50 protein-coding genes (2 of these 50 only partly in view) are annotated in these 57,671 nt (G+C 63.9%); 43 read left to right on the plus strand and 7 right to left on the minus strand.

The annotated features are described in order from the left end of the window. Window positions 1–1,448, minus strand: the 5' portion of a protein-coding gene (gene dsbD, locus DFO68_RS00520) for a protein-disulfide reductase DsbD (RefSeq protein ID WP_133481007.1). The gene continues 478 nt to the left of window position 1, outside the view; only the first 1,448 of its 1,926 coding nucleotides appear in the window; the start codon lies at window positions 1,446–1,448; the stop codon falls past the left edge of the window. A 182-nt stretch (window positions 1,449–1,630) separates the two neighbouring features. Here dsbD and DFO68_RS00525 point away from each other — a divergent pair, with 182 nt between their 5' ends. After that, entirely contained in the window at window positions 1,631–2,884 is a 1,254-nt protein-coding gene (locus DFO68_RS00525) for a DUF2333 family protein (protein WP_133481009.1), read from the plus strand. A gap of 88 nt (window positions 2,885–2,972) precedes the next feature. Here the strand turns inward: DFO68_RS00525 and ppa are convergent, their stop codons facing one another. Then, window positions 2,973–3,503 carry an inorganic diphosphatase gene (gene ppa, locus DFO68_RS00530; RefSeq protein WP_133481011.1) on the minus strand — a complete coding sequence of 177 codons (531 nt, stop codon included), beginning with the start codon at window positions 3,501–3,503 and terminating at the stop codon, window positions 2,973–2,975. A 310-nt stretch (window positions 3,504–3,813) separates the two neighbouring features. Here ppa and DFO68_RS00535 point away from each other — a divergent pair, with 310 nt between their 5' ends. Further along, entirely contained in the window at window positions 3,814–5,466 is a 1,653-nt protein-coding gene (locus tag DFO68_RS00535; RefSeq protein ID WP_432206833.1) for a protein kinase domain-containing protein, read from the plus strand. 52 nt (window positions 5,467–5,518) lie between these two features. Here DFO68_RS00535 and DFO68_RS00540 read toward each other — a convergent pair whose 3' ends face one another. Beyond that, on the minus strand, window positions 5,519–6,778 hold the full coding sequence (locus DFO68_RS00540) for a 6-phosphofructokinase (RefSeq protein ID WP_133481014.1): 1,260 nt from the start codon (window positions 6,776–6,778) through the stop codon (window positions 5,519–5,521). A 267-nt stretch (window positions 6,779–7,045) separates the two neighbouring features. On the opposite strand from DFO68_RS00540, the gene mpl reads away from it, so the two are divergent. The 3 genes from mpl to DFO68_RS00555 are packed head-to-tail and all read left to right on the plus strand — an operon-like array spanning window position 7,046 to window position 9,667. Next, window positions 7,046–8,440 carry a UDP-N-acetylmuramate:L-alanyl-gamma-D-glutamyl-meso-diaminopimelate ligase gene (mpl, locus tag DFO68_RS00545; RefSeq protein WP_133481015.1) on the plus strand — a complete coding sequence of 465 codons (1,395 nt, stop codon included), beginning with the start codon at window positions 7,046–7,048 and terminating at the stop codon, window positions 8,438–8,440. Further along, a complete protein-coding gene (locus tag DFO68_RS00550) occupies window positions 8,430–9,047 on the plus strand; it encodes a flavin prenyltransferase UbiX (RefSeq protein ID WP_133481017.1) in 618 nt (205 codons plus the stop codon). Before mpl ends, DFO68_RS00550 begins: the two co-directional genes overlap by 11 nt. Beyond that, window positions 9,044–9,667, plus strand: coding sequence for a LysE family translocator (locus DFO68_RS00555; RefSeq protein WP_208107319.1), 624 nt, complete (start codon window positions 9,044–9,046; stop codon window positions 9,665–9,667). Before DFO68_RS00550 ends, DFO68_RS00555 begins: the two co-directional genes overlap by 4 nt. On the opposite strand, the gene DFO68_RS00560 is transcribed toward DFO68_RS00555, so the two are convergent. Then, entirely contained in the window at window positions 9,664–11,067 is a 1,404-nt protein-coding gene (locus DFO68_RS00560; protein WP_133481019.1) for a bifunctional DedA family/phosphatase PAP2 family protein, read from the minus strand. The two genes, DFO68_RS00555 and DFO68_RS00560, sit on opposite strands and share 4 nt — an antisense overlap. 371 nt (window positions 11,068–11,438) lie before the next feature. On the opposite strand from DFO68_RS00560, the gene DFO68_RS00565 reads away from it, so the two are divergent. The 11 genes from DFO68_RS00565 to lipB all read left to right on the plus strand — a co-directional run bounded on the left by DFO68_RS00565 (window position 11,439) and on the right by lipB (window position 21,774). Then, window positions 11,439–12,677: a glutamate-5-semialdehyde dehydrogenase gene (locus tag DFO68_RS00565; protein WP_243726384.1), complete on the plus strand. Its 1,239-nt coding sequence runs from the start codon at window positions 11,439–11,441 to the stop codon at window positions 12,675–12,677. After that, the gene (gene nadD, locus DFO68_RS00570) at window positions 12,674–13,366 is read left to right on the plus strand and encodes a nicotinate-nucleotide adenylyltransferase (protein ID WP_133481023.1); all 693 of its coding nucleotides are present in this window, start codon (window positions 12,674–12,676) and stop codon (window positions 13,364–13,366) included. The genes DFO68_RS00565 and nadD overlap by 4 nt, the downstream gene beginning before the upstream one ends. Before the next feature lie 77 nt (window positions 13,367–13,443). Beyond that, complete coding sequence (gene rsfS, locus DFO68_RS00575) at window positions 13,444–13,809, plus strand: ribosome silencing factor (RefSeq protein WP_133481025.1); 366 nt, start codon at window positions 13,444–13,446, stop codon at window positions 13,807–13,809. Further along, complete coding sequence (gene rlmH, locus DFO68_RS00580; protein WP_133481027.1) at window positions 13,806–14,273, plus strand: 23S rRNA (pseudouridine(1915)-N(3))-methyltransferase RlmH; 468 nt, start codon at window positions 13,806–13,808, stop codon at window positions 14,271–14,273. Before rsfS ends, rlmH begins: the two co-directional genes overlap by 4 nt. Window positions 14,274–14,339: 66 nt before the next feature. After that, the gene (mrdA, locus tag DFO68_RS00585) at window positions 14,340–16,244 is read left to right on the plus strand and encodes a penicillin-binding protein 2 (protein ID WP_133481029.1); all 1,905 of its coding nucleotides are present in this window, start codon (window positions 14,340–14,342) and stop codon (window positions 16,242–16,244) included. A gap of 2 nt (window positions 16,245–16,246) precedes the next feature. Continuing rightward, the gene (gene rodA / locus DFO68_RS00590; protein ID WP_133481031.1) at window positions 16,247–17,407 is read left to right on the plus strand and encodes a rod shape-determining protein RodA; all 1,161 of its coding nucleotides are present in this window, start codon (window positions 16,247–16,249) and stop codon (window positions 17,405–17,407) included. Window positions 17,408–17,441: 34 nt separating this feature from the next. Beyond that, window positions 17,442–18,509 (plus strand): lytic murein transglycosylase B, encoded by a 1,068-nt coding sequence (gene mltB, locus DFO68_RS00595; protein ID WP_133481033.1) that lies wholly within the window; start codon window positions 17,442–17,444, stop codon window positions 18,507–18,509. Continuing rightward, the gene (locus DFO68_RS00600) at window positions 18,506–19,444 is read left to right on the plus strand and encodes a septal ring lytic transglycosylase RlpA family protein (protein WP_133481035.1); all 939 of its coding nucleotides are present in this window, start codon (window positions 18,506–18,508) and stop codon (window positions 19,442–19,444) included. Before mltB ends, DFO68_RS00600 begins: the two co-directional genes overlap by 4 nt. A gap of 52 nt (window positions 19,445–19,496) precedes the next feature. Continuing rightward, window positions 19,497–20,705 carry a D-alanyl-D-alanine carboxypeptidase family protein gene (locus DFO68_RS00605; protein ID WP_133481037.1) on the plus strand — a complete coding sequence of 403 codons (1,209 nt, stop codon included), beginning with the start codon at window positions 19,497–19,499 and terminating at the stop codon, window positions 20,703–20,705. Between the two features lie 77 nt (window positions 20,706–20,782). Then, on the plus strand, window positions 20,783–21,094 hold the full coding sequence (locus tag DFO68_RS00610; protein WP_133481039.1) for an HP0495 family protein: 312 nt from the start codon (window positions 20,783–20,785) through the stop codon (window positions 21,092–21,094). Then, window positions 21,094–21,774 (plus strand): lipoyl(octanoyl) transferase LipB, encoded by a 681-nt coding sequence (gene lipB, locus DFO68_RS00615; RefSeq protein ID WP_133481041.1) that lies wholly within the window; start codon window positions 21,094–21,096, stop codon window positions 21,772–21,774. The genes DFO68_RS00610 and lipB overlap by 1 nt, the downstream gene beginning before the upstream one ends. Before the next feature lie 121 nt (window positions 21,775–21,895). Here lipB and lipA read toward each other — a convergent pair whose 3' ends face one another. After that, a complete protein-coding gene (lipA, locus tag DFO68_RS00620) occupies window positions 21,896–22,948 on the minus strand; it encodes a lipoyl synthase (RefSeq protein ID WP_133481043.1) in 1,053 nt (350 codons plus the stop codon). Window positions 22,949–23,338: 390 nt separating this feature from the next. On the opposite strand from lipA, the gene DFO68_RS00625 reads away from it, so the two are divergent. From DFO68_RS00625 to DFO68_RS00705, 16 genes are all read left to right on the plus strand, one after another. Further along, a complete protein-coding gene (locus DFO68_RS00625) occupies window positions 23,339–25,981 on the plus strand; it encodes a DUF3141 domain-containing protein (protein WP_133481045.1) in 2,643 nt (880 codons plus the stop codon). A 275-nt stretch (window positions 25,982–26,256) separates the two neighbouring features. After that, window positions 26,257–28,905, plus strand: a complete 2,649-nt coding sequence (gene topA / locus DFO68_RS00630; protein ID WP_133481047.1) for a type I DNA topoisomerase — start codon at window positions 26,257–26,259, stop codon at window positions 28,903–28,905. Beyond that, entirely contained in the window at window positions 28,902–29,366 is a 465-nt protein-coding gene (locus DFO68_RS00635; RefSeq protein ID WP_133481049.1) for a DUF6586 family protein, read from the plus strand. The genes topA and DFO68_RS00635 overlap by 4 nt, the downstream gene beginning before the upstream one ends. Further along, window positions 29,360–29,860, plus strand: coding sequence for an NYN domain-containing protein (locus DFO68_RS00640; protein ID WP_133481051.1), 501 nt, complete (start codon window positions 29,360–29,362; stop codon window positions 29,858–29,860). Before DFO68_RS00635 ends, DFO68_RS00640 begins: the two co-directional genes overlap by 7 nt. A 108-nt stretch (window positions 29,861–29,968) precedes the next feature. Then, window positions 29,969–31,561, plus strand: a complete 1,593-nt coding sequence (locus DFO68_RS00645; RefSeq protein ID WP_133481053.1) for an ABC-F family ATPase — start codon at window positions 29,969–29,971, stop codon at window positions 31,559–31,561. 174 nt (window positions 31,562–31,735) lie between these two features. Next, a complete protein-coding gene (locus DFO68_RS00650; RefSeq protein ID WP_133481055.1) occupies window positions 31,736–32,542 on the plus strand; it encodes a dienelactone hydrolase family protein in 807 nt (268 codons plus the stop codon). A 359-nt stretch (window positions 32,543–32,901) separates the two neighbouring features. After that, the gene (locus tag DFO68_RS00655) at window positions 32,902–33,522 is read left to right on the plus strand and encodes a glutathione S-transferase family protein (RefSeq protein WP_133481057.1); all 621 of its coding nucleotides are present in this window, start codon (window positions 32,902–32,904) and stop codon (window positions 33,520–33,522) included. Window positions 33,523–33,580: 58 nt separating this feature from the next. After that, window positions 33,581–34,249 carry a cupin domain-containing protein gene (locus DFO68_RS00660; RefSeq protein WP_133481059.1) on the plus strand — a complete coding sequence of 223 codons (669 nt, stop codon included), beginning with the start codon at window positions 33,581–33,583 and terminating at the stop codon, window positions 34,247–34,249. Window positions 34,250–34,393: 144 nt separating this feature from the next. Next, window positions 34,394–34,966: a TetR/AcrR family transcriptional regulator gene (locus DFO68_RS00665; RefSeq protein ID WP_133481061.1), complete on the plus strand. Its 573-nt coding sequence runs from the start codon at window positions 34,394–34,396 to the stop codon at window positions 34,964–34,966. A gap of 179 nt (window positions 34,967–35,145) precedes the next feature. Beyond that, window positions 35,146–35,571 carry an organic hydroperoxide resistance protein gene (locus DFO68_RS00670; RefSeq protein WP_133481063.1) on the plus strand — a complete coding sequence of 142 codons (426 nt, stop codon included), beginning with the start codon at window positions 35,146–35,148 and terminating at the stop codon, window positions 35,569–35,571. Next, window positions 35,568–36,035, plus strand: coding sequence for a MarR family winged helix-turn-helix transcriptional regulator (locus tag DFO68_RS00675; RefSeq protein WP_133481065.1), 468 nt, complete (start codon window positions 35,568–35,570; stop codon window positions 36,033–36,035). Before DFO68_RS00670 ends, DFO68_RS00675 begins: the two co-directional genes overlap by 4 nt. Window positions 36,036–36,083: 48 nt before the next feature. Further along, the gene (locus DFO68_RS00680) at window positions 36,084–37,172 is read left to right on the plus strand and encodes an aldo/keto reductase (protein WP_133481067.1); all 1,089 of its coding nucleotides are present in this window, start codon (window positions 36,084–36,086) and stop codon (window positions 37,170–37,172) included. Between the two features lie 121 nt (window positions 37,173–37,293). Then, complete coding sequence (locus DFO68_RS00685; protein WP_133481069.1) at window positions 37,294–38,199, plus strand: SDR family NAD(P)-dependent oxidoreductase; 906 nt, start codon at window positions 37,294–37,296, stop codon at window positions 38,197–38,199. Between the two features lie 230 nt (window positions 38,200–38,429). Continuing rightward, window positions 38,430–38,894, plus strand: coding sequence for a 2-hydroxyacyl-CoA dehydratase (locus DFO68_RS00690; protein ID WP_133481071.1), 465 nt, complete (start codon window positions 38,430–38,432; stop codon window positions 38,892–38,894). Window positions 38,895–39,306: 412 nt separating this feature from the next. After that, a complete protein-coding gene (locus DFO68_RS00700; protein ID WP_133481074.1) occupies window positions 39,307–39,918 on the plus strand; it encodes a L,D-transpeptidase family protein in 612 nt (203 codons plus the stop codon). A gap of 177 nt (window positions 39,919–40,095) precedes the next feature. Continuing rightward, window positions 40,096–40,359 (plus strand): Lpp/OprI family alanine-zipper lipoprotein, encoded by a 264-nt coding sequence (locus tag DFO68_RS00705; RefSeq protein ID WP_133481076.1) that lies wholly within the window; start codon window positions 40,096–40,098, stop codon window positions 40,357–40,359. A 121-nt stretch (window positions 40,360–40,480) separates the two neighbouring features. On the opposite strand, the gene DFO68_RS00710 is transcribed toward DFO68_RS00705, so the two are convergent. Together DFO68_RS00710 and mfd are read right to left on the minus strand one after the other, a co-directional pair. Next, the gene (locus DFO68_RS00710) at window positions 40,481–41,560 is read right to left on the minus strand and encodes a L,D-transpeptidase family protein (protein ID WP_243726371.1); all 1,080 of its coding nucleotides are present in this window, start codon (window positions 41,558–41,560) and stop codon (window positions 40,481–40,483) included. Window positions 41,561–41,734: 174 nt separating this feature from the next. Beyond that, on the minus strand, window positions 41,735–45,184 hold the full coding sequence (mfd, locus tag DFO68_RS00715) for a transcription-repair coupling factor (RefSeq protein WP_133481080.1): 3,450 nt from the start codon (window positions 45,182–45,184) through the stop codon (window positions 41,735–41,737). Window positions 45,185–45,408: 224 nt separating this feature from the next. Here mfd and DFO68_RS00720 point away from each other — a divergent pair, with 224 nt between their 5' ends. The 11 genes from DFO68_RS00720 to DFO68_RS00770 form a co-directional block, all read left to right on the plus strand. Beyond that, complete coding sequence (locus tag DFO68_RS00720) at window positions 45,409–46,872, plus strand: glyceraldehyde-3-phosphate dehydrogenase (protein WP_133481082.1); 1,464 nt, start codon at window positions 45,409–45,411, stop codon at window positions 46,870–46,872. 276 nt (window positions 46,873–47,148) lie between these two features. Continuing rightward, complete coding sequence (locus DFO68_RS00725; protein ID WP_133481084.1) at window positions 47,149–48,498, plus strand: Na(+)-translocating NADH-quinone reductase subunit A; 1,350 nt, start codon at window positions 47,149–47,151, stop codon at window positions 48,496–48,498. Then, window positions 48,498–49,724, plus strand: a complete 1,227-nt coding sequence (locus DFO68_RS00730) for an NADH:ubiquinone reductase (Na(+)-transporting) subunit B (protein ID WP_133481086.1) — start codon at window positions 48,498–48,500, stop codon at window positions 49,722–49,724. Before DFO68_RS00725 ends, DFO68_RS00730 begins: the two co-directional genes overlap by 1 nt. Further along, on the plus strand, window positions 49,724–50,545 hold the full coding sequence (locus DFO68_RS00735) for a Na(+)-translocating NADH-quinone reductase subunit C (RefSeq protein WP_133481088.1): 822 nt from the start codon (window positions 49,724–49,726) through the stop codon (window positions 50,543–50,545). Before DFO68_RS00730 ends, DFO68_RS00735 begins: the two co-directional genes overlap by 1 nt. A gap of 2 nt (window positions 50,546–50,547) precedes the next feature. Then, window positions 50,548–51,216 (plus strand): NADH:ubiquinone reductase (Na(+)-transporting) subunit D, encoded by a 669-nt coding sequence (locus DFO68_RS00740; protein ID WP_133481090.1) that lies wholly within the window; start codon window positions 50,548–50,550, stop codon window positions 51,214–51,216. Between the two features lies 1 nt (window position 51,217). Further along, window positions 51,218–51,835 (plus strand): NADH:ubiquinone reductase (Na(+)-transporting) subunit E, encoded by a 618-nt coding sequence (gene nqrE, locus DFO68_RS00745; RefSeq protein WP_071945613.1) that lies wholly within the window; start codon window positions 51,218–51,220, stop codon window positions 51,833–51,835. Between the two features lie 71 nt (window positions 51,836–51,906). Then, window positions 51,907–53,139, plus strand: coding sequence for an NADH:ubiquinone reductase (Na(+)-transporting) subunit F (gene nqrF / locus DFO68_RS00750; RefSeq protein ID WP_133481092.1), 1,233 nt, complete (start codon window positions 51,907–51,909; stop codon window positions 53,137–53,139). Window positions 53,140–53,346: 207 nt separating this feature from the next. After that, complete coding sequence (gene nqrM, locus DFO68_RS00755; RefSeq protein ID WP_133481094.1) at window positions 53,347–53,601, plus strand: (Na+)-NQR maturation NqrM; 255 nt, start codon at window positions 53,347–53,349, stop codon at window positions 53,599–53,601. A gap of 909 nt (window positions 53,602–54,510) precedes the next feature. Further along, complete coding sequence (locus DFO68_RS00760) at window positions 54,511–55,635, plus strand: polysaccharide export protein (RefSeq protein WP_133481096.1); 1,125 nt, start codon at window positions 54,511–54,513, stop codon at window positions 55,633–55,635. Window positions 55,636–55,637: 2 nt separating this feature from the next. Beyond that, window positions 55,638–56,075, plus strand: coding sequence for a low molecular weight protein-tyrosine-phosphatase (locus DFO68_RS00765; RefSeq protein ID WP_133481097.1), 438 nt, complete (start codon window positions 55,638–55,640; stop codon window positions 56,073–56,075). A gap of 48 nt (window positions 56,076–56,123) precedes the next feature. After that, window positions 56,124–57,671, plus strand: the 5' portion of a protein-coding gene (locus tag DFO68_RS00770; RefSeq protein WP_133481099.1) for a polysaccharide biosynthesis tyrosine autokinase. It continues 669 nt past the right edge of the window; only the first 1,548 of its 2,217 coding nucleotides appear in the window; the start codon lies at window positions 56,124–56,126; the stop codon falls past the right edge of the window.

Raw genomic sequence — 57,671 nt, forward strand, 5'->3', positions numbered from 1 at the left:
GCCAAGGGCCGTAGCGGATCATTGCCGCCACGTGATGCGCCGATCACCAGGGCGATGCCCCACACCAGCAGCATGACGCCTGCCCCTTGACGGACTCGTGGCCAGCCCTGGGTCTGGTTGACGGTCAGCGCACCCAGTGCCAAGGCACTGCCGATGGAAAGACCGGCCCACAGCAGCAGCGCGATGCTGCCCGGCAGTAGACGCTCCACCAGCCAGATGGCGACCCCCAGCAGCAGGATGCCGAAGGCGGCCTTGACACCCTTCATCCAGGCCCCGGAACGGGGCAGCAGGGTGGTGCCGAAGGTGCCCACCAGCAGCAGAGGAACCCCCATGCCCAGGGCCAGTGCCAATAGTGCGGCTCCCCCCATCAGCGCATTGCCGCTGGTCGAGATGAACACCAGGGCGCCGGCCAGCGGCGCCGAGACGCAGGGAGAGACCACCAGCACCGATAGTGCCCCGGCCAGGGCCAGGCCGGCGGGTCCGCTGCGCTGGGCACGGGTCTGCCAGGCATCGATGCGGCCGGCCAGCCGGGGCGATAGGCGCAAGTCGAAGCTGCCGAACATGGCCAGCGCAAAGAGGGTGAAGAGCACGGCGAAGGTGATCAGCACGGGAGCCGACTGCAGCCTCGCCTGGAGGTTGAGTCCGGCGCCGAAGAGTCCCATCAGCACACCCACGGCGGCATAGGTCAGGGCCATCCCGGCCACGTAGCTGACCGAAAGGAAGAAGGCGCGGGACCGGCTTGGATGCTGGCCGACGATGATCGCGGAGAGAATCGGTACCATGGGCAGCACGCAGGGCGTGAAGGTCAGCCCCAGGCCGGCGAGGAAAAAGAGCCCAAGCACCAGCGGCAGGCTGGCCTCGGCCATCAGGGACCGGAAGCGACCATCCTCGCTTCGCGGGGCGGCGTCGCTGGCCGCATTGCCGGCAATGGCCCTATCGCGCCCGGTGGCCTCTCCAGGCGACGTCCAACCGGCGAAAGCCGCCGGTGCCGCGCCCTCGGCGGCGGTCAGCTCGACGCGTTCCGGTGGATAGCACAGGCCGGCATCGGCGCAGCCCTGGAAGGTCAGGGTGATGTCCAGCGGACCCTGGTGGCCCGGTTCGAGGGGTACCTCGAAGACCACGCTATCATAGAAGACGTTAACATCGCCTAGGAACTCGTCGCTCTTCGCCAGCCCCGGAGGGAGCTCGGGCTTGCCTAGCTCGAGACCTCCCACGTCGGTCTCGACGGCGAACTGGTGGCGATAAAGATAGTAGCCCTCGGCATTCTCGACGCTGACGAAGAGGGTCTCGCCATCGTGCCAGGCGCTGGGCTGGAAGGCTTCACGCACTGGCAGAAACGTCGAGTCATCGTTTTGGGAGAGCCACTGCGCCTGGGCGCAAAGCGGGAGCAGCAGCGTGAACAGCAGGGCGAGACGCAGGATGATCGACACGGCTTTTCCTCGTTGCATGAACTCGTGGGTGAGGTGAGCAAGATTCGATCCCTTTCTCGAGGGCATGTTCCCCATCGGCTTTGCGGCCGAGGTGCTGCTAGGATATCGCAGAAGCAGGACGTTGTTGATGGCCTCCTGCCCGGAAGGTTGCGCTGGATTGTCGCGCCGCCGGACGCTTTCATCACCAAGGAACCGTGATCATGGCATTGACTCGAAAGGGTGCCGCGAGGCGCCGCAGTCGCAATAACGCACTCGAGCGTCCGGAGTATGGCTGGATCTGGAAGCCGCTGCTGGCCCTGCTGGTGATCTATCTGGTGGTGTGTCTGGGGCTGGGCATCTGGTGGAGCCGTACCCCGGCAAGCTTCGACGTGGAGCAGGCCGTCGTTGAACAGCGTGGCGCATCCTCGGGCAGCACAGCGGCCCGCGGCGCCGTGACCACCGCTGCCTTGATGACCCTGGTCGAGACCCTGCTGGAGAAGCCGGGCGGGTATCTGCGTAACGATCTCGCCCCGCCCGGGCTGTGGCTCGACAACATGCCGGCCTGGGAGCTGGGCGTGCTTAGCCAGGCTCGCCGACTCGCGCGGTCGCTACCCGCCATGGAACAGACATCGGCGCCACAACTTCAGACCGTGAAAGCGCGCCTGATGACCGACAGCCGCGACTGGCTTTATCCCGGCACCGAGAAGCACCTGGCACAGGCTCTTGACGGCCTGAAGGACTATCTTGATTCGCTGGGAGAGGGCGGTGACGCCGCATTCGGTAATCAGGGGCAGGGCCTGACCGCCTGGCTGGAGGCGATCACCGGCTCGTTGGACGAACTGGGCCGACGACTCACCGCGAGTATTGGCAGTCGTGATGAATTGCGTGACCTGAACATCGACACCGAGGCGCTGCCGGCGCGAACGCCCTGGTATCGGGTCGATGATGTGTTCTTCGAGTCGCGCGGTCAGGCATGGGCCTTGATGCATCTGCTCGAGGCGGTGCGCCGGGATCAGGCTGACGTGCTGGCCTCGGCCGGAGTCAGCAAGCGCTGGGAACAGCTGGTCGCCGAACTCCAGAGCAGCCAGCGCCGGCTGTGGAGCCCGCTGGTACTCAATGGCTCCGGGTTCGGCATCTTCGCCAATCATTCGCTGGTACTGGCTAACTACCTGGTGCGTGCCCGGGATCTGGCTCGCCAGATCACCACGTCCCTCGGCGAGGTAACGGCTGTCTCCGCGCCGACGACCAGCGAATCGCCCGGGAGTAAGGCGCAGCCCAGCGAGAATGCCAGTGAACAACCGCCCATCGATACCGGCGACGGTTCTGCCTCCGCTAAGGGAGAGAACGCTGGACAAGGGGCCGCTGGCGGCGAGGCGTCTGCTGGGAAGGGTGACACGCCCGTCGAGACGGCGGGGCAGGGCAGCGGCGACAGCGCATCCGAGCCGAACGCCACGTCTCCGTCGTCGCCGAACTGATGGCAGCGGGTATCCACAGACGCCAACCGGCCGCCCAGAGGCGGCCGGTTGGCGTCTGTGGCGGCTGGTGGTGACCGCCGATTCAGGATCAGGCTTTCTCGTAGGCGGCCACGGCCTTCTCGATAGCCTTGCAGGCTGCCTCGTTACCCTCCCAGGACTCCACCTTAACCCACTTGCCCTTCTCAAGATCCTTGTAGTTCTCGAAGAAGTGGGCAATCTGCTGGCGCAGCAGCTCGGGCAGGTCGGTGACTTCCTGCACCTCGTCATACTGGCTCGAGAGCTTGGGATGCGGAACGCATATCAGCTTGGCGTCCTCGCCGGCCTCATCAGTCATGTTGAGGATGCCCACCGGACGAGCGCGGATCACTGCCCCGGGCTGAACCGGGTAGGGTGTGACCACCAGGGCATCCAGGGCATCGCCGTCGTCGGCCAGGGTGTGCGGGATGAAGCCGTAGTTGGCCGGATAGAACATCGGGGTGGCCATGAAGCGGTCGACCAGCAGGGCACCCATGTCCTTGTCGATCTCATACTTGATCGGTGTGTGATTGGCCGGGATCTCGATCACCACGTAGACATCGTTGGGGAGATCCTTGCCGGCGGGGATGTTGTCGAGGTTCATCGTCGCTTCCTTGGGTTGGCAAATTGAGGCTTGGCACATTCAGGCTTGGCGAATCAGGCAGGCGCAAAATCCGCCGAATTATACGAAGCCGACGCGGGGATTACCAATCGACCTGAGGTGACAAGCGGGTCTTTGGTCGAGGAGCCAGTCGGCAGGGCAGGGTGTATCATGGTGCTCCGATTGAAGGCGCCTGCCGATGTCCGGCGGCTCGCCACGATGGCTAGGGAGATTGCCTTTGACACCCGTGGACCTGTCACTGAGCTTCGGTCAGGCCTTCGTGGCGCCTGATCGGCGGCGGCATCGCAGCTCGATGGCGGTGCGCTTCCCCGAGCCCCCCCTGCTCGCCGCGAAGGGTGCCTGCGCGCTGATCAGCGACGCCACCTCACGTAACCACCTGGCCAAGCAGGCGGGAGATCTCAGCGTGAAGGGCTTTCTGGCCGACTACTTTTCGACTCCCGATCACTGGGACGTCAAGACCTCGGCGACCCGCGTGCTCAGAGCGCTGAATGCCTGGTGCTTCAGCCACAATCGCCAGATATCGGACGGCAGCTATGTCTGCTCATTCTCCGCCATGATCTACCGTGGTCGCGAGGCGCACCTCTTTCACGTGGGCGATACCCTGGTGTTCCGTCTGCGCGGCGCCGAATTCGAGCAGCTCTCCCGGGACCATGTCACCGACCTGGGCGGCTATCGCTACCCCTCCCGGGCGATGGGCATGGACAGTGGGCTGGAGATCGATTACGCCAGCATGGCGCTCAAGCAGGGCGACATCTTTCTGTTTACCACCCAGCCTGTGCAAGGCACCCTGATGCCCTCGGACTATGTGCGACTGATCCGCGAGGATGCCAGCGACCTGGATGCTGCCTGCGAACGCCTGAGCGCGGCGGCGCGCGAGCGCGCTCAGGCGCGGGGCTACGGCAGCGATCAGTTCTGTTTCCAGCTGGTCCGCATCGACGCCCTGCCCGATGAGGCCTCTGAGGACAAGCTCGGCCGCGTCTACGGTGACCTGCCGATTCCTCCCGAGCTCTCGCCCTGCGATCGCCTCGATGGCTTCGAGGTGTTGTCGGTGCTCTCGCGCACGGCCCAATCGCGGGTCTACCATGTTCGCGACCTGCACAGCAGCCGCGAGATGGTGATGAAGGCGCCGAGTCCCGAGCTCTCCAGCCGTAACGCCTACCTAGAGCACTTCCTGTTGCAGCAATGGGTGGTGGAGCGCGTCAAATCGCCCTTCGTGGTGCGCATCATGCAGTCCTCGCGGCCGCGGCGCTATCTTTACTATCTGATGGCCCACGTCAAGGGCGAGACCCTAATCGAGTGGGCCCGGCGCCATCCCCAGGCGAGCCTCGAGCAGCGCCTCGACATCGCCAATCAGCTGGTCAAGGCGGTGCAGGCCCTGCACCACCGCGACCTGCTGCATCAGCGCATTCACCCCGACAACGTGCTGATCGATGTGCATGGCCAGGTGGTGCTGGCCGATTTCAGTGCCTGCCACCTGCGCAACGGAGAAGGCCATCGCCGCTCCAGGGAGCTGGTCCGACAGCTCGGGGTCACCGAGCACAGCGCGCCGGAGTATGCGCTGGAGGATGATGTCGGTCGACGCAGCGACCAGTACTCCCTGGCTTCGACCATCTACTGGTTGCTTACCGGCGAGCTGCCCTATGCGCTGGCACCAAACCGGCTGCGTAGCCATACCGATCTGGAACAGCTCACCTACCGCAGTGCTCGCACTTTCAATCCACAGGTATCCGTGGCCCTGGACGCGGCACTGCGCCGCGCCCTCGACCCCCAGCGTGCGCTGCGCTATCGGCGCATGTCGGAGTTCCGTTGCGCGTTGCGCCCGCTGCGGGACCCAGGCCGTGACGTGGTGGAGGAGAAGCCCAGGCGACAGGAGTCGACCCGCTTCTGGCAAGGCGTGGCGGGCATCCTGCTGCTGTTGCTGGTGTTCTCCTGGTTGTTGCGGTAAGCCAGGTTTCATTCGGAGTTACCGTGACGGCCCCCTCACAGCAGGAAGCGTGTTAGATCGTGAACTCGGTCAGCTTGCGCGTGACCCGCGCCCGCTTGAGGTGCGCCACCTTCGGCAGGCCGTTCTCGAAGGGCGGGAAGTCCTCGCCCTGGATCAGCGGCGACAGGTACTGGCGGCAGGCCGCGGTGATGCCGAAGCCGTCCTCGCGGATGAACTCCCGCGGCATGAATTTCTCGCGGTTGGCGACTTCGGCTAGCGCAGCCGCCTCGATGCGCCACTCGTAGGGGCTGTCACTGACGCGCTTGATCGCCGGCATCATCGCGTTTCTGCCGGCGATGGCCAGCTCCACGGCTTTCTCGCCCACCGCGTAGGCCTGCTCGACGTCGGTCCTCGAGGCGAGGTGACGGGCGGCTCGCTGCAGGTAGTCGGCCACCGCCCAGTGGTACTTGTAGCCCAGATCCTGCTTGACCATGCCGGCCAGGGTCGGCGCCACGCCACCCAGCTGGCGGTGACCGAAGGCGTCTGTGTTGCCGGCGTCGGCGAGGAAAGTGCCGTCCTCGTAGCGTGCGCCTTCCGAGATCACGATCACGCAGTAGCCGTACGTCTTGACCGACTCTTCCACCCGGGCCATCACCCTGGCGCGGTCGAAATGCACCTCGGGGAAGATCACCAGGTGCGGCGGCTCATCTTCGCCCTGGCCAGCCAGCGCCCCGGCGGCGGCGATCCAGCCGGCGTGGCGCCCCATGACTTCGAGCACGAAGACCTTGGTGGAAGTGGCGCACATCGAGGCGATGTCCAGCGAGGTCTCCAGGGTTGAGGTGGCGATGTACTTGGCCACGCTGCCAAAGCCCGGCGAGTTGTCGGTGATGGGCAGGTCGTTGTCGACGGTCTTGGGCACGTGGATGGCCGTCAGCGGATAGCCGAGCTTCTCAGAGAGCTGCGAGACCTTGAGGCAGGTATCGGCGCTGTCGCCGCCGCCATTGTAGAAGAAGTAGCGGATGTCGTGCGCCTTGAAGACCTCGATCAGCCGTTCATAGTGGGCGCGGTGGGATTCGATGTCCTTGAGCTTGTAACGGCAGGAGCCGAAGGCGCCGCCGGGCGTGTGGCGCAGGGCAGCAATGGTCTCTTCCGACTCCTGGCTGACGTCGATCAGATCCTCGGTGAGGGCGCCGATGATGCCGTTGTGGCCGGCATAGACCTTGCCGATCCGGTCCGGATGGCGGCGGCAGGCTTGGATCACGCCGCAGGCGCTGGCGTTGATCACGGCGGTGACGCCGCCAGACTGGGCATAGAAGGCGTTATGCTGGGCCATGGGGCTTACCTGCTCCTGGTCGCTGCGATGAGAGTGGGGAGGAAAGTGGGGGATTCTAGCCGAAACCCTATCGCCCTGCACCCGAGCGCTGCGATCCAGTGCCGTGGGCCGAGTCGCTCGAGGCGAGTTTGTCGAGCGCTCCTGCGCACCTGGCCAGCTTCTTTGGCTTATGCTTGCCAGGGGCAAGCTGGAGGGGCGCCTGGCACCATGCTAGTCTCGCCCAACCCTGTCGCGATAAGCGGCGAAAGTTGGCGGTCAGGAGCGTCCATGCACCTTCATATCCTCGGCATTTGCGGTACCTTCATGGGCAGTCTGGCGCTGCTTGCCCGCGAGCTGGGTTTCACCGTGAGTGGCTCCGATGTCAACGTCTACCCGCCCATGAGCATTCAGCTCGAGGCGGCGGGAATCGTGCTGTGCGAGGGCTACTCGGCGGACAACCTCTCGCCGCGGCCGGACCAGGTGGTGATCGGCAATGCCCTGTCCCGGGGCAATCCCGAGGTCGAGGCGGTGCTGGATCAGGGGCTGCCCTACCGCTCCGGCCCCCAGTGGCTGGCCGAAGAAGTGTTGCCGGGGCGTCGGGTGATCGCCGTGGCCGGCACCCACGGCAAGACCACCACCGCGAGCCTGCTGGCCTGGCTGCTGGAAGCCGGCGGCCAGGCGCCCGGCTTCCTGATCGGCGGGGTGCCACGAAACTTCGGCCTCTCGGCTCGGCTCGGCGCCCACGAGGCCCCCTTCGTGGTGGAGGCCGATGAGTACGACACGGCCTTCTTCGACAAGCGCTCCAAGTTCGTCCACTACCACCCCGAGATTGCCATCCTGGGCAACCTGGAGTTCGACCACGCCGACATCTTCGACGATCTCGCCGCCATCGAGCGACAGTTCCACCACCTGGTGCGCACCGTACCTGGACGGGGCCGGCTACTGGTCGCCGATGGCGAGCCGGCCCTGGAGCGAGTGCTCGAGATGGGGCGCTGGACCCCGTTGGAGCGCTTTGGCACTGCGGCGGCGAGCCCCTGGCGGCTGGAGCTCGAGCGCGAGGACGGTTCGCGCTTCCGGGTCATCCACGAGAGCCATGACGGCGAGGTGGAGGTGAACGAGGACGCGGTGGTCGACTGGACGCTGACCGGCGCCCACAACGCCCGCAACGCCCTGGCGGCTCTCGCAGCGGCGAGCGTCTGCGGGGTCGATCTGCCGCGCGCCGCCGCGGCGCTGTCGCGTTTCGCGACGCCACGACGGCGTCAGGAGCTGCGTGGCGAGGTGGCGGGGGTCGAGGTCATCGACGACTTCGCCCATCACCCCACGGCGATCGCCGCCACCTTGGAGGGGCTGCGCGCCGCCACCCCGCGCGGGCGTTTGCTGGCGGTGATCGAGCCGCGCTCCAACACCATGCGCATGGGCACCCTGCGTGACCGCCTGGCCGCCAGCGTTGCGGCCGCCGACCTGGCCTTCTGGTTCCAGCCGCCGGGACTCGACTGGTCGTTGTCGCCGGTGATCGAGGCAGCCCCGGTCCCATCCCGGTTGCTCGAGGATCTCGACGCCCTGGTGGCGGCCCTGGTTGCCGAGGCGAGGCCGCTGGATCGCATCGTGGTGATGTCCAACGGGGGTTTCGGCGGCATCCACGAGAAGTTGCTGGCGGCGCTGGAGATGGCGCATGCCGACTGAACTGCGTGACCCGGTCACGGTGGCCCTGACCGGCGCCTCTGGCGCCCAGTACGGGCTACGCTTGATCCAGGCGCTGGTGGCGGCCGATCACCAGGTGTGGGTGATGATCTCCAAGGCCGCCCACCTGGTGATCGCCACCGAGACCGACCGCGAACTGCCGGCACGACCTGCACGGCTGGCCGATGTCCTTACCCAGCGCAGTGGGGCGGCGCCCGGCCAGATTCGCTGCTTTGGTCGCGAGGAGTGGATGGCGCCGGTCGCCTCGGGGTCCGGGGCGCCCTCGGCCATGGTGATCTGCCCCTGCAGCACCGGCACCCTCTCGGCGGTGGCCACCGGCGCCAGCAACAATCTGATCGAGCGCGCCGCCGACGTGGCGCTCAAGGAGCGACGGCAGCTGATCCTGGTGCCCCGCGAGACGCCGTTGTCGGCAATCCATCTGCAGCACATGCTCGCCCTGACCCGCATGGGAGCGGTGATCCTGCCCGCCGCACCGGGGTTCTATCATCGGCCGTCGTCGGTCGACGACCTGATCGACTTCATCGTGGCGCGAATCCTCAACCAATTAGGCATCGAGCATCGCCTGATGCCGCGCTGGGGCGAAGAATGATCAGCCTCTCGCTGCTATCGGTGTTCGTGCCGACCTTCCTGCTGGTCTCGCTCACTCCCGGCATGTGCATGACCCTGGCCATGGTGCTGGGCATGACTCAGGGGGTGAGACGCACCCTATGGATGATGGCCGGCGAGCTGCTGGGCGTGGGCCTGGTGGCCTTCGCCGCTGGGGCCGGTGTGGCGGCGCTGATGTTGCGCCTGCCCGAGCTCTTTGCACTGTTCAAGTGGCTGGGGGGTGCCTATCTCGTCTACCTGGGCGTGATGATGTGGCGCTCCCGGGGACGCATGGCCATCCCCCTGACGCAGGACGTCGGGCCGCCTGCTGCGCGGGGCCAGCTGGCCCTGCAGGGATTAATCACCGCGGTGGCCAATCCCAAGGGCTGGGCCTTCTTTATGGTGCTACTGCCGCCTTTTCTGGATGCCTCGCGCCCGCTGGTCAGCCAACTGCTGGCATTGATCGCGGTGATCCTGTCCATCGAATTCCTCTGCCTGCTGCTCTATGCCAGCGGGGGACGCACGCTGCGCCGGCTGTTGGGGCACAGCGACAACGTGCGCCTGCTTAATCGCTTGGCTGGCACCCTGATGATCGGCGTGGGGTTTTGGCTGGCGCTAGGTTAGACCGGCGCAAACCAGATAATACGGGCCGCGACCAGCACCAGCGAGGCAACACCCAGCACATGCCAGGGGCAAGGGCGTAACGAGGGCCGGGGATGGCGTTGCCAGGCCAGTTGCACCAGGGCGCAGACCACCAGGCCGAGCAAGGTGCCGCCGACCAGGTCACTGAGCCAATGTACCCCGATCACCAGGCGTGACAGCGCCATGGGCAGGATAACCGCGATCGCCGCCCAGTAGGCCAGGGAGCGCCGCCCCGGGGGCAGCTCGCGGCTGACAAAGGTGGCGGCCATGCCGAACAGCACCACGGCCGTCGAGGTGTGGGCGCTGGGATAGGAGAAGGAGTCGGCAAGATAGGCCGGCGTATCCGGCCGTACCCGGCCGATGGCGGACTTGAACAGGGTGTTGAGCAGGGCGATGCCGAGCAGACCGGCGCCGAGATGCCTGACCACCGCCAGCTGGCGTCGCCACAGCAGCCATATCGCCCAGGGCAACACCAGCGCCAGCACGCCCAGCAGATCGCCGGCCCGTGCCAGCGCCTGACCGACTGCGACCAGGCCGGGCCTGGTTACTGTCTGTAACAGGCCCGCCAGTTGGGTGTCCATGGCCAGCGGACCGTCGTGGTGGATCACCACCAGGGTCCAGGCAGAGAAGGCGCCCAGTGAGACGATCAACAGCAACCAGGAGGCTAGCGGCGGCTCATCCACATGGGCGGGCGCCAGTAGCCGCCAGAGGCGACGCCCCATGGGGCTGCGCCGCGAGAGCCAGGCAAGCCGCCGATAGACCCCGCCTTCGCGGGTCATCTGGTGTCGCACCCAGGAAAAGACCACTGCCAGCACCACCACCAGCCCGCCGAGCCCGATCAGCCAGGGTTCCAGTTCTTCGGGCACGGCGAGTAGCTTTTGCCAGGTGCGTCCTAGCAGATAACCCGGCAGTACATAGGCCGGCGCCCAGAGTATCGCTGATACTAGGTTGGCCCAGGCGAAGGTCCGCGGCGACATCCGCATCATCCCGGCAATCAGCGGCACCACGGGCCTCACCGGACCAACGAAGCGTCCCAGCAGCACCGACAGCGCACCATGGCGCTGGAAGAAGCGCGCACCTCGCGCCAGCCACTCTGGATGGCGCGACAGCGGCCACAGGGTAGTGACTCGTTCGCGCTGGGTGTAACCGAGCAGGAAACTCAGGCCATCCCCGAGCATCGCCCCAAGGAAGGCGGCGACGAGCAGCGGGTACAGGCTCATCGCCTGGTGGCCGGCAAGCGATGCGGCGGCGGTCATCAACACCACGCCGGGCACCAGCAGACCGACCAGTGCTAGCGATTCCACCAGGGCGATGGCGGTGACGATCAGCAGCAATAGCCCCGGCGAGGGGGCTAGCTGGAAGAGGGTATCGGCGATACTCAAGAGGGGCTCCGTCGTCGTGCAGTGAGGGGTGAAGGTTGGCGGGTCTGCGCTCAGTCATCGACTGCTTTTTTCCCGATGAGCTCGAGCCCGCACGGTGATGGCATAAGCGCCTGCGCGGCGCTTCGAGTGAGGTTAGACAGGCAGGGTGATCGTCCGGCAGTTTGATGCGCAGCCGCCCGACTTTGTACTTGGTCTGCATGGTGGCTTAGTATGAATCGCCTTGCGGTTCAACGGTACGATATAACCCCGGCGGCGCGACAGCGGCGCCGCCGGCCCAGGAGACAGCCAACAGCATGACAGCTCAAGCCTCGCGCTCGGACCACGATCCTGCCACATTCGATATCGGCGATATCAGCGATGTCGGTGCCTACATGCAGCGCCTGGGGCAAGATGCCCGCGCCGCGGCCACCCGCATGCGCCGTGTCGACACCGCGGCCAAGAATGCTGCGCTGCGGGCCATGGCCGAGCACCTCGAGCAGGCCCGCGGCGAGGTGCTGGCCGCCAACGCGAGAGACCTTGCCCGCGGGCGCGAGAACGGCCTGGCATCGGCCCTGCTCGACCGCCTGGCGCTGGACGACACGCGCCTTGATGCGATGATCGACGGGCTCGCCCAGGTTGCCGCCTTGCCCGACCCGGTCGGCGAGATCGATGGCCTGCGCTCGCGGCCCAGCGGCATTCAGGTGGGTCAGATGCGGGTACCGCTCGGGGTCATCGGTATCATCTACGAGTCACGCCCTAACGTCACCCTGGAGGCGGCAAGCCTGTGTCTGAAGGCCGGTAACGCCGCCATCCTGCGGGGCGGGTCCGAGGCGCGCGACTCCAACGCCGCCCTTGCTGCCTGCATTCGCGCCGGGCTGGCTCAGGCCGGACTGCCCGAAGCGGCCGTACAGGTGGTAGCCACCACCGACCGCGCCGCCGTGGGTCACCTGATCAGCATGCCGGAGTTCGTCGACGTGATCATCCCGCGTGGCGGCAAGTCGTTGATCGAGCGCATCACCCGGGAGGCGCGAGTGCCGGTGATCAAGCATCTTGACGGTGTCTGCCATGTCTACATCGATGCCAGCGCCGACCCCGACAAGGCCCTGGCCATCGCCGTCAATGCCAAGACCCACCGCTACGGCACCTGCAACACCATGGAGACCCTGCTGGTCGATGCGCCGGTGGCCGATAGCCTGTTGCCGAGCTTGGCGCGTGCCTATGCGGAACATGGCGTCGAGCTGCGCGGCTGCGAGCGCACTCGGGCGATCCTCGGCGACATCCCAGCGGCCAGCGAGGCGGACTGGCAGGCGGAGTACCTGGCGCCGGTGCTGGCCATCCGCGTGGTCGAGGGCATCGATGCCGCAATGGCGCATATCGAACGCTATGGCTCGCGCCATACCGACGCCATCATCACCGAGCATTACGGCCTGGCGCGTCGCTTTCTTGCCGAGGTCGACTCGAGCTCGGTAATGGTCAACGCCTCGACCCGCTTCGCCGATGGCTTCGAGTACGGGCTGGGCGCCGAGATCGGCATCTCCACCGACCGTCTGCATGCCCGGGGCCCCGTGGGGCTCGAGGGGCTGACCACCCGCAAGTACGTGGTGTTGGGCGACGGCCAGGTGCGCCAATGAGTGAGACTGGCCTGCCCGTTGGGGCCGACCGCCAGCTGCCCGCGCCGCCGCGGGTCGCCATGCTCGGCGGCACCTTCGACCCGGTGCATGTGGGGCACCTACGCAGCGCCGTGGAGCTTTGCGAGGCGCTGGCCTTGGACCGAGTGCATATGGTGCCCGCCGCCACGCCCCCACTGCGCGGTGAGCCGTGGGTTTCGCCCGGCGAGCGCCTCGCCCTGTTGCGGCTGGGGATCGGTGACACGCCGGGCCTGGTCGCCGATCCTCGCGAGCTCGAACGTGACGGCCCCTCCTACAGCGCCGACACCCTCGCCTCGTTGCGCCGTGAACTGGGCGACGAAGCGCGGCTGGTGATGGCGCTGGGCCATGATGCCTTCCTGCGGCTGGCCGACTGGCACGAGCCGGAGCGACTCTTCACGCTGGCCCATGTGGTGGTGATTGATCGACCCGATCACCAGGCGGCCTTGCCCGACGCGCTGGTCGAGCTGCTGGCCGGGCGCGAAGTCGAGGAGGGCGAGGCGCTGATGGCCCGCCCCGCTGGCAGGCTGTTGCGCCTGCGGTTGCCATCGCGCATGGCCATTTCGGCCACTGAGCTGCGTCATCGACTGGCGACAGGCCTCAGCGTGCGCTACCTGCTGCCGGAGGCCGTGGAGGCATATCTGCTCGTCCGGGGGCTCTATCGGCATGGCTGAGTGCTGCCCATGAGGCGTCAAATCGGTACAATGGCCAGAACGACTTCCCGCTGAAGAAGGGCTAACGCGAAGGGTTTATGGATAGCGACGCACTCAAGATTCTGGTGATCGACGCACTGGAGGACATCAAGGCCCAGGACATCGCCGTCCTGGACGTCTCACGATTGACCAGCGTGACCGACCTGATGGTGGTGGCCAGCGCCACCTCCAGTCGCCATGTCGCGGCACTCGCCGAGAACGTCGTCCAGGCCGCCAAGGAACAGGGCATGGCACCGTTGGGTGTCGAGGGCAAGGGCGGCGCTGACTGGGTGCTGGTCGACCTGGGTAACCTGGTGGTGCATGTGATGTTGCCCGAGACGCGCCAGCTCTACGACCTGGAGCGCCTGTGGGCCGATCTGCCCAGCGACCTGGAGTCGCGGCTCGAGGAGGTGCAGGGTTCATGAGGCTCCGCCTGCTGGCGGTGGGCACACGCATGCCCGACTGGGTGTCGCGCGGGGTCGAGGAGTATCGCAAACGATTGCCCAGGGACTTCACGCTGGATATCGAGGAGATCGTCCCCGGGCAGCGTGGCAAGAATGCCGGCATGACCCGGGCCACGGCCCTCGAGGCCGAGCGTATCCGGGGGCGTCTCAAGGGCGGGGAGCGCCTCGTCGCCCTGGAAGTGGGCGGCAAGGCCTGGAGCACCGAGCAACTGGCCCGTGAGGCCGAGACCTGGCGCCAAGAGGGACGTGACGTCGTGTTGCTGGTAGGGGGGCCGGACGGACTGGAGCCGTCGCTCTCCGCCAGTGCCGACCAGCGCTGGTCGCTGTCGCCGTTGACGCTGCCCCACCCGCTGGTGCGTATCCTGCTCGCCGAGCAACTCTACCGGGCCTGGACGCTGCTGGTCGGCCATCCCTATCACCGTTGAAGGCGTTTCCGGCAGCTTGGCTGTGGAAGGCTTTTTTGCTTAATCCTCCCGAGGTCATCACTGCGCATGCGTCGGCGCCGCGAAACCCTGAAGAATCCGCAACAGGAGCTGCGCGTCTTCCGCATGCGCTCGCTGCTGGCCGTGCTGGTGGTGATATGCCTGACCGGGCTGCTCGGCGGGCGGCTGTTCTATCTGCAGGTGGTGCAGCACGAGGTCTACAGCACGCGCTCCGAGAAGAATCGGGTGCGGGTCGAGCCGCTGCCGCCCACCCGCGGGTTGATCTATGACCGCAACGGTGTGCTGCTGGCCGAGAACCGGCCTACCTACAATCTCACCCTGGTGCGCGAACGGGTCGAAGACCTCGATGCCACCCTGTCGCTGCTGGTCGACCTGCTGGAGATTCCCGCTGAGGAGGTCAAGGCATTCCGGGTGCGCTCCCGGCAGCGCCAGCGTCCCTTCCAGCCGGCCCTGCTGATGAGCGACCTCGAGGAGGAGCAGATCGCCCGCCTCGCGGTCAATCGTCATCGCCTGCCCGGCGTCGAGATCCAGGCGCAGCTGTTGCGCTACTACCCCGACGCCGAGACCATGGTGCATGCGCTGGGCTATGTCGGTCGGATCAACGCCGACGAGCTGGCGGGCCTGGATACCGGCAACTATGCCGGTACTCACTTCATCGGCAAGACTGGCGTGGAGCGCTTTTACGAGGACGAACTGCACGGCCAGGCGGGGCTGCGTAAGGTCGAGACCAACGCCCGCGGCCGGGTGCTGCGCGAACTCGGCCGTACCGACCCGGTCCCGGGCGAGGACCTGACCCTGACGCTGGACAGCGAGTTGCAGAAGCTCGCCGTGGAGCTGCTCGACGGACGCCGTGGTTCCATCGTGGCGATTGCCCCGCGAACCGGCGAGATCCTCGCCCTGGCCTCGGTGCCGGGGTTCGACAGCAACCAGTTCGTCACCGGCATCGACGTTGCCTCCTATCGCGCGCTTCGCGAGGATCTGGACCTGCCGCTCTACAACCGTGCGATCCGCGGTCACTATCCGCCCGGGTCGACGATCAAGCCCTTCATGGCCATCACCGGCCTCAAGGAGGGCGCTATCACGCCCAGTGAGGTGATCTACGATCCGGGCTACTACCAGTTGCCCAATGACTCGCGGCGCTACCGCAACTGGTTGCGCTGGGGACATGGCCGTGTCGACCTGGAGCGTGCCATCACCGTTTCCAATAACACCTATTTCTATTCTCTGGCCCATGAATTGGGGATCGACCGCATTCACGACAACTTGACGGCCTTTGGCTTCGGTCAGCGCGTGGCCCACGACGTCCAGGGTCAGAGCGACGCACTGATGCCTTCGCGCGAGTGGAAGCGTGCGCGTTTCAATCAGCCTTGGTACCCCGGAGAGACGCTCTCCGTCGGCATCGGCCAGGGCTACCTGCAGGTGACCCCGCTGCAGCTGGCTACCGCCACGGCGGTACTGGCCAATCGCGGCCATTGGGTCAAACCACGCCTGGCGCTACGTGTCGGCGAGCATGAGGTTCCTGTCGATCTGCCCGATACTCCACCCGACATCACGCTCAGCAACCAGGCCTGGTGGGATAGCGTCTTCTCGGGCATGGAGAAGGTGGTCTCGGGCCATGAGGGCACTGCGCGACGCATTGGCAAGGATCTGGAATACCGCATGGCAGGCAAGTCGGGTACTGCCCAGGTATTCTCCCTGGGGCAGGATCAGAAGTACAACGCCGACGAGATCAAGGAGCGTTTGCGCGACCATGCCCTGTTCATTGCCTTCGCCCCGGTGGAGAACCCCCGGATTGCCGTGGCGGTGATCGTCGAGAATGCCGGCGGGGGCAGCACCCATGCCGCCCATCTGGCCAAGGCGATGACCGATGCCTGGCTGCTCGATGATCAGCCGGATACTCAGCAGCTGCGTGAGGTGCTTGAACGGGAAGATAGCCGAGTGGCGGGGGGCTGACGATGAGCTGGAGCGAGCTGACCCGCGGCCTGCGGGCTCATCCCGTGAAGCCCTCGCTGAGCGGTATCGCGCGGCGGCGCAGCCTCTGGGCGCGCATCCACCTGGATCCCTGGCTGCTCGGCATGCTGCTGGTGCTGATGCTGGCCGGGCTGGTGGTGCTCTACAGCGCCAGTGGTCAGCGGCTGCCGGTGGTGACCGCCCAGGCCATCCGTTTCAGCGTGGCATTGGCGGTGATGGTCGGGCTCGCCCAGCTTTCGCCGACGACCCTGCTGCGCTGGACGCCGCCGGTCTACGTGGCGGCGCTGCTGATGCTGGTGGCCGTGGAGTTGATCGGTGACATGGGCATGGGTGCCCAGCGCTGGCTGGAGATTCCCGGGCTGATTCGCTTTCAGCCCTCGGAGCTGATGAAGCTGGCGATGCCGATGATGGTCGCCGCCTGGTTGAGCCGTCAGCCTCTTCCGCCTCGCTGGCGCGATCTCATGGTCTGTGTGGCGATCATCGGCTTGCCAGTGGTGTTGATCGCCAAGCAGCCTGATCTCGGTACGTCGCTGCTGGTAACCATCGCCGGCGTGTTCGTGATCCTGCTGGCCGGGCTCTCCTGGCGTTTCATCCTGTTATGCAGCGCTCTGGTGGCGGCCGCGTTGCCGCTGCTGTGGATGAACATGCATGACTATCAGCGTCAGCGTGTACTGACCTTCCTCGACCCGGACAGCGATCCCTTGGGCGCAGGCTGGAACATCATCCAGTCGACCACCGCCATCGGCAGCGGGGGCTTCTGGGGCAAGGGCTGGCTGCAGGGCACCCAGTCCCAGCTGGAATTCCTTCCTGAACGTCATACCGACTTCATCGTCGCGGTACTCGGTGAGGAGTTCGGGCTGGTGGGCATGCTGGCCTTCCTGTTTCTCTACCTGCTGATCGTGGGACGTGGGCTATGGCTGGCCGGCACCGCCCAGGAAACCTTCGGCCGCCTGCTGGCCGGCAGTATCATCCTGACCTTCTTTATCTATGTCTTCGTCAACGTGGGCATGGTCAGTGGCATCCTGCCGGTGGTTGGCGTGCCACTACCACTGGTCAGCTACGGGGGGACCTCCAGCGTGACCTTGATGGCGGGTTTCGGTATTCTCATGGCCATTCATTCCCACCGCCGCCTGTTGCCGCGCTAGGGGTGTCTGGAAGGCAGACACAGGGAGATCTGCAATGATGGTGTCGTCACCACAGCAAAAACGCTGGATGGCCTGGCTTGCCGGAGCGCTGCTGACATGCGCGGCGAGTGCGGGGCTGGCGACGGACTTCGATCCCCAGCACCATCGCGAGTCACGGCGCCTGGTGGAGGAGCTGGCCGCGACGGGCATCGACCGCGACTGGCTCCAGGCCGCCCTCGCTGACGCCGAATTTCGCCAACCGGTGCTGGAGGCCATGGCCGGCGCCGCCGAGCGACGCCTCACCTGGCACGAATATCGCGCCATCTTCCTGGATGCCCCGCGTATCGCCCATGGCGTCGCCTTCATCGAGGCGCATTCGGCGGCCTTCGCGCGGGCCGAGGCGGAGTACGGTGTGCCCCCGGAGGTCATCGCCGCGATCATCGGTGTGGAGACCCGCTATGGTGAGGTCACCGGTCGGCATCGGGTGCTGGACTCCCTGGCGACCCTGGCCTTCCATCACCCCAGTCGAAGCCGGTTCTTTCGCGAGGAGCTGGCCGCCTTCCTGCAGATCGCCTTCGAACAGCAGCGATCGCCCGGCAGTCTGAGGGGGTCCTACGCCGGCGCGATGGGTTATCCGCAGTTCATCCCCACCAGCTACCGCGCCTACGCCGTGGATTTCGACGGCGATGGCCTGCGCGATCTGTGGAGCAATCCGGTGGATGCCATCGGCAGCGTGGCCAACTACTTCGCTGAACATGGCTGGCTCGCCGGTGAGCCGATCTACCATGAGGCCGCGGGGCCCGCCACGCCGCCCAATGGTATCGACTTCAATGGCGCCGCACAGCTCCCTGCGGTGCCGGCAGCACAACTCGCTGCAGCGGGCCTCGAGGTTCCGGCGTCGCTCGCCGATGATCATCGCCTGCTGCCGGTGGCGCTGAAGGCAGATGAGAACACCTGGCGCTACGTGCTCGGCGAGCACAATTTCTACGTGATCACGCGCTACAACCACAGCCATCTGTATGCCATGGCGGTCAGCGAGCTCGCCGAGGCGATCGCTGCGGCTCGTGGCCGACAGGCCCACTGGCTCGACGCCGCCGACACAAGCTCGCAGGAGGGCTCATGAGACGCACCTGTGCCGTGCTAAGCGTGCTGTTGCTGTTGCTGTTGACCGGGTGTGCCGGGGGCGGTGGCACGACCCGCCCGGCGACCGACGCAGCGTCCACAACGCTGCCGGCCACATCATCAAGCGGTGAGCGCTATGCCCTGTCCGGCGATGCCTATCCCCAGGATCCCCCCGACGTGGCCCAGGTACCCGATGCACTGCCGCGCCACGAGGCACGTTCCCGTGCAGGCAACACCTCTCCCTACCAGGTGTGGGGCAAGCGCTATCAGGTGCTGGCCGATGCGCAGGGCTATCGTCGCCAGGGCAGGGCGTCCTGGTATGGCAAGAAATTCCATGGCTATGCCACGTCCAACGGCGAGATCTATGACATGTACAAGATGAGCGCCGCCCATCGCTCCCTGCCCCTGCCCAGCTTCGTGCGCGTCACCAGTCTTGACAATGGGCGCTCGGTCATCGTGCGGGTCAACGACCGCGGTCCCTTCCACAGCGACCGCGAGATCGATCTCTCCTACGCCGCTGCGGCCCGCCTGGGCATTCTCGAGAAAGGCACCGGTCGGGTGAGGGTCGAGGCCATCGACGTTGAGCGCTGGATCGCCGAACATGGCACATCCCCGTTGAGCGGCGGGGGGCAGACGCTCCGACCCGAGACGGCGTCACGTTCGCCTTCGGCCGTGCCGCTGGCCGGAACAGATCCGTCCCTTTCCGGTGGCGGTGTCTTCCTGCAGGTGGCCGCGTTGGGCTCTGCCGACAATGCCCGCCAGCTGAAGTCGCGTCTCGAGCATGAGATCGCCCAACCCGTGCGCGTTGCCAGTGTCGCCGGCCTGCATCGCGTTCAGGTCGGCCCGCTGGCGGATGCCGGCCAGCTGGCTCCCGTTCGCGAAGCATTGCGCCGGGCCGGCTTTGCCCAGGCCTTCGTCGTCAACGATGCCGACTGAGCCCCGCAGCTTTTCCAACCCGACCGCAATGCCCTTGATGAGAACCCATGCCATGAGATTCACGTTTTTCTTCTCCTGCCGCCGCCTGTTGCCGCTGCTGCTGCTGCTGGTCGGCCTGCTGCTGGTTGTGACCCAGGCCTCGGCGCAGACGGCTCGGGCGCCACAGGCCATGATTCCCTCGCCGCCACAACTGGCGGCCAGCTCTTGGATCCTGATGGATGCCGACAGCGGCCGGGTGCTGGCCGAGCACAAGGCCGACGAGCGTCTGCCGCCGGCCAGCTTGACCAAGCTGATGACCGCCTACCTCGTAGAGCGTGAACTCGATCGTGGCAACATCGCCCCGGACGACCTGGTGCCGATCAGCGAGAAGGCCTGGCGCACCGGTGGCTCCAAGATGTTTATCGAGGTCGACACCCAGGTGCCTGTGTCCGAGCTGCTGCACGGCATCATCATCGTCTCGGGTAATGATGCCAGCGTGGCCATGGCCGAATATCTGGCCGGTGGCGAACGCCCCTTCGCCGACCTGATGAATCAGCACGCCAGCCGCTTGGGCATGAACAACACCCATTTCGTCAATGCCACCGGGCTGCCCGATGACGACCACTACTCCTCCGCGCGCGACCTGGCCCTGCTCTCCAAGCACATCATCAACGACTACCCGGAACACTACGCGATGTATGCCACCAAGCACTTCAGTTATGGCGGCATCGAGCAGCCCAACCGCAATCGGTTGTTATGGCGTGACAGCAGTGTGGATGGCCTGAAGACCGGCTGGACCGAGGCTGCTGGCTACTGCCTGGTGGCCTCGGCCAAGCGCAATGACATGCGCTTGATCTCGGTGGTGATGGGCACCGCCTCCGAGGAGGCTCGCGCCCAGGAGACCCAGAAGCTGCTCAGTTACGGCTTTCGCTACTACGAGACCCTTAAGCTCTACGACGCCGGTGCTGTGCTCAATACGCCCCGGGTGTGGGGTGGCGATAAGAACCAGCTGCGCGTCGGGGTCGATCGCAAGGTGGTGATGACCGTGCCCCGCGCGCGCAGCGAGGAACTCACCGCCAAGCTCGATATCCAGGCCGATCTCAGCGCCCCCATCACGGCCGGCGATCGGGTGGGCACCATGGAGGTGCGCCAGGGCGACAAGGTCGTCGGCGAGCAACCTCTGGTGGCCCTCGAGAGCATCGAGGAGGGCGGGCTGTTCAAGCGCTTTTTCGACCAGATACAGCGCTTCTTCACCAACCTGATCGGCGGCTGGTTCGACTAGGGTCTTCGGCGGGCGTTGGTCTCTTCGCGCTTGGTTGCGTAAAATACCTGGATATACATGATTCGCCGGAAGGCCCCATGAACGACAATACCCTGCGTGATCTTCGCAAGCCCCGTCGTCTGGCAGGCGGCAGGCTCCCGAAGATCACCTTTCCCTGCGACTACCCGATCAAGGTCGTCGGTGACGCCGCCGAGGACTTCGCCGCCAGCGTCTGCCAGGTCGTCATTCGCCATGACCCGGCCTTCGACGCAAGGGCCATCGAGGTGGTGCCCAGCCGCCATGGCCGCTTCCAGTCGGTGCGTTTGAGCATTCGCGCCACCGGGGAGTCGCAGCTCAAGGCGCTTTTCGTCGAGCTCAAGGCCACCGGCCGCGTGCATATGGTCATCTGATGGCAAGCCACGTTGGGCTATCGCCGATCGTTTTGCATCGGCTGGGACGTCGATCCTACACGCCGGTCTGGCAGGCCATGCGGGAGCTCACCGATGGTCGTGATGCGACGACCCCTGACCAGTTCTGGCTGGTCGAACATGACCCGGTGTTCACCCAGGGAAAGGCGGGTAAGCCCGAGCATCTGCTGATGCCTGGCGACATTCCGGTCGTCGCCACCGACCGCGGCGGACAGGTGACCTACCATGGGCCTGGTCAGGTGGTGCTTTACCCGCTGCTCGACGTGCGCCGCTCGCGGCTGGGCGTGCGCGATCTGGTCAATGCCCTGGAGAACGCTGTGATCGCCCTGCTGGCCGAGCATGGGGTAGCGGCCCACGCACGCCCCGACGCCCCTGGTGTCTATGTGGGGGAGGCCAAGATTGCCTCGCTGGGACTGCGGATTCGGCGCGGCGCCAGCTTCCATGGGGTGGCCCTCAACGTCGATGGCGACCTTTCTCCGTTCCTGCGCATCAACCCCTGCGGCTATGCCGGCATGGCGATGACGTGCCTGGCCGACCTTAGCGATGACTGTCCCCGTGTCGAGGCAGTGGGGGAGCGCTTGGCGCAGTGCCTGGCGCAGGAACTGGGGAGGGAGTTGAAAGCACCAAACAGCCACGCGCCGAGCCGTCAAGCTGACCTGTGAGGGACTGCAGGTGCTGAGGTAGCAAACGAGAAGCCCCGCCGGGGCGACTCCCCCTCCTACTCGATTGATGTCACCATTGGCCATGACATCATTCTTCGGCGCTTGGCATTGGGCCTTGGCGTTAGCCCACATTCACCGCATCGATGCGGTTGGTGTCGGCCGGTTGACCAGGGATCTCGGCGGGGGTGGCCAGGCCCAGGTTGTTCTTCTCGAACACCCGGTCGGCCCGATAGCTGGAGCGCACCAAGGGGCCTGATGGCACCTCCATGAAGCCCTTATCCAGCCCCCGTAGGCGATAGCGCTCGAACTCCTCCGGGGTGACCCAGCGCTCCACCGGGAGGTGGTTACGCGTGGGGCGCAGATACTGACCGAGAGTCACGATGTCGACGCCGATGGCCCGCAGGTCGTCGAAGGTCGAGAGAATCTCCTCCTCGGTCTCGCCCAGGCCCAGCATCAGGCTGGTCTTGGTGATCACCTGAGGCCGGTGTCGCTTGGCATGGGCCAGCACGTCCAGGGTCTTGCGATAGCCGGCACGCGGATCGCGAATCCGCGAGGTGAGCCGCTCAACGGTCTCGACGTTCTGCGCAAAGACCTCGAGCCCCGAATCGACGACCCGCTCGATCGACGCCGGCACGGCATCGAAATCCGGTGTCAGCGCCTCGACGACCACCTCCGGTGTGCGGGCCTTGATGGCGCGGATGCAGTCGGCGTAATGTGATGCGCCGCCATCGGCAAGGTCGTCGCGGTCCACGGAGGTCAGCACGATGTAGCGCAGCCCCATCAGTTCGACCGAACGCGCGGTATTTTCCGGCTCCTCCGTGTCCAGCCAGCCCCGGGGATTGCCGGTATCCACCGCACAGAAGCGGCAGGCGCGCGTGCAAACCGCGCCCATCAGCATGATGGTCGCGGTGCCGTTGCTCCAGCACTCGCCCTGATTGGGGCAGTGTGACTCCGCACAGACGGTGCTGAGGCGATGGGTCGCCACGTTTCGCTTGACCGCCTCGAAGCGTTCGCCGCCGGGGATCTGCGCGCGCAGCCATTTCGGCTTGCGGCCGTCGGCGGCGCCATCCTCGATCTGACGCCGTGACTTCATGCCATCTTTGATGGCAGCGGTGCCGTGATCGTTACGGTACTTCTCGCCGCTGGATATGCGTGGGGAGGAAGTGTCGCTCATGGCTGAGAGCCTCTCTGCTGGCCGGCTGTCGACGCCATGGGGGCACGGCCGCGGGATTTCCGCGAGTGCGCCGCAGGGTGGTTCCAGGCAGCCTGGCACGTCGAATGATAGCTAGATCGCAAAGTGATAAAATATCACACCATTCGTTGTCCTGGACAGCCGGGCTCAGGGTCATGGCCTGAGATTTCCCGTGGCGGCATAGCGCCGCGCATGACGCTGGGCAGCTCAAGGCGCTCGGTGGCGTTCATGCGCCATATGCCGTTCACGACCAAGAAAATCCGGTGCTCGCAGTGCGGCGCGTCATGCGCTATATTGCATTGCAGCAAAGCCCGATTTCATGCATCGCTGCCGGCCCAATACCGTCAGTGAGCAATCCTGGAGCTTAACAATATGAATGCCCTGATACCGACTCCCCCACCCAGTATGCTGCCCCTTGTGGATCCGTTCGGTTTCGGACGTGCCGCCTATGACTACTGGCGCGATTCTCTGGAGCGCAGCGTGCTCTTCATGGATGTCATGCGTCAGCGCGGCAACCAATACCTCGAGCATATCGAAAAGACCAAGCCCAATGTGCTGGGCTTCGATGCCGAGGTGCTGATGGACGGACGGGGTCTGCCCCGCCCGGTGAATTACGAACTGCTACGCATCCTCCCCCCCGAGGGCGTGGAGACCGACCTGCAGATGCGCCCCTTCGTGGTGGTGGACCCGCGGGCCGGCCACGGCCCGGGCATCGGCGGCTTCAAGCCCGACAGCGAGATTGGTGTGGCCCTGAGGGCGGGGCATCCCTGCTACTTCATCGGCTTTTTGCCCTATCCGGTGAAGGGCCAGACCGTCGAGGATGTGGTCGAGGCCGAGGTGGCCTTCCTGCGCCGCGTCATCGAGCGCCATCCCGAAACCTCCGAGAAGCCCATGGTGGTCGGCAACTGCCAGGCCGGCTGGCAGATCATGATGGCCGCGGCCCTCGAGCCTGAGCTCTTCGGTCCGATTCTGATCGCCGGTGCGCCGCTTTCGTACTGGGCCGGTGAGCGTGGCAAGGCGCCGATGCGCTACACCGGCGGATTGACCGGCGGCAGCTGGATGACCTCACTGCTCAGCGACCTGGGGGCCGGACTCTTCGACGGCGCCTGGCTGGTGCAGAACTTCGAGCGGCTCAATCCGGCGAACACCTGGTGGAGCAAGCAGTACCGGCTCTACGCCCAGGTTGACACCGAGGCCGAGCGCTATCTGGAGTTCGAACGCTGGTGGGGCGGTCATGTGGTGCTGGGCGGCGAGGAGATCCAGTATATCGTCGATAACCTCTTCGTCGGCAATCGTCTCTCCACCGCTCAGCTGGTGACCTCCGACGGTCGCCGCATCGACCTGCGCAACGTGCGCTCGCCGGTGGTGGTGTTCTGTTCGAAGGGGGACGACATCACCCCGCCGCCCCAGGCGCTGGGCTGGGTACGCGATCTCTACGAGGGGGTCGAGGATGTGATCGCCAACGAGCAGACCATCGTCTACTGCGTTCACGATACCACCGGCCACCTGGGCATCTTCGTGTCCGGCAGCGTCTCGCGCAAGGAGCATACCGAGTTCACTGCCAACATGGACTATATCGATGTGCTGCCGCCGGGGCTCTACGAGACCACCATCTCGAGTGCCAAGGAGCGCGAGGATGCTGAGCTGATCGAGCGTGACTACCTGCTGGAGTTCACGCCGCGGACCGTCGAGGAGCTCGATCAGGAGGTCCAGCACCGCCCCGAGGACGACACCCGTTTCGCTACGGTGGCGCGGATCTCAGAGATCAATCTGGGATTTTATCGCCTGTTCATGCAGCCCTGGATTCAGGCCCTGGCCACGCCCGAGTCGGCTAGGTGGATGCGTCGCATGCACCCCAACCGCATGGGCTATCGCCTGCTCTCCGATCGCAACCCCTTGATGACCGCGGTACCAGTGCTGGCCGACAAGGTGCGCGCCGATCGCCACCCGGTACATGAGGACAACGTCTTCCGTGCGGTGGAGGGCGTCCTGTCCGACCAGGTTACCCGCGGCCTGAATGCCTGGCGCGACCTGCGTGACAGCAGCAGCGAGCGCTTGTTCCTCGACTTATATGGCCAGCCGGTGCTGCAGGCCATGGTCGGCCTGGGCGGTGACGCCCATGTGCATCGTCGTCGCCCGGGGGCCGAACCCGAACACCGTCGCTTCATTGAACGTCGCCGTGAGGAGATCCAACGCGCGATCACCGAGGGCGGCAGCCATGAAGCAGTCATGCGCTCGGTGATCCATGTGCTGGGCGGTGCCCCGGCCACCGACGAGCGCAACTTCAAGCGCTTGCGCGCCTCGCGCGCGGAGCTCGAACCGGGCATCCAGCTGGTCGACTTCAAGCACATGGTGCGTGAGCAGTTCTTCACCCTGCAGCAGGATCAGGAGGCGGCCCTGGCAGCGATTCCCACCCTGCTCAGTGGGCAGACGGCAGAGCAGATCAACGTCTACCTTGAGCATATCGAGCATGTCCTGGCGGCCAGTGGTGAGCTGAGCGAGCGCGCCGCGGAGCGTTTCGAGCGTATCAAGGGGCTATTCCACCAGGCCATCAAGCAGGCCCCCCAAGACGAGCAGGACGCCCTTCGCGATGTTCATGCGCGGATGTCAAGCCAGGCGCTGGCCGAAGAGCGGGCACGCCGTGAGATGGAAAGCCATATGGAGTCGCTAGCCGTCGCCGAACGGGTGCCAGCGACGGCTTCCGAGCAGGCCGAGCCGCGTGAGGAAAACGCCGAGGTTCAGGCGCAGCGCCCCGATGCCGCGGCGCAACAATCGGTCAGTGAGTCTCACCCCGAGTCTCCGGCGAAAGAAGCGGCCTCAGAGGCCGTTGCTGAGGCGCCGGCGCAAAGCACTCCCGACGAGGCGCCGAGCACGGGCAGCGAAACGTCGTCGACCACCGAGGCAGAGGCCCGTGACACCGCGCCGGAGGGGCAGCAGACGACCGCCAGCACTACGGGGGCGACCAAGCGCAAGCCGGCCAGTCGTACTACACCGCGCAAGTCTCGCAAGAGCTGACCCTGCTTTGCCACTCTCTGAGCCCTCGCCCTTCGGCGGGGGCGCTTTTCATTAAGAGGGATGCCTTTTCCGCTTGGCGAGGTCGAGCCCGGGAGGCTAGGGTCAAGAGGTCATCGATGCCAGGCGGATCATGGTGAGTGGACGAAGTGGGGCGGCGACTGGCATGACGGCGACCGCTGGGGTAGGGTAAGTTCATTTTTCACCCGTCCGCGAGAACGGGCCGAAACCGTCTGGCGTCAGCGTTGGAGCTGGCACCATCAGCACAGTGGAGCACTATGGGCAAGTCACTGGTCATCGTCGAGTCGCCGGCCAAGGCCAAGACGATCAACAAGTATCTCGGCAACGACTTCATCGTGAAGTCGAGCGTGGGGCACATCCGTGACCTGCCGACCAGCGGCTCCGGCAAGGCAGCCTCTGATCCCAAGGAGCGTGCCCGCCAGGCGGCTCAGACCCGCAAGATGTCGCCCGAGCAGAAAGCCGAGCATCGCAAGCGCAAGGCCCATGACCAGCTGATCCGACGCATGGGCATCGACCCCGAGCATGGCTGGAAGGCGCATTACGAGATCCTGCCCGGCAAGGAGAAGGTAGTGGCCGAGCTCAAGAAGCTCGCCGAGAAGGCCGATGCGGTCTATCTAGCCACCGACCTTGACCGGGAGGGGGAGGCCATCGCCTGGCACCTGCGCGAGACCATCGGCGGCGACGAAGCCCGCTATCGGCGCGTGGTGTTCAACGAGATCACCAGGAACGCCATTCAGGAGGCCTTCCAGGATCCCGGTAGCCTGAACATCCCGCGCGTCGAGGCGCAGCAGGCACGCCGCTTCCTTGATCGCGTGGTGGGCTTCATGCTCTCGCCGCTGCTGTGGGCTAAGATTGCCCGCGGCCTCTCCGCTGGTCGAGTGCAGTCGGTGGCCACCCGCCTGATCGTCGAGCGCGAGCGCGAGATCCACGCCTTCATCCCCGAGGAGTTCTGGGATGTCCACGCCGACCTGGTTCCGCAAGGCGAGGGGGCCGGCGATGACCAAGCGAGTGTGCGCTTCGAGCTGGTCCGTCAGGACGGCAAGGCGTTTCGACCGACCTCCGAGGCCGAGACGCTGGAGCGCATCGCGCCGCTCAATAAAGTGCGCCTGGTCATCACTGCGCGGGAAGACAAGCCCACGCGTTCCACGCCCAATGCGCCCTTTATCACCTCGACGCTACAGCAGGCAGCCAGCGGCCGACTGGGGTTCTCGGTGAAGAAGACCATGACCCTGGCCCAGCGCCTCTACGAGGCCGGCTATATCACCTACATGCGCACCGACTCCACCAACCTCTCGAAAGATGCGGTGGACAACGTGCGCGAGTTCATCGGCTCGGAGTTCGGTGCGCGCTACCTGCCCGAGGCGCCCAATCGCTACTCGAGCAAGGCGGGGGCCCAGGAGGCTCACGAGGCGATCCGTCCCTCCGACGTGGCCCGCCGCGCCACCGATCTGGCGGGCATGGAGCGCGACGCCGAGCGCCTTTATGAGCTGATTTGGCGCCAGTTCGTGGCCTGCCAGATGACGCCCGCCGAATACCTCTCCAGCACGCTGACCGTCGAGGTCGACGGCTACGAGCTGCGTGCCAAGGGGCGGGTGCTGAAGTTCGACGGCTACACCCGGGTCATGAAGCCCATGGGGCGCAAGGAGGAGGATCAGTCGCTGCCGGACCTCGCCGAGGGCACGTCCATGGCCCTGGCGGCGCTCGACCCCCAGCAGCACTTCACCAAGCCGTCGCCCCGCTATACCGAGGCAAGCCTGGTCAAGGAGCTGGAGAAGCGCGGCATTGGTCGTCCCTCCACCTATGCCTCGATCATTTCCACCATCCAGGACCGGGGCTACGTCAAGCTGGAGAATCGGCGCTTCTATGCCGAGAAGCTCGGCGACATCGTCACCGAGCGGCTCAAGGAGTCGTTCCCCGACCTGATGGACTACTCCTTCACCGCGCGCATGGAGGATGGCCTTGACGAAGTCGCCCAGGGCGAGCGCAACTGGCGGGCATTGCTCGATGCCTTCTATGCCAAGTTCAAGAAGGAGCTCGAGGAGGCCGAGAGCGAGGAGGGCATGCGCCCCAACCAGCCGGTACCTACCGACATCGACTGCCCGACCTGCGGACGCAAGATGCAGATCCGCACCGCCTCCACGGGGGTCTTCCTGGGCTGCTCGGGCTACAACTTGCCGCCCAAGGAGCGCTGCAAGACTACCATCGACCTGCTGCCCGGCGACGAGGCGGTGGCCGCCGATGCCGGCGAGGACGCCGAGACCGAGGCACTGCGCGCCAAGCACCGCTGCCCCAAGTGTGGCACCGCCATGGACAGCTACCTGATCGACGAGACCCGCAAGCTGCATATCTGCGGCAATAGCCCGGATTGCGACGGCTACGAGGTCGAGCACGGCAAGTTTCGCATCAAGGGCTATGACGGCCCGACCATCGAGTGCGACAAGTGCGGCAGCGAGATGCAGCTCAAGACCGGGCGTTTCGGCAAGTACTTCGGCTGCACCAACCCCGAGTGCAAGAATACCCGCAAGCTGCTGCGCAGCGGCGAGGTGGCGCCACCGAAGATGGACCCGATTGACATGCCGGAACTGGCCTGCCAGAAGGTTGATGACCACTATGTGCTGCGTGACGGTGCCAGCGGGCTGTTCCTGGCGGCCAGCAAGTTTCCCAAGAACCGCGAGACCCGCCCGCCGCTGGTCAAGGAGCTCAAGGCCCACGCCGATGAACTACCCGAGAAGTATCGCTACCTGCTCGACGCCCCCAGCGAGGATCCGGGCGGCCGTCCGACGCAGATTCGCTACTCGCGCAAGGCCCGCGAGCAGTTCGTGATGACCGATGAGGGCGGCAAGGCCACCGGCTGGCGCGCGATTTTCGACGGCCGCCAGTGGCAGGTGGAGGACAAGCGCAAGTGACGCCGAGATCGCGCACCAACCAGCTGCTCTACCAGGCGACGTTGCTGCTCGATGTGCCGGCCGGCGAGGACGAGCATGCCCAGGCCCGGCGCATGGCCGTAGAGGAGGGCAGCCTGGCGCTGGCCGAGCTGGTGCTGCAGTCGCTGCTGCGCGAGGTTACCGAGCACGCCCACCTGGAGCGCCATGACTGGCGCGAACTGCTTGGCCCCGAGGGCGCCGGCATCGCCGAGCTGCAGCGCCTGCGCGAGCTGGCTGCACGCCCCGACAGCTGGCTAGCCTGGCTGATCGGCAAGCTCGAGGCCCTGCACTCAAGCGACGTTGTGGCCCGGCGTGCCACCGGCGCTGCCCGAGGGTTGATCGCCGTGGGCAGTGGTGCGGCGCTGGGGGACGAGCTGCGCGACTGCCTCGACGACGCCAAGGCCGAGATCGCCGCCCTGCGCGAGACCAGCGAGGAGTGGTAACGACGACGCGCCAGGCGGACCGGGAGCGCGTCGCCATCCTGGTCGACGTCCAGAACGTCTACTACACCACCCGCGAGGCCTTCGGCCGTCACTTCGACTACCAGGCCTTCTGGGCACATTTCACGGCCGAGCGCGAGGTGGTGGTGGCCAACGCCTATGCCATCGACCGCGCAGATGCCCGCCAGCAGCAATTCCAGGCCATCCTGCGCCGCATCGGTTTCACCGTGAAGCTCAAGCCCTACATTCAGCGCCGTGACGGCTCGGCCAAGGGCGACTGGGACGTGGGCATCGCCCTCGATGCCATGGAGGCCGGGCCACTGGTCGACCGGGTGGTGCTGGTCTCGGGTGATGGCGACTTCGACCTGCTGGTCGAGCGGCTGCGCGAGCGCCATGGCGTGACGGTGGAGGTGGTCGGTGTTGAGCGGCTCACGGCCGACTCGCTGATCCGCGCCGCCAGCCGCTTCGTGCCCATCGAGGGAGAGCTGCTGCTCTAGGTGCAGGTGTGAGCGGCGTCCATAACCGGTACAACCTTGCGCCCCTCTCTACTTCTATTTGCGCACTCTTTTACGTACTTTTTCTTTACGCACTGACTGGACTCTTCATTGATTTCCACTGCCAATATCACCATGCAGTTCGGCGCCAAGCCGCTGTTCGAGAATGTCTCCATCAAGTTCGGCAATGGTCACCGTTACGGCCTGATCGGCGCCAACGGCTGCGGCAAGTCCACCTTCATGAAGATCCTCGGCGGTGACCTGGAGCCCTCCTCGGGACAGGTGATGGTCGAGTCTGGGGCCCGGCTCGGCAAGCTGCGCCAGGACCAGTTCGCCTTCGAGGAGGAGCGGGTGATCGACACTGTGATCATGGGCAACGCCGAGCTGTGGTGGGTCGCGGCCGAGCGCGAGCGCATCTACTCCTTACCCGAGATGAGCGAGGCGGACGGCATGGCCGTGGCCGACCTGGAGGTGCGCTTCGCTGAGCTCGACGGCTATACTGCCGAGTCCCGCGCCGGCGAGCTGCTGCTGGGGCTGGGTATCCCGCTGCACCAGCACGCGGGCCCCATGAGCGAGATTGCCCCGGGCTGGAAGTTGCGCGTATTGCTCGCCCAGGCGCTGTTCGCCGACCCCGACGTGTTGCTGCTCGATGAACCCACCAACCATCTGGACATCAACACCATCCGCTGGCTGGAGGGGATGCTCACGGCGCGCAACAGCACCATGATCATCATTTCCCACGACCGCCACTTCCTCAACAGCGTCTGCACCCACATGGCGGACCTGGACTACGGCGAGATCACGCTGTTCCCCGGCAACTACGACGACTACATGACCGCTGCCACCGCCGTCCGCGAACGCCAGCACGCCGACAACGCCAAGAAGAAGGCGCAGATCGCCGAGCTGCAGCAGTTCGTCAGCCGCTTCTCGGCCAATGCCTCGAAGGCCAAGCAGGCAACTTCCCGGGCGCGGCAGATCGACAAGATCAAGCTCGAGGACATCAAGCCCTCCAGCCGGGTCAGCCCCTTCATCCGCTTCGAGCAAGCCAGGAAGATCCATCGCAACGCGGTCAATGTCGAGGCGATCACCAAGGGGTTCGGCGAGGAGTCACCGCTCTTCGAGCGACTCTCGATGACCGTGGAGGCTGGCGAGCGCATCGCCATCATCGGCCCCAACGGTATCGGCAAGACGACCCTGCTCAAGACCCTGGGTGGAGAGCTGCATCCCGATGCCGGTGCCGTGCGCTGGACAGACAGTGCCAAGCTTGGGGTCTTTGCCCAGGACCACGCCGACGACTTCGCCTTTGATGCTACGCTGTTCGAATGGATGGCCCAGTGGACCCAGGGTGGCGAGCAGGAGGTTCGCGGCGCCCTGGGCAGGATGTTGTTCTCCAGTGACGACATCGGCAAGTCGGTCAAGGTGATCTCCGGTGGCGAGCAGGGCCGCATGCTGTTCGGCAAGCTGGCCTTGACCCGACCCAACGTGCTGCTGATGGATGAGCCGACCAACCACCTGGACATGGAGTCCATCGAGGTGCTCAACCTGGCCCTGGAGAACTACTCCGGCACCTTGATCTTCGTCAGCCACGACCGCGAGTTCGTCTCATCTCTGGCGACTCGCATTCTGGACATGAGCGAGCAGGGTGTCACCGACTTCAGCGGCAGCTACGATGACTACCTGCGCAGTCAGGGACAGTTCGGCTGATAGCCCACAGAGGTTACAGGGCTGTCATCCTGCGCTTTCTGGCAGCAAAGGCGAGAGCAGCGTGTCGGGCGAGTGATTGAATTTGCGCTGCCTCGCCGGTAAAACGTCCTGTGAACCTTGGCAGATGCCCTTCCGTACTCAAGAACATAACCCAACCAAACAGGAGCAAGACAGATGATGAGCACCCTGAAAACCGCCTTGGTAGCGGCAACGCTTTCTCTCACTGTTGCAAGCACCCAGGTGCTGGCAGAAATGCAAACCAGCACCATCGAGTATCAAGTCGGCGACAAGAACTTCACCGGCTACATGGCCTGGGATGATGAATCCGGGCAGAAACGTCCGGGTGTACTGGTGGTCCATGAATGGTGGGGGCACAATGACTTCGCCCGGAATCAGGCGGAACGCCTTGCTGAAGCCGGCTATACGGCATTTGCGCTGGACATGTATGGCTCCGGCAAACAAGCCGAGCATCCTGAGACGGCAAAGAAGTTCATGCAGGAAGCCACCAGCGACATGGACCAGGTCAAGGCACGTTTCATGAAGGCGCTGGATATCCTGAAGAGCCATGAGAGCGTTGATGCTTCCCGCATTGCGGCACAAGGCTACTGCTTTGGCGGCGGCGTGGTGCTGAACATGGCGCGCATGGGCGTGGATATGGATGGTGTCGTCAGCTTCCACGGGGCTCTCGGTAGCCCCCTCACGGCTGAACCCGGAGATGTAAAAGCCAGAATCCAGGTGTACACCGGCGGTGCCGATAAGCTAGTCCCCTCCGATCAGGTCGCAGGCCTGGTAAAAGAGATGCAGGATGCTGGAGTCGACTTAACCCTAGTGAGCTTCCCCGGAGTGCTGCACTCATTCACCAACCCGAACGCTGACAAGGTTGCCAAGCAGTTCAGCATGCCAGTGGGTTATGACAAAGAGGCCGCCAACCGTTCCTGGGAGGGCACCATGCGGTTCTACAAGGCGATTTTCGCCCAGTAATACCAGCGAGAGCAAAAACCAGGGTGTAGCGCATCAATCTGGATGAGGCCAACCTCTCCACCCGCGCGGAACTCGATGACCGATCTGCGAACGGATTTCGTTGCAAGTCTTCGATTCGGTCATCCATCTCGCCACAAGCTCAGTAGCGCGCGTTTCAAGCTTTACCACGCGCGTTATTGAGCTTGACGGCATTGGCAGCGCGGAGCTATCACTCGCCCGCTTCCTGGCTCCATCCTCGGCCGGAATGTTTCCCCAGCATCTCAACCGGCAGATTCGATGGATGTCTGCCTCTTGCAAACCTACCTATCAGAAGGTAGGGTGAGTTCTTGCACTCACTCAACATTGCTAGAGGTCAACCAATGAAAATCTACGATACCGAAGGCTTCCCGAACCCGCTGCGCGTTCGCATCGCCCTGGCAGAAAAAGGCGCAACGAATCAGGTGGAATTTATCCCGGTGGATGTGATGGGGGCCGAACACCGTTCCGAGGGGTTCCGGGCAAAGAACCCGGATGCCACCGTGCCCGTGCTGGAGCTTGACGACGGTACCTGCATCGCCCAGTGCAACGCCATCACCGAATATATCGACGGGGTCTTTGATGGCCCGTCCCTCACGGGCACAACCCCAAAGGAGCGCGCCTGTATTGCGATGATGAATCTGCGGGCAGAAAACGGTCTGATGAACGCCGTGGGTGCCTATTTCCACCACGCGACCCCGGGGCTCGGCCCGGATCTGGAGACCTGGCAATGCGCTGAATGGGGTAACAAACAGAAAGAAGTTGCCAGCGCCACCATGGCCTACCTGGACAGGGTTCTGGCGGACAATGAGTTTGTTGCCGGCGAGAGCTTTTCGGTTGCAGATATCACTACCTATGCCGGCCTGGTGTTTGCGGATTTTGCCAAGGTTGATATTCCCGGGTCCCTGAGCAATCTCCGGGCCTGGCGCGCAAAAGTCGCAGCCCGTCCGTCCATTGCCGGATGAGCCGGGACATTCAGGTTCAACACATGAATTGAACTCATGAATAAAGGGAGGCGATCTCATGGAGATCAATGCGAACTTCTCCGAACCGGTTGTCGTGCATTCCGATCAGCTTGAATGGCAGCCGTCACCCATGAAAGGGGTGGAGCGGCGCATGCTGGACCGGATCGGGGATGAAGTGGCCCGAGCCACCACCATCGTGCGGTATGCACCCGGCAGCCATTTCTCGGCGCATACCCATACCGGGGGCGAGGAATTCATCGTACTGGAGGGCGTATTCCAGGATGAGCACGGCGACTTCCCTGCCGGCACCTATGTGCGCAATCCCCCGACCACATCACATATCCCGCGCTCTGAGGAGGGGTGCACGATTTTTGTAAAACTCTGGCAGTTCGACCTGGACGACCGTACCCAGTTCAGCAAGAACATGGAAGCCGGGCTGGGTGCCCCGGTGGACGGCGTTGCCACCGCAAAGCTGCACGAGGACGACCGGGAGATCGTGACCTACAGCAAGCTGGATGCGGGGGCGACACTGACCTCGGAGGCACCCGGCGGGATCGAACTGCTGGTGATCGACGGCACGGTCACGGTGGACGGCGAGGTGCTGGGCCGGCATGACTGGCTGCGCCTGCCCGAAGGACAGCCGTTGTCCGCGCGGGCCGGAAGCGACGGCGCGAAGCTCTGGATGAAGACCGGGCATCTGCGCTTTGCCGGGGCACCGTCTCTCTAGCACCCCGGCTCAGGCTTGGCAGGGGCTGCACTCGCGATATGGCCAGAGAATTCCTGGGCATGGGGCAGCCCCTTTCGGTTAACGCGCAGGGAGACGTCAGGCCCGTCAATGGCACGAGGGAACCACATAGACAGGTAAATGACCATGAACCGGGATACCAGAACCGCCCTGATGGATCTTGCCGAACACAGCGTCCGGTCACGGGGCTTTGACGGCTTCAGCTATGCGGACCTGGCTGAGGCCGTCGGCATTCGAAAGGCCTCCATCCACTATCATTTTCCCACCAAGGCGAATCTCTCCGAAGCCTTGATCGAGCGCTATCAGACCCACCTGCAGCAGGGCCTGGCCGGGATAGAAACAACCCATTCCAGCGCCGGCGCACGCCTTGAGGCGCTGATTGCCCTGTATCGCTCGGCGCTGCATGATGGCCGGACCGTGTGCCTGTGTGTTGCCTTTTCCATCTGCCGCGAGAGCCTGTCCGATGCGGTTATCGCCAAAGTCGGTGCCGTTCGCGTCATGGTACTGCAATGGCTCACGGCTATGTTCGAGCTGGGGCAAAGGGACGGATCAATCGCGGCCATCCAGGATCCGACCGATGAGGCGCACGCCACCCTGGCTACCCTGGAAGGCGCCCACCTGGCAGCGCGCACCGAAGAAGATTCAGCCGTGTTCGATGCCGCCACGCGCCTCCTGAGCGCCCGCTGCCATGCATGTTGATCTTGTTTGCTTGATTAAACTGAGGGGCAAACTGGAATCTGCATCCGAGCAGCTCCATTGCGTGACCGTAATAAGCTAACCGCGTCGCGCGATACCCTCGACACCCGACAGCATTGACCTTTGCATGAATTGTATGGCTAGCGATATAGTTGCATGCGATATAATCAAGGAGATAAAACATGAGCACACTCTACTCAACCACTGTTAACGCCATCGGCGGTCGCAACGGCACGGTAAAAAGCACCGACGGGCTTCTCGACCTCAAGCTCGCGATGCCCGGCAGCCTTGGTGGCCAGGGCGACGCGACCAATCCTGAACAACTTTTTGCGGCCGGTTATGCTGCCTGCTTCGGCAATGCAGTGATCCATGTCACTCGCAACCAGGAGCACAAGCTTCAGGATCGTGATGTCGAAGTGGCCGCCACCGTCGGCCTGGAGCCGAATGGCAGCGGCGGTTTTGCGTTGACCGTCGCGCTTGATGTCACGCTGGCCGGCGTTGACCAGGCGGCAGCCGAGAAGATCGTTGCCCAGGCCCATGAGGTCTGCCCCTATTCCAATGCCACCCGCGGCAATATCGATGTTGCGCTGAGTGCAAAGACGCGATGACGGGTAGGGCGCACAGAGACGGTGCCAGCGAGTGGCTCCGTCTCGACCGTCAGGTCTGCTTTCCCCTCTACGCGGCGACCAACCTGATGCAGCGCCTGTATCGCCCGCTACTGGCGCCGCTGGGGCTGACCTATTCGCAATATCTGGTATTGCTGGTGCTATGGGAGCGCGGCCGTACCCACGTCGGCGAATTGCGCGATTGCCTCTACCTTGATGCTGGCACCATCACCCCCCTGCTCAAGCGCATGGAGCAAGGTGGCCTGGTGACCCGCAGGCGAGACAGTAAGGACGAGCGTCGTGTGATCATCGCACTCACCCCGCACGGCACTGCGTTACGGGAGCAGGCCTGGCGGATTCCCGAAGCGCTTGCGGCCCGGATCGGCTTTGACGCCGCAGAGGGAGCACAGCTTCATGATGTCACCACCTCGCTGGTAGAGAGGCTGCAAGTGCTGGTCAAACAGTGAGGTTCGCAGCACGCTTTCAATATAATTCACTTCACGAGGAGGCGAAATATGGCAACTAACAACCTACCGCGGTTCCATGAAGACAACCGTCTACGCTACAAGGCGCTGGGGGACTCGGGCCTGTTCGTATCCGAGCTCTGCCTGGGGACCATGACCTTCGGCGGCGGCGATGAGGGGATCTGGGGCCTGATCGGCAATCTGCAGCAGGAGCAGGCCGACGAGCTGATGAAGATCGCCCTGGAGGCGGGCATCAACTTTATCGATACCGCGAACGTCTATGGCTTCGGTGCCAGTGAACGCATCGTCGGCCAGTCACTGAAGAACCTCGGCGTTCCCCGCGAGGATGTGGTGCTGGCCACCAAGGTGCTTGGCCCCATGGGGGATGGCCCCAATGCCCGTGGTGCTTCCCGCGGCCACATCATGAGTGAATGCAAGGCGAGCCTGGCGCGCCTGCAGACGGACTATATCGACCTGTACCAGATCCATGGTTTTGACCCGGCTACACCGATCGAGGAAACCCTGGAGGCACTGAACACCCTGGTGCAGCAGGGCCATGTGCGGTATGTGGGTCTGTCCAACTGGGCCGCCTGGCAGGTAATGAAAGCCATCGGCATCACCCGGGCCCGCAATCTGTGCCCGATCACCTCCCTGCAGGCCTACTACACCCTGGTGGGTCGCGACCTGGAGCGGGACATTGTGCCGATGCTGGCATCCGAGAAGGTCGGGCTGATGGTGTGGAGCCCGCTGGCAGGGGGCTACCTGTCGGGCAAATACGAAGGGCCGGACGTTTCCGAGGAAAACCGCCGCGCCCAGTTTGACTTCCCGCCTGTCAACCGCGAACGGGGCAGCGAGGTTATCAGGGTCATGCGGGAGATTGCCGATGGCAAGCAGGTCGACGGCGAGCCGGTCAGCGTGGCCCAGATCGCCCTGGCCTGGCTGCTACACCAGAAACCTGTGACCAGCATTATTGTGGGTGCCAAACGGCCCGACCAGCTCAAGGCCAATATCCGGGCGACCGGAGTACGCCTGTCGGATGACGAGCTGGCCGCCCTGGATGAGGTCAGCCGCCTGCCGGAGGAGTATCCGGGCTGGATGCTGGAGCGGCAAGGGGAGTATCGGGCGCACGCGAAAGAGTGAGCACTGGCACCGCGCCGGCATCAGGACTTGTCCTCTGATTGTCGAAAAGGAGATCTTCTATAAACGGGCAGATCAAGGGCCTGACGGCCATCGATCCGCCCAACCACCGAAGGAGGTAGACATGTCATCCCTTGACACCCAGTTCCTTTCCCTGACGGAACATCACGGCCGATACGAGGCCACCAATCCGGCTGCAGCGCTGAAAGATAGCGCGTCGGGCAAGGTGATCTTCATTACCGGCGGATCACGGGGAATCGGCCAGGCCACGGCTGTCGCCTTCGCCGAGGCGGGCGCAAGGGCGGTCTATCTGACCGCGCGCTCAGAGCCGGCACTCGAGGAGACACGGGAGCTGATCCGACAGGCAAACCCGAATACCCAGTGCGCCTACTCGACGTGCGATGTCACCCGCCCGGAGCAGGTCGAAGCTGCCGTTGCCGATTGCGTGAAAACATTCGGCGGCATCGACGTGGCCGATGCCAACGCCGGCCACCTTGCGCATTGGGCGAAGATCGGTGAGTCCGACCCCGATCACTGGTGGCACACCTGGGAAGTCAACGTAAGAGGGGCCTATCACGTCATACGTTTCTGCATCCCGCATCTTATCGAGTCTGCGAAAAAGTGGGCCGCCGAAGGATCAAGTGGCGGTCATCTGATCCTGCTGTCGTCGGTTGGCGCGCAGATGCTGTCCCCGACGGGATCCGATTACCAGACATCCAAGCACGCGATCAACCGTCTGTGTGAATTCGTCACCGTGGATCATGGTCAGGACGGCATTAAATGCTTCGCCATCCATCCCGGCGGAGTGGCCACCGAACTCGGGCAGAACATGCCAGAGGAGATGCACGCCTATCTCACCGATAGCCCCGAGCTGGCGGCCGGTTTTATTGTCTGGCTGGCCTCCGGCAACGCAGATTGGGCCACGGGGCGCTATCTCAGCGCCAACTGGGATGTCGGCGAACTCGTCTCGCTCAAGGATGAGGTGCTGCACGACGATTTATTGGTGAATCGTTTGCGCGCCAGGCTGTGAAAAGTCATTTTTGACGTTAGTTTGCTGAGATTGGCCGGCGTGGTGCTAATCTGCTCGTCGTAGCAGTGAATGGTCTACAACGCCGGGCAACATCAGGCGGTGGGACGTAAGGCGGCAGATACAATCCCTACAGCATTGATATGCATCAAGCGTGATGGGCACGACTTGGCTAGGATAAAGGCAATTCACTATCCGCCCATCTCGGGGCATCAAGGGGAGGAGGAGCCGCAATGCGCTTTCATCAGGTCAAGGAGCTGGTCGCCTGGGCGGCCGATTACCATCGTGGGCTCGCCGAACAGTATGACCAGCTGGCCGCCACTGACGTCAACGACCGGGTGCGCATGGCATTGGAGTACCTGGCCGAACATGAACGCAAGATGCAGCGCGAGCTAACCAGCTACCTCGAAGAGGAGAGCAAGCATCGCAACGTCCTTGAGACCTGGTTCGACGATCCTGCCGACTTTCCCCATGCGCCCACCCTCGAGCGCCTCACCCACAACATATCCTGCGATAGCGTACAGGATGTGCTCTCCACCGCGTTGACCATGCACAGGACGCTGCAGGATCTTTACGCGCATCGTGTCGAATTGGCCTCTGCACAGGCTGAGCGGGAATTCTTCGCTTCACTTTCCAGCGGGCACGAGGCCGAGGTTCGACGCTTGGTGCGTGACATGCAACGACTCGAGGACTATTGAGGACAAGGCGATAACCCAGCGGATCTAGACGGCAAGGCATCGCTTCCTGCCTCGCCGCGCGGCGTTGCTTGCCGACGAGCCACCGGGGGGCGATGACGATGCCATAATGGCCCACGTGCTGCTTGAGGAGGCTATCTTGGCGCGGGCCAGCGATATCCATCTCGATCCCTCGCAAGATCGCTGTCGCCTGCGTTTGCGCATCGAAGGTCGTCTTGTCGATGTTCTCGAACTCACTGACGGCCTTACGCTGGCCAGCCAGTTCACGGTACTCGCTGGGCTTGATCCGCTGCCCTCGCATGTTACTTACGTTCGATCGCCCTGGACCATGCCCCTCACAGTCGGGGATCAATCCGGTATAACATAGAGTCGCTACGAAGCCTTTCATTTCCCGCATGAGCCAGAGACGTCATCGATGAAGCCCCTTTCCCGTCGCCGCTTCGGCTTGCTGGCGCTGAGCTCGCCCTTGCTGCTGCTGGCTACTCCCGCCTCTGCCAGCCAGATGGACAGCCTGCTGGCCCGTGCCATCGTTCCTCGGCATGACAGCGAACGGTGGGTGCTGGTTGAAGACCAGGAGTCGTCACTGAGCCTCTATCGTGGCAAGCGGCGTGTCGAGCGCTTCGCACCCGTCTCGCTGGGCCGCGGTGGGGCCAAGCCGCAGCGCCAACGGGGCGACCGTGCCACGCCGCTCGGCGAGTTCCGGGTCAACCGTTTCAACCGGCACAGCAAGTTTCATATCTTCATCGGGCTCGACTACCCCACGCCCACCCATGCGCGCATGGCCCTGGAGGCCGGGGTGTACAGTCAACAGGACTTTGACGACTACTTCTCCTACTATCGTCGCCACGGCTATCCACCCCAGGATACGGTGCTCGGTGGCTTCATCGGGATCCACGGGGTCGGCGAGGGGGATCCTGAGATTCACCAGCGGTTTCACTGGACCAATGGTTGCGTGGCTGTGACCAACGCCCAGATCGAACGACTGTCGTCGTTGATCGACATTGGCACGCGTGTCGTGATCCGCTAAGCTTTACATTCGCAAGGGACGTTCTAAGCTGTGGACAGTCGCCGCTGCTTATCACTAAACGGCGTTTGACTCCTGTGCTTCGCAGCAGAAGTCGCTGCAAGAAGGCCTGCTTTTGCAGGAAGCCTGATTCTCAGGCAACACCAACGCAGTACCCAAGGAAGACTCAAGGAGAACACCATGACTCTGAAGACTACCCTGAAGCTGACCGCCGCTGCCGCTTCGCTGGCCATTCTGGCCGGTTGTGCCTCCAACAGCGCTCTGGAAGACGTTCGCATGACTGCCGAGTCAGCCCAAGCTGATGCAGCAGAGGCACGCAGCATCGCTAACCAGGCGCAGAACACTGCCAACAAGGCTCAGCGCGACGCTCAGGCGGCCCTGCAGATGTCCCAGCAGAACCGCGACGAAATGAACCGCATGTTCGAGCGTTCCATGCGTAAGTGATTGTTCTCCACCGCCCTGCCGGGTGGTGGTTGAACCTTCAAGACAGGGGCCTCGCCGGTAACGGCGAGGCCCCTGTCGTTGGTGGATGTTGTTATCTGCTGCGCAATCAGGCCTGCAGCGCTCAGCTTTCCTCAGACTGGTTCTCGCGGGAGTCGTTATCGGCCGCGATTAGCTCCAGCCGATCCCAGAGCGTCTCGGGCGCGGGCTCGGGGGCAGAAACGCCAAGGGCGACGGGGATGCCCCTTGGCACCTCTACCACCTCGCGCAGGCGAGCATAGTCCACCGGGTAATCGAGCCCGCTGGTCGCCTCGTCCACCTCATCCAGGGCCTCGGTGATGCGCTGGATGGTGGTGCCGTCTTCCTCGTCTAGGTAGGGGTAGGCCTGGACGTGCAGGGTGCCTTCCTCCCAGCCGAGCTTGAGCGTCTCATTGATCAGCGTGACCTGGGTGCCGACCGGCAGGCGCGGGAAGAGGGCTTCGATGTCTTCAGGCAGCATGCGGATGCAGCCATGGGTTACGCGCATACCGACACCCTCGGGTTTGTTGGTGCCATGGATCAGATAGCCGGGAATGCCCAAGCGCATTTTGCGGGTGCCCAGCGGATTGTCCGGCCCGGCTGGCACGACGTTCGGCAGGTAGCGACCCTCCTCGGCATGCTCCTGAATGATCGACTTTGGCGGGTACCAGGCCGGGTTCTTGACCTTCTCGGTGATGCGCGTGGTACCCAGGGGCGTGTTCCAGTCCATGCGCCCGACCGCGATGGGGTAGGTCTCGACGCGGGGCGTCTCGCCCTCCTCGGCAGGCGGGTAGTAGTAGAGGCGCATCTCCGCCACGTTGACCACCACACCTTCACGGGGGCCCTCGGGGAGAATGAAGCGTCCGGGAATCACGATCTCGGTGCCCGGCAAGGGCGCCCAGATACTGATCCCCGGATTGGCGCGCACCATCTCCTGGTAGCCGATGCCATGCGCATGGCCAATATCAATCAGGGTGTCGCCGGATTCGGCGGTCACGGTATAGACCTCACCGACCAGATCCCCCTCTTCGGGCAGCGGGTAGTAGCCGCGGGGCCACGCCTCGTTGCTCGGGCTATCGCCAGTGACCTGATCGGTACTGGCCTGGAGGGGGGCGGCCAGGCCGGCACAAAGCCCCAGCGCCATGATGAATCGGGCGGCGTGCCCGAACGGGGAAACGTGCTTCATGAACGTCATGCTCTCGTGGTTGCCATTGGTCGGGGGGCTGCGATGGGTGCTTCCTGGGCGTCTTGACCCGATAGTATCGCCCAGGCATCGAGTCATCTGCCAGTTCCACTTGGTCAGGTTTGAGATTCGAGGTTCGACGGGGCTGGCCCCTCGCTTTCTCGTTTCTCGAGCCTGCTACGCTGCCTCGGCCTTGCGATTGAGCGTGTCGAGGAGCTGTTCCACCGCCTGGAAACGGGCCTCTTCCTTCTCCATGGGCGCCTCGAAGCGCAGAGTATCGGCGCCGTCCAGGCGGTAGCGATCCGGAGCGCGCTGGATTAGTTCCACCAGCACCAGCGGGTCGACGACGGTCTGGCTGGCGAAGATCACTCGGCCCTTCTCGGGGCCGGCTTCCAGACGGGTGATGCCCAGGCGTTCGGCACGCTGGCGAAGGCGGGTCTGGTGCAGCAGGGTCTTGACCGGCGTCGGTAACAGGCCGAAGCGGTCGATCATCTCCACTTGCAGCTCTTTGAGCTCGGCTTCGTCGGCGGCGCTGGCGATGCGCTTGTACATCACCAGGCGCTGCTGGACATCCGGTAGGTAATCATCGGGAATCAATGCCGGCAGGTTGAGACTGACCTCCACGCCCTGTTCCAGCGGCGACTCGATATTGGGCGTGCGGCCCTCACGAATCGCCGTTACCGCTCGGTCGAGCATCTGCATGTACAGGCCATAGCCAATGGCCTCCATCTGGCCGCTCTGCTCTTCGCCGAGCAGCTCTCCGGCGCCACGGATCTCCATGTCGTGGCTGGCCAGGGTGAAGCCGGCGCCGAGATCCTCGGCCCCGGCGATGGCCTCCAGTCGCTTGACGGCATCCTGGCTCATCACCCGGGGCGGCGGGGCCAGCAGATAGGCGTAGGCCTGGTGGTGGCTGCGCCCCACGCGCCCACGCAGCTGGTGGAGCTGGGCCAGGCCGAACTTGTCGGCACGCTCAATGATGATGGTGTTGGCGCTGGGCACGTCGATGCCGGTCTCGATGATGGTCGAGCAGACCAGCACATTGAAGCGCTTGTGGTAGAAGTCGGACATCACTCGCTCCAGCGAGCGCTCCGGCAGCTGGCCATGGGCAACGCCGACCCGGGCCTCGGGCACCAGCTCGCGGACCTTCTCGGCGGCGGTCTCGATGGTCTTGACCTCGTTGTGCAGGAAGTAGACTTGGCCGCCGCGCAGGATCTCGCGCAGGATCGCCTCCTTGACCACCGCCTCGTCACGCTGCTGGACGAAGGTCTTCACCGACAGGCGGCGGGCAGGGGGCGTGGCGATGATCGATAGGTCGCGCATGCCGCTCATCGCCATGTTCAGCGTGCGCGGGATCGGCGTGGCAGTCATGGTCAGAATGTCTACCTCGGCGCGCAGGCTCTTCAAGCGCTCCTTCTGGGCTACGCCGAAACGGTGCTCCTCGTCGATGATCAACAGCCCCATATGGGGCAGCTTGGTGCTCTTCGAGAGGAGCTTGTGGGTGCCGATGACGATGTCTGCCTGGCCCTCCTCGATACGCCTGAGCGACGCGGCCTGCCCCTTGCCGGCGGTGAAGCGAGAGATCAGCTCGATGTTCACCGCGGTATCGGCGAAGCGGTCGCGGAAGTTCTCGTAGTGCTGGCGGGCGAGCAGGGTGGTGGGGACCAGCACCACCACCTGACGACCGGAATGCACAGCGAGGAAGGCCGCCCGCATGGCGACTTCGGTCTTGCCGAAGCCTACGTCACCGCACACCACTCGGTCCATGGGCCGTGGAGCGGTCATGTCGCCGATCACCGCCTGGATGGCGGCACGCTGGTCGGGGGTCTCCTCGAAGGGGAAGCTGGCGGCGAAGCGAGCGTACTCGGCATCGGGCGGTGCGCAGGCAAAGCCCTCCCGGGCCTCGCGGCGCGCGTAGATGTCAAGCAGCTCGGCGGCGGTGTCGCGAATCTTCTCGGCGGCGCGCCGGCGTGCCTTGTCCCACTGGTCCGAGCCCAGCCGGTGCAGCGGCGCCAGCTCGTCGTCGGTCCCAGCGTAGCGCGAGATCAGGTGCAGATTGTCCACCGGCACATACAGGCGTGCTTGGTCGGCGTACTCCAGGGTCACGAACTCGGCGGCCTGGCCGCCGGCCTCAATCGTCTCCAGGCCCATGTAGCGGCCCACGCCATGGGCCTGGTGGACCACCGGGGCACCGGGGCGCAGCTCCGAAAGGTGGCGAATCGCCAGCTCGTTATCGTCGGTGGCCCGCTCACGGCGGCGGCTCTGGCGGACCACCTCACCGAATAGCTCCGTCTCGCTGATCACCGCCAAGTCCGGGTCGGTCAGCCATAGCCCGGTATCGATTTCGCCTTCGGTGATCGCCAGGCGCGCGTCGCTTTCCAGGAAGGCCGGAAAGTCCTCCACGTGGCGCAGCGAGAGGTGCAGCGGCGCCAGGGTCTCCTCGAGCGCCTCGCGCCGGCCCCGCGACTCGGCGACGAACAGCACCCGAGTGGCGGGGTGATCGGCAAGGAAGGTCTCCAGGCTGGCCAGCGGCTGCTTGGCGCGGGCATTCACCGTCACCGTGGGTGGCGTCCGGGTGGCAGGCACCACGGCGTGACGGTGGTGCTCATCGTCGGTCAAGGCCACGCGGGGATGGCGCTTGATGGCACCGAACGCCTCGGACACCGGCACGAAGGCGCGGTGCGGGGGAAGCAGTGGGCGGGTGGGGTCGACCCCAAGGTTATCAAAGCGGCTCTCGATGGCCGACCAGTGGTGCTCGGCGGCCTGGTACACCCCGGGCAGCATGGCCACCCGGGTGCCCTCGGCCAGGTGCTCGAAGAGCGTGGCGGTCTCGTCGAAGAACAGCGGCAGGTACTGTTCCAGGCCGGGGGAGGGAATGCCCTTGAGGGCATCCACGTAGAGCGGACACTGGCGGGGATCGACGTCGAACAACGTCTCGAAGTTCTCGCGGAAGCAGGCGATCGCCGAGCGTGACAACGAATACTCGTGGGCGGGCAGCAGTTCAACGCGCTCGACCCGGTCCTGGCTGCGCTGGGTATCCGGGTCGAAGTGGCGCAGGGTGTCGATCTCGTCGTCGAACAGGTCGATGCGCAGCGGCGCCTCTGCGCCCATCGGGTAGAGATCGATCAGCGCGCCGCGCAGGGCGTATTCGCCGGGTTCGTAGACCGTCTCCACGGCACGGTAACCGGCCCGCGACAGGGCATCGCGGAAGGTCTCGCGCTCCAGCGTCTGGCCGGTTTCCAGAGTCATCACTCGCCCGGCGATGTAGTCCACCGGCGGCAGGCGCTGCATCAGGGTGTGGATGGCCGCCAGCACGATGCCGTGCTCGCCATTCTGCAGCCGGCGCAGCGTGCGCAACCGCGCCGAGACGATGTCCTGGTGCGGCGAGAAGTTGTCGTAGGGCAGCGTCTCCCAGTCGGGGAACGGCAGCACCGGCAGGTGGCCATAGAAGCACAGGTCACTCTCCAGGCGCTGGGCCGCGGCGGTATCGGGGGTGATCACCAGCAGCGGGGCATCCTCGGCGAGGTGGGCCAGGGCCAGGGCAGTGGCGCTGCCCGGCGGTGTCTGCCAGTAGAGAATGTCGCGCAGCCCCTGGGGGCGAGGCGGGTCGAGCGGCGAGAAATTCGGCATGCGTTCGGTTACCCAACCGTGGTCGTGAGCGAGGGTGAAACTGAGCAAGGGTGAAACAAGGTTGCGAGCATGATACCAGCCTCGTGGCATCGCTGTAGTCCGGGGCTGATTCCTGTAAAACGCCTACAGCGGCTGCGACCATCCTGCGATTGCCCCGCGCGGCGCCACCCCGGATAATACGCCGTAATTCGTTTCCTACTGTTCTCACCAAGGAGAGGTCACCCGTGAGTCAGCACTCCCTCGATAGCGTCTTCCAGGAATGGCACGACAACCAGGCGATCGCCGAGCAGATGATCCCGATGATCGGCAGTCTCTACCGTCGCAACAATGTGGTAGTGACCATGTTCGGGCGCTCGCTTTTTAATCGCAGCGCGATCCGCATCCTCAAGGATCACCGCTTCGTGCGCAAGATCGAGGGAACCGAGCTCTCCGTTCAGGACACCTACCCGCTGGTCCAAGCGATGACCGAGCTCAAGCTGGGCCCGGCTCACGTCGATGTCGGCAAGCTGGGTGTGGCCTTCAAGAAGCAGGGCGGTGGCGATGCCATGGCCTTCCTGCGTCGCGAGCTGGAGGAGATCATCGGCGCCCATGATGCGAGCGGCAGCAATGGCCAGCCCAAGGACGTGGTGCTCTATGGCTTCGGTCGTATCGGCCGGATACTGGCGCGCGTGCTGGTCGAAAAGGCCGGTGGCGGTAGCCTGCTGCGCCTTCGCGCCATCGTGGTGCGCGGCCGCGGCGACATCGCCAAGGATCTGGAGAAACGCGCCAGCCTACTGCGCCGCGATTCGGTGCATGGCCCCTTCAACGGCACCATCAGCGTAGATACTCAGGCGCGCACCATTACCGCCAACGGCAACGTCATCAAGGTGATCTATGCCGATTCCCCCGCTGAGATCGACTACACCGCCTACGGCATCGACAACGCCGTGGTGGTCGACAACACCGGCATCTGGCGCGACGAGGCGGGCCTTGGCCAGCACATCCAGTGCCAGGGCGTGGCTAAGGCGATCCTGACCGCGCCGGGCAAGGGCAACATCGCTAATATCGTCTATGGCATCAACCATCAGGATATCGGCGAGCAGGATCGTATTCTCTCCGCGGCTTCCTGCACCACCAACGCCATCGTGCCGGTGCTCAAGGTGCTCAACGACGAGTTCGGCGTCGAGCATGGCCACGTGGAGAGCGTGCATTCCTATACCAATGACCAAAACCTGATCGACAACTACCACAAGGGCGATCGCCGCGGCCGCAGTGCTCCGCTCAACCTGGTGCTGACCGAGACCGGTGCCGCCCGCGCAGTGGCCAAGGCCCTGCCGGAGTTTGCCGGAAAGCTGACCGGCAACGCCATTCGCGTGCCCACGCCCAACGTCTCCATGGCAATCCTCAACCTTCGCCTGGAGAAGGACACCGATGCCGAAGCGCTCAATGACTTCCTGCGCCGGATGTCGCTGGACTCGCCCTACCAGAAGCAGATCGACTACGTCGATTCGCCCGAAGTGGTCTCCACTGACTTCGTTGGCAATCGCCATGCCGGCATCGTCGACGCCAAGGCGACCATCGCCAACGGCAAGAATGCTGTGGTCTATGTCTGGTACGACAACGAGTTCGGCTATAGCTGCCAGGTGATTCGCATCCTGCAGCACGTCTCCAACGTACATTTCCTCAAGCTGCCGCGCGTCCAGGGCTGACGGCCCTTCGGGCAGTCGCAAGCGACAAGAAGCAAGCCACAAGGAGCCCCCTTGGGTTTGCTTCTTGCGTTTCTGGGTCATTGTGTCTTGCAGCTTGCCCCTCTTTGCGACCATCGGTCAGGTGGTGATCCCCTACGCTTATCTTTATAATATGGTGGATTTTTCGCGGCGGTTCGAGCAAGGCTCGGACCGGGCTGGTAAGCTACTGAAATCGAAGTGTTCGAATCCATTCGAACCCCTTTCTTCATCTTTCCGATCCATCAACTGGGCGAGACTATGATCGACGTCAAGAAAGGCCTGGATCTCCCCATCGCGGGGACACCGGAGGCGCGATTCGAGGATGCGCGTGCGGTGCGCCATGTGGCCGTCCTGGGCACCGACTATGTCGGCATGAAGCCGACCATGGAGGTTCGTGAGGGGGACAGGGTCAAGCTGGGCCAACTGCTGTTCACCGACAAGAAGATCGACGGCGTACGCTTCACGGCACCGGCGGCAGGCGAAGTAGTCGCCATCAACCGCGGCGAGAAGCGCAAGCTGCTTTCGGTGGTGATCAAGGTTGATGACAGCGAGGAGGCGATCGAGTTTACCGCTCACGGCCGTGACAAGCTCGAAGCGCTCGAGCGCCAGACCGTCGTCGATCAGCTGGTCGAATCGGGGCTGTGGATCGCGCTGCGCACCCGGCCCTACTCGCGCACCCCGGCCATCGACAGCTCACCGACCGATATCTTCGTCCCGGCCCTTGATACCCACCCCCTGGCCGCGGACCCCGCCGAGATCATCAACGCCCAGCCCGAGGCCTTCGAAGACGGCCTGAAGGTGCTGGCCCGTCTCACCGAGGGCAAGGTCTACCTCTGCACCGCACCCGATGCCCGCATCCCGGGCACGGATCTCAACGAAGTACAGCACGAGACCTTCGCCGGCCCGCATCCCGCCGGTCTGGTGGGCACCCATATCCATTACCTTTCACCGGTGGCCCTGCACAAGCGCGTCTGGCACATCGGGTATCAGGATGTCATCGCCGTCGGTAAGCTGTTTGCCGAGGGCAAGCTGGATGTCCAGCGCGTAATCGCCGTGGGCGGCCCGCGGGCCGAGAATCCACGCCTGCTGCGCACCCGCCTCGGCGCCTGTACCGACGAGCTGCTCGACGGCGAGGTGATCGATCCCGACGACACCCGCGTGATCTCCGGGTCGGTGTTCGGCGGGGCCACCTGCGCGGGCAGCCTGTGTTACCTGGGGCGCTTTCATAATCAGATCAGCTTGCTCGAGGAGGGCAACAAGCGCGTCTGGATGGGCTGGCTGTCGCTCGGCAAGAACCGCCACTCCGTGATGGGTATCTACCTGTCTAAGTTCACCGGCCTGCACGACTACGCGCCGACCACCTCGACCAATGGCTCCGAGCGTGCCATGGTGCCGGTAGGGGTCTACGAGGAAGTGATGCCGCTGGACATCCTGCCAACCCAGTTGTTGCGCTCGCTGATCGTCGGCGACATTGAGACGGCAATGCAGCTCGGCTGCCTGGAGCTGGATGAAGAGGACCTGGCATTATGCACCTACGTGTGCCCCGGCAAGTACGAGTACGGTCCCATCCTGCGCGATAACCTCACCATGATCGAGAAAGAGGCCTGATGATGGGTATCCGACAGACGCTCGACAACCTCGAGCCGCACTTCCACAAGGGCGGCAAGTACGAGAAGTTCTATCCGCTCTTTGAAGCGGTAGACACCATCTTTTACTCGCCGCCCGATGTGGCCAAGACCACCGCTCATGTGCGTGACGGCATCGATCTCAAGCGCATCATGATCACCGTCTGGCTGTGTACCTTCCCGGCGATGTTCTTTGGCATGTGGAATGCCGGCTGGCTGACCAACCTGGCCATCGCCGACGGTTTTGGCGCCCCTGGCGGCTGGCGAGAGGCGATCGTCACGACCCTGGCCGGTGGCCATGACCCGAGCAGTCTGTGGTCCAACCTGGTGCTGGGCGCCACCTACTTCCTGCCAATCTACCTGGTGACCTTCGTGGTTGGGGGCTTCTGGGAGGTGCTGTTCGCCATCAAGCGTGGCCATGAGGTCAACGAGGGATTCTTCGTCACCTCCGTACTCTATGCGCTGATCCTACCTGCGACCATTCCGTTGTGGCAGGTGGCACTCGGCATCACCTTCGGCGTGGTGATCGGCAAGGAGGTTTTCGGCGGCACTGGCAAGAACTTCCTCAACCCGGCATTGACCGGCCGCGCCTTCCTGTACTTCGCCTATCCGGCGCAACTCTCCGGTGACTCCATCTGGGTGCCGGCCGACGGCTACAGTGGTGCCACCGCGCTGTCCATCGCCTTCCAGGATGGCATGACGACACTCTCCAACCAGTTCAGCTGGTGGGACGCCTTCCTCGGCTTCATCCCGGGATCGATGGGCGAGACCTCGACCCTGGCGATCCTAATTGGGGCGGCGGTGCTACTATGGACCAAGATCGCCTCTTGGCGGATCGTACTGGGTGTTTTTCTGGGCATGGTGGCCACCAGTGTGCTCTTCAACCTGATCGGCTCCGACACTAACCCGATGTTCGCCATGCCCTGGTACTGGCACCTCGTGGTCGGCGGCTTCGCCTTCGGCATGGTGTTCATGGCCACCGACCCGGTCTCCGCCTCGATGACCAATCCGGGGCGCCTGATCTTCGGTGCCCTGATCGGCGTCATGACGGTGCTGATCCGTGTCGTGAACCCGGCGTTCCCCGAAGGCATCATGCTGGCGATCCTGTTCGCCAACCTGTTCGCTCCGCTGATCGATCACTTCTTTGTACAGGCCAACATTAAGCGCCGCCTACAGCGCACCGGTGTGCCGGCCGAGGAGAATGCCTGATGGCACAGAGCAACAACTCCATCAAAAAGATCCTGACGGTGGCGTTCGCACTTTGTATCGTGTGTTCGATCATCGTCTCCACCGCCGCCGTGGCACTGCGCTCCAAGCAGCAGCTCAACCAGGAGCTCGACCGTAAGTCGAATATCCTCGCCGTCGCCGATATCTATAAGCCAGGTATCGACGTCGAGAAAGTCTACAGCGAGAAGATCACCCCGCGTGTCGTCAACCTGGAGACCGGCGAGTACTCCGAGCAGCATGATCCGCAGCGTTACGACGGTTTCCAGGCCGCCAGGGATCCGGCGCAGTCCCGAACCCTGTCCGGCGAGAAGGATATCGCCGGCCTGTCGCGCATCGAGAACTACAGCACGGTCTACCTGGTGGGCGATCCCAACGACCCCCAGCAGATCATCCTGCCGATTCGTGGCCAGGGCCTGTGGGGTCTGATGCGCGGCTATCTCTCCGTAAAGGGGGACGGCAATACCATCAACGGCATCACCTTCTATTCGCATTCCGAGACACCCGGCCTGGGTGGCAGGGTGGATGATCCTCGCTGGAAGTCCCAGTGGGAAGGCAAGCAGATCTTCGCCGATGCCGATAGCGTCCAGCCGGCCATTAAACTCGTCAAAGGGCAGGCCAGCGGCGAGACCGAGGTTGATGCCTTGTCCGGTGCCTCACTGACCAGCAAGGGCGTGAGCAATCTGGTCCAGTTCTGGTTAGGCCCGCAAGGCTTCGGCGAGTACTTGGCCAAGTTCCGCAAGGGTGTGTCCCCGTCCGCCGTCCAGGAAGCGGGCACCGCATCCAAAGCTACTGAAGGAGCCTGATCATGTCTGCACCGACTCCCAAAGGCGTTTTGTTGACGCCGATCTTCAAGAACAACCCCATCGCCCTGCAGATCCTGGGGATCTGTTCGGCGCTGGCGGTTACCAGTAGCATGAGCGTGTCGCTGGTTATGGCGCTGGCGGTGATCTTCGTGACGTCGCTCTCGAGCTTCTTCGTGTCGCTGATTCGCAGCCAGATTCCATCGGCCATCCGCATCATCGTGCAGATGACCATCATCGCCTCGCTAGTCATCGTGGTGGACCAGATCCTCAAGGCCTATGCCTACGAGATGTCCAAGCAGCTCTCGGTATTCGTCGGCCTGATCATCACCAACTGCATCGTGATGGGACGTGCCGAAGGCTTCGCCATGCAGAACCCGCCGCTGCTCAGCTTCCTCGACGGCATCGGCAACGGCCTGGGCTACGGCTTCATCCTGATGGTGGTGAGCTTCTTCCGTGAACTGCTCGGTTCCGGCAGCGTATTCGGCTTTACCGTGCTGAAATCAGTGCAGGATGGCGGCTGGTATGTCCCCAATGGCCTGCTGCTACTGCCGCCGTCGGCATTCTTCATCATCGGCCTGCTCATCTGGGTGATGCGTTCGCTCAATCCGGAACAGGTCGAGGAGAACGAGTTCACCATGAAGCCCAACACCCAGCCGCAGGAGGCCGTGTAACATGGAACACTATCTCAGCTTGTTCGTCGCTTCAGTGTTCGTCGAGAACATGGCCCTGGCGTTCTTCCTGGGGATGTGTACCTTCCTGGCCGTCTCCAAGAAGGTCTCCTCGGCCATTGGCTTAGGTATCGCGGTAATCGTGGTGCTGACCGTCACCGTGCCGGTCAACAACCTGGTCTACACCTTCCTGCTCAAGGAGGGCGCCTTGACCTGGACGGGCATCAGCGGTGCCGAGAACATCGATCTCTCCTTCCTCGGTCTGCTCTCCTATATCGGCGTCATCGCCGCCTTGGTGCAGATCATGGAGATGTTCCTCGACAAGTACGTGCCGGCACTCTACAACGCCCTGGGCGTGTTCCTGCCGCTGATCACCGTGAACTGCGCCATCCTGGGGGGGGTGCTGTTCATGGTCGAGCGCAGCTACAACTTCGGTGAGTCGGTGGTCTATGGCCTGGGGGCCGGCACTGGCTGGGCGCTGGCCATCACCGCACTGGCCGGAATCCGCGAGAAGCTCAAGTACAGTGACGTGCCCGCTTCGCTCCAGGGGCTGGGCATCACCTTCATCACCGTGGGGCTGATGTCGCTGGGCTTCATGTCCTTCTCCGGCATTCAGCTCTGAGGCAGGTCGCGCTTTCCCGGCGGCACGCCTTGCCGCCGGGGTTCAGGCAACGCAAGCAATAGGAAACCGACATGGTTGATACAACAGTCATCTTGCTCGGTGTGGTCATGTTTACCGTGATCATTATCGGTCTGACAGTGGTGATTCTGGCCGCCCGCAGCAAGCTTGTCAGCACCGGGGACGTGACCATCGAGGTCAATGGCGACCCCGAGCACACCCTGACCACCCAGGCCGGCGGCAAGCTGCTCAACACCCTGGCCGCCAACGGCATCTTCCTCTCTTCCGCCTGCGGCGGGGGCGGCTCCTGTGCCCAGTGCAAGTGCCGCGTGGAGGAGGGGGGGGGCTCGATCCTGCCCACCGAGGAGTCCCACTTCACCCTGCGCGAAAAGAAGGAAGGCTGGCGACTTTCCTGCCAGGTGCCGGTGAAGCAGGACATGAAGATCGAGGTGCCGGAAGAGGTCTTCGGGGTCAAGCAGTGGGAATGCGAGGTCATCAAGAACCCCAACGTCGCCACCTTCATCAAGGAGCTCAACCTCAAGTTGCCCGAGGGCGAGGAAGTGGCCTTCCGTGCCGGCGGCTATGTGCAGCTGGTGGCACCGCCCTACGATATCTCGTTCAAGGATTTTGACATCGACGAGGAGTACCGCGGCGACTGGGAGAAGTTCGGGCTGTTCAACATCTCCCACAAGAACACCGAGGAAGTCATCCGCGCCTACTCCATGGCCAACTACCCGGAAGAGAAGGGCATCCTCAAGTTCAACATCCGCATCGCCACTCCGCCGCCCAACACTGACTATCCGCCGGGGCTGATGTCCACCTACGTCTTCTCGCTGAAGCCGGGTGACAAGGTCACGGTGATGGGGCCATTCGGCGAGTTCTTCGCCAAGGATACCGACGCCGAGATGATCTTCATCGGCGGCGGTGCCGGCATGGCACCGATGCGCAGCCACATCTTCGACCAGCTCAAGCGAATCAAGACCGATCGCAAGATCTCCTTCTGGTACGGCGCGCGTTCCTGGCGCGAAACCTTCTACAACGAGGATTTCGATCAGCTGGCCGAGGAGTTTCCCAACTTCGAGTGGCACCTGGCGCTCTCCGACCCGCAGCCCGAGGACAACTGGGATGGCCCGACCGGCTTCATCCACAATGTTCTCTACGAGAACTACCTCAAGGACCACCCGGCCCCCGAGGACTGCGAGTACTATATGTGCGGGCCGCCCATGATGAACGCCTCCGTCATCAAGCTGCTGACCGACCTGGGCGTGGAACCCGAGAACATCCTGCTGGATGACTTCGGCGGCTGATCTCACCCCGCGTAGTACGACCCCGGGCCGGCCACCAGGCCGGCCCCTTCGCCTCTGCTGCTCGACATGCCGATCGCCAGGCCATCGTCTGCTGTCGGCATCTCAGGCACCGGCATCGTGGAGCTTGAGCGTTTCCGCGTTGTCACAGTGATAAGTTATCACTGTGATAAAGTGGTTTACCCCGTTTCGAAATCCAGGAGTCTTACAATGACCCTTTATCTGATGGCATTCGCTTTCATGCTGCTGGTCGTGGCCGCCATGGCTATCGGCGTGATCATGGGGCGCAAGCCCATCGCCGGAAGCTGCGGCGGTCTCAACCGACTCGGCCTCAAGGAAGGCTGCGAGGTCTGCGGCGGCAAGGATGAGGTCTGTGAGGAAGAGAACCGCAAGCGAGGCAGTGCCCGTCGCCGCAGCGACGAGAGCCGCGGCGCCGACCTGGGCTACGACGCCACCCGGCGTTGATGCTTTACTCTCACGCCAACACTCTCACGCCACTTTGGATCAGGAGTTCTTTTGCCTCACTCCAAGACAAACGCACGCCGATGATGATTCTCCAGCATCGAGTGATACCACAACGTGGGAGCTCATTTTACTGAGCGATTGGCGCCGCCAGGCACCTGAGATGTGGCTGCGGGAGCGCAATTTATTGCGCGATAGCCAGGGTCCTCGAGCCAACTACCCCTGTGGAAGCGAAGTCGCGCAAGCCGCAGGCGTGACGATGGTGCCCTTGCCTGTGCCACCAATGCCGGTCATGGCATCGCGGCAAGCTTTCTTTGCTATCCGCAGCAAGCTTTCTTTGCTACCTCCTGTAACTATAGAGTAACCTGAAATAGGTACCCTACGTCATTCCTAGCATCGAAGACATACTGGCCTGTTGAGGCGTCTGGACGTGTCAACGTCTCCTCCGCAGCGAAGAACCAAGGAGGGTTCCATGTCTCCGCTCTTGTCGTCGCTTCTTGGTCTGTCTCGACAGCTTTGCTTTTCTTCTCAAGCCAGGCCAAAGGCTCGGCTTGAGGTCGCTGCTGTTCGATCTTCCGCTCCCGCGTGGTTCCCTTATTCTATGCCATGCTTGTCTCGATCAAGGACGACGGTGCCAGGTTCTGGCGCCGTCAGCTGCCCTCATGAGCAGCAACAGCAAGAAACGTGCCCCCGATCCAGCGGGCCGCTGGAATGGCCCCGCTGATATTTAATAAGGCCCGCAGAAAATAAACACCGCCCGACGATGACCAGGTCTGCTTTCAGGACCAACAGTAAATATATAAGTTATTGACAGGCCTCGAGAATGTGCCAGCATCTCGGGGCGGTAGCGTGGTGAAGCAAGGCCCGGCAGAGACAGACAACAGCCGAAGCACAACAAAAAGGAAGATACACATGCCGATACCCAGAGCACTTCAGCTCATGCTTGCGGGCCTGGCACTGCTTGGCATGACGGGCTGTGCCATCGCCCCCGGCGGGCATATGGAGAGTTGGGCAGACGAGGCCGAGAGCGTAGACCTTTCCGCCATGGTGGATATCCATGCCATCACCCCGGCACTGCTGCAGCGTATCGAACGCCAGCGGCCAACGCCCAAGGCGCAGCCGCAATCACTACGCCGTGAGATCGCCGCATACCACTACCAGGTAGGCCCTGGCGATGTTCTGAGCATCATCGTCTACGATTATCCTGAACTCACCAATCCCACGGGCGCTGAAAACAGTGCCGCCGAGTCGGGCAAGGTGGTGAGAGCTAACGGTACTATCTTCTATCCCTTCCTGGGGCGCATCAAGGTTGCCGGAAAGACTACCGATGATATCCGTGTGCAGCTGACGCGTGGCCTCTCGGAATACCTGAAAGACCCGCAGGTGGATGTGTTTGTCGCCGAGTTCAACTCCAAGAAGATGTACGTGACAGGTGCCGTGGGCTCACCGGGCGCGCTGCCCATTACCAATGTGCCCTTGACCATCGTGGATGCCATCAGCGCGGCCGGTGGACCCAGCGAGGATGCCTACTGGCATGGGCTCACCTTGATTCGTGACGGGGAGGAACAGCAACTATCGCTGTTTGCGCTGCTCAGCGAGGGGGATCAAACCCAGAATCGTCTGCTGCGCGACGGTGATCAGCTTCACCTGCCAAGCGCCGACAATCAGGGGATTGCCATGCTCGGTCAGGTCAAAACGACTGGCAACCTTCGTATGAATCGCGAACGCCTTTCGCTAACCGACGCATTGGCGCGTGCCGGAGGCATCGATGAAACGCGCGGCGATGCCTCCGGCATCTTTGTGCTACGCCCCAAGCCGTTGGGAAGCGACAAGTTGGCCACGGTCTATCAGCTAGACGTCAGTGACGCGACCGCCTACATGATGGCCAGCAAGTTCCCGCTCGAGGCCAGCGATGTGGTGTATGTCACCACCGCACCGCTGGCTCGCTGGAACCGTGTGATCAGCCTGCTGCTGCCGTCCCTGACTTTCCCGGGTGATGTCAATCGCAGTGGTCAAGAGCTCGGAGGGATGCTCTAGGCATGTTCCAGCGGATATTGATCGTATGTACTGGCAATATCTGCCGCAGCCCCGTGGCAGCGGCACTCTTGCAACGCCGGCTACCGGGGCTGGCGGTAGAGTCCGCCGGCCTGGGCGCCCTGGTGGGGCAGCCGGTGGATGACCAGGCCCGTCGGCTGGCCATGGCCGACGGGCTTGACCTCGATGCCCATCGGGCTCGCCAGCTTGATGACCCTTTACTGGCTGAAGCGGACCTGGTGTTGGTGATGACAGACGGCCAGCGCCAGGCATTGGCCAGGCGCTGGCCGCAGGCACGTGGCAAGACCCTGCTGATGGGCAAATGGCTAGATCCACAGGCACCGATCGACATCCCCGATCCCTACCGCAAGAGCGTGGACGTGTTCGAGCACGTGTACCAGCTACTGGACGAGGCGACTCGTCTCTGGTCACAACGTCTCTAATGCCTTTGCTCAGGCCCCTTCTCTCTTCTTTTTCCGCAGACTGAGTTCATGAACGAGACACCCCCTCCATCGCCAGCACAGCCAGACAGTCGCGAAAACAGCGTCGATTTCGGGCGCCTGCTGGGCGTGCTGCTGGACCACAAGTGGCTGATCATCATCATTACCTTGCTGTTCGCCGGCTTTGGGTATGTTCAAGGCCAGCTGGCCACGCCGATCTACCAGGCCGACGCCCTGGTGCAGGTAGAGCGCCGCTCAAGCGTTAGTCCGTTGGGTACCGTAGGCAGTATCACCGGTGATGAGGTGGTCAGTGCGCCGGCAGAGGTGCAGATTCTGCTGTCGCGCATGGTGCTGGGGCAGGTGGTGGATCGCCTCGAGCGCGACGTTATCGTGCAGCCGGTCGAGTTGCCCTATATCGGCAATTTCGTCAAGCGGCAGGGGATTGCTCGCCCTGAATTCATGGAAGGACAGCCGTATGTCTGGGGCGATGAGTCGATCGAGGTGGCACGCTTCGATCTGGCCGATAGCCGTCGCGGGCAGCGGCTATTCGTCGAACGTCAGGAAGAGGGGTATCGGGTGCTGCTGGACGATCAACCCATCGGCAGCGGCCGGATCGGCCAGGTTGAACGCTTTCTCGATGATGAACTGACGTTGCATATAGCCAGCTTCGATGCAGCGCCCGGCGCCCGCTTTCGCCTCATGAAGCAGCGTCGCACCTCAGCGATTCGCAGCATCAGCGCCCGCCTGCAGGTTCGCGATTCCGCCGGTGGCGCGAGAGGCAGCGAAGGCACCGGCATGCTGCGTCTCTACATGACCGGCGATGACCCTGCCGAGCTCACTCGCACCCTGGACGCAGTGGCCGAGACCTTTCTGACCCAGAACGTCGAGCGTCAATCGGCCCAGGCCCAGCAGAGCCTGGAGTTTCTCGAGTCGCAAGCGCCTGAACTTCGCGCTCAGCTCTCCGAGGCCGAACAGCGCCTCAATGAGTATCGGGCCAATCTGGACAGTGTCGATCTCGATAGCGAATCCCAGGCAGCCATTCAACGCTATATCGAGCTGGAAACCCGCCTGAACGAGCTGGAGTTCCAGGAGGCTGAACTGGCGCAGCGCTATACGCCCAGCCACCCCACCTACCAGGCGTTGCTACGTCAGCGCCGCCAGATTATGCAGGACCGGGCCGAGCTGAACGAACGCGTCAGCGAATTGCCTGCCGCCCAACAAAAGGTGGTGCGTCTGCGGCGGGATGTCGACGTCACCCAGGCGATCTACGTCAACGTGCTCAACAAGATTCAGGAACTGGAAGTGGCGCGTGCCGGCACCATCGGCAACGTGCGCATCATCGATACAGCAGTAATCAGCGCCCAGGTGGCGCCCAATCGGGATCGCATGCTGATTCTGGCGACGCTGCTGGGGCTGGTGCTGAGTGTGGGCCTGGTGCTGACGCGGGAGCTGCTGCGCCGTGGCGTGACCTCGCCCGACCAGATCGAGGCGGCCAACATTCCCGTGTATGCCACCATCCCGCTCTCCACTGCCCAGTCGCGCCTGACCAAGCGGATACGGCGCAGAGGCTTGAGGCAGACCAAAAGCGTGGTGACCGGC

The sequence above is a fragment of the Halomonas ventosae genome, assembly GCF_004361885.1.
GTDB classification, from domain to species: domain Bacteria; phylum Pseudomonadota; class Gammaproteobacteria; order Pseudomonadales; family Halomonadaceae; genus Halomonas; species Halomonas ventosae_C.

Bases quoted from the DNA above. Each gene is read 5' to 3' on its own strand.
- mltB (WP_133481033.1), top strand. From the start codon at position 17,442: ATGATGGTGTCGTCACCACAGCAAAAACGCTGGATGGCCTGGCTTGCC.
- rlmH (WP_133481027.1), top strand. From the start codon at position 13,806: ATGAGGCTCCGCCTGCTGGCGGTGGGCACACGCATGCCCGACTGGGTG.
- lipB (WP_133481041.1), top strand. From the start codon at position 21,094: ATGGCAAGCCACGTTGGGCTATCGCCGATCGTTTTGCATCGGCTGGGA.
- DFO68_RS00665 (WP_133481061.1), top strand. From the start codon at position 34,394: ATGAACCGGGATACCAGAACCGCCCTGATGGATCTTGCCGAACACAGC.
- DFO68_RS00765 (WP_133481097.1), top strand. From the start codon at position 55,638: ATGTTCCAGCGGATATTGATCGTATGTACTGGCAATATCTGCCGCAGC.
- nadD (WP_133481023.1), top strand. From the start codon at position 12,674: ATGAGTGAGACTGGCCTGCCCGTTGGGGCCGACCGCCAGCTGCCCGCG.
- nqrM (WP_133481094.1), top strand. From the start codon at position 53,347: ATGACCCTTTATCTGATGGCATTCGCTTTCATGCTGCTGGTCGTGGCC.
- DFO68_RS00555 (WP_208107319.1), top strand. From the start codon at position 9,044: ATGATCAGCCTCTCGCTGCTATCGGTGTTCGTGCCGACCTTCCTGCTG.
- rodA (WP_133481031.1), top strand. From the start codon at position 16,247: ATGAGCTGGAGCGAGCTGACCCGCGGCCTGCGGGCTCATCCCGTGAAG.
- DFO68_RS00685 (WP_133481069.1), top strand. From the start codon at position 37,294: ATGTCATCCCTTGACACCCAGTTCCTTTCCCTGACGGAACATCACGGC.
- DFO68_RS00525 (WP_133481009.1), top strand. From the start codon at position 1,631: ATGGCATTGACTCGAAAGGGTGCCGCGAGGCGCCGCAGTCGCAATAAC.
- mpl (WP_133481015.1), top strand. From the start codon at position 7,046: ATGCACCTTCATATCCTCGGCATTTGCGGTACCTTCATGGGCAGTCTG.
- DFO68_RS00565 (WP_243726384.1), top strand. From the start codon at position 11,439: ATGCAGCGCCTGGGGCAAGATGCCCGCGCCGCGGCCACCCGCATGCGC.
- ppa (WP_133481011.1), bottom strand. From the start codon at position 3,503: ATGAACCTCGACAACATCCCCGCCGGCAAGGATCTCCCCAACGATGTC.
- DFO68_RS00735 (WP_133481088.1), top strand. From the start codon at position 49,724: ATGGCACAGAGCAACAACTCCATCAAAAAGATCCTGACGGTGGCGTTC.
- DFO68_RS00705 (WP_133481076.1), top strand. From the start codon at position 40,096: ATGACTCTGAAGACTACCCTGAAGCTGACCGCCGCTGCCGCTTCGCTG.
- lipA (WP_133481043.1), bottom strand. From the start codon at position 22,948: ATGAGCGACACTTCCTCCCCACGCATATCCAGCGGCGAGAAGTACCGT.
- DFO68_RS00730 (WP_133481086.1), top strand. From the start codon at position 48,498: ATGATGGGTATCCGACAGACGCTCGACAACCTCGAGCCGCACTTCCAC.
- mfd (WP_133481080.1), bottom strand. From the start codon at position 45,184: ATGCCGAATTTCTCGCCGCTCGACCCGCCTCGCCCCCAGGGGCTGCGC.
- DFO68_RS00725 (WP_133481084.1), top strand. From the start codon at position 47,149: ATGATCGACGTCAAGAAAGGCCTGGATCTCCCCATCGCGGGGACACCG.
- nqrE (WP_071945613.1), top strand. From the start codon at position 51,218: ATGGAACACTATCTCAGCTTGTTCGTCGCTTCAGTGTTCGTCGAGAAC.
- nqrF (WP_133481092.1), top strand. From the start codon at position 51,907: ATGGTTGATACAACAGTCATCTTGCTCGGTGTGGTCATGTTTACCGTG.
- DFO68_RS00740 (WP_133481090.1), top strand. From the start codon at position 50,548: ATGTCTGCACCGACTCCCAAAGGCGTTTTGTTGACGCCGATCTTCAAG.
- DFO68_RS00650 (WP_133481055.1), top strand. From the start codon at position 31,736: ATGATGAGCACCCTGAAAACCGCCTTGGTAGCGGCAACGCTTTCTCTC.
- DFO68_RS00600 (WP_133481035.1), top strand. From the start codon at position 18,506: ATGAGACGCACCTGTGCCGTGCTAAGCGTGCTGTTGCTGTTGCTGTTG.
- DFO68_RS00535 (WP_432206833.1), top strand. From the start codon at position 3,814: ATGGCGGTGCGCTTCCCCGAGCCCCCCCTGCTCGCCGCGAAGGGTGCC.
- DFO68_RS00605 (WP_133481037.1), top strand. From the start codon at position 19,497: ATGAGATTCACGTTTTTCTTCTCCTGCCGCCGCCTGTTGCCGCTGCTG.
- DFO68_RS00670 (WP_133481063.1), top strand. From the start codon at position 35,146: ATGAGCACACTCTACTCAACCACTGTTAACGCCATCGGCGGTCGCAAC.
- topA (WP_133481047.1), top strand. From the start codon at position 26,257: ATGGGCAAGTCACTGGTCATCGTCGAGTCGCCGGCCAAGGCCAAGACG.
- DFO68_RS00550 (WP_133481017.1), top strand. From the start codon at position 8,430: ATGCCGACTGAACTGCGTGACCCGGTCACGGTGGCCCTGACCGGCGCC.
- DFO68_RS00760 (WP_133481096.1), top strand. From the start codon at position 54,511: ATGCCGATACCCAGAGCACTTCAGCTCATGCTTGCGGGCCTGGCACTG.
- DFO68_RS00680 (WP_133481067.1), top strand. From the start codon at position 36,084: ATGGCAACTAACAACCTACCGCGGTTCCATGAAGACAACCGTCTACGC.
- DFO68_RS00675 (WP_133481065.1), top strand. From the start codon at position 35,568: ATGACGGGTAGGGCGCACAGAGACGGTGCCAGCGAGTGGCTCCGTCTC.
- DFO68_RS00700 (WP_133481074.1), top strand. From the start codon at position 39,307: ATGAAGCCCCTTTCCCGTCGCCGCTTCGGCTTGCTGGCGCTGAGCTCG.
- DFO68_RS00660 (WP_133481059.1), top strand. From the start codon at position 33,581: ATGGAGATCAATGCGAACTTCTCCGAACCGGTTGTCGTGCATTCCGAT.
- DFO68_RS00655 (WP_133481057.1), top strand. From the start codon at position 32,902: ATGAAAATCTACGATACCGAAGGCTTCCCGAACCCGCTGCGCGTTCGC.
- DFO68_RS00710 (WP_243726371.1), bottom strand. From the start codon at position 41,560: ATGAAGCACGTTTCCCCGTTCGGGCACGCCGCCCGATTCATCATGGCG.
- DFO68_RS00610 (WP_133481039.1), top strand. From the start codon at position 20,783: ATGAACGACAATACCCTGCGTGATCTTCGCAAGCCCCGTCGTCTGGCA.
- DFO68_RS00540 (WP_133481014.1), bottom strand. From the start codon at position 6,778: ATGGCCCAGCATAACGCCTTCTATGCCCAGTCTGGCGGCGTCACCGCC.
- mrdA (WP_133481029.1), top strand. From the start codon at position 14,340: ATGCGTCGGCGCCGCGAAACCCTGAAGAATCCGCAACAGGAGCTGCGC.
- DFO68_RS00625 (WP_133481045.1), top strand. From the start codon at position 23,339: ATGAATGCCCTGATACCGACTCCCCCACCCAGTATGCTGCCCCTTGTG.
- DFO68_RS00690 (WP_133481071.1), top strand. From the start codon at position 38,430: ATGCGCTTTCATCAGGTCAAGGAGCTGGTCGCCTGGGCGGCCGATTAC.
- rsfS (WP_133481025.1), top strand. From the start codon at position 13,444: ATGGATAGCGACGCACTCAAGATTCTGGTGATCGACGCACTGGAGGAC.